This window comes from Streptomyces sp. NPDC014656 (assembly GCF_043084305.1).
Lineage (GTDB): Bacteria > Actinomycetota > Actinomycetes > Streptomycetales > Streptomycetaceae > Streptomyces.
The window spans coordinates 173,015-228,748 of record NZ_JBIBZN010000008.1 but is presented as its reverse complement, the minus strand read 5'-3'; the positions used below and the strand labels follow the sequence as shown (position 1 = coordinate 228,748).

Genomic DNA, 55,734 nt, shown 5'->3' with positions numbered 1-55,734 from the left:
GGGTCGGGCCGAGGTGCGTGGCGAGCAGGCCGGAGAAGTTCTTCGGCTCGGTGAAGGTGCCCTTGTTGCCGCAGTGGGGGCAGTTGATGTCGGCGAGGCCGTTCTCGGGGAGGCGGCCGTGCTTCTCCTCGTAGGCCTCCTCCAGGTGGTCGGCGCGGAAGCGCTTGTGGCAGGAGGTGCACTCGGTGAGCGGGTCGGTGAAGGTGGCGACGTGACCGGACGCCTCCCAGACCTCGGTCGCCAGGATGACCGACGAGTCGATGCCGACGACGTCCTCGCGCGCGGTGACCATGTAACGCCACCACTGGCGCTTGATGTTCTCCTTCAGCTCGACACCCAGCGGCCCGTAGTCCCAGGCGGCACGCTGGCCGCCGTAGATCTCGCTGCACGGGTAGACGAAGCCACGGCGCTTGCTCAGGCTGACGATGGTGTCGATCTTGTCGGCGGCCACGGTGCTCTCTTCATTACGACGACGAAGTGCGAATGCCACAGGTTACCGGCGCCCGCACCCCCCGTATCAAATCGGTTCGGCGGCCGGCGGCCGCGCGGAGCGCGTGGCCCGGACCACAGCTCCGGCAATTGACAACCGTTTCCAATTTTGTTGAAAATGAGTGTCATGAACGTACGCCGTCTGATACCCGCCACCGCCGTCGCCGGAGCCGTCACCCTCGGGCTCGTCACCCTCTCCGCCTGCGGCGGGACCTCCGACGCGGCGGACAAGGGGAGCGACGGCAAGCTGGACGTCATCGCGTCCTTCTACCCCATGCAGTACCTGGCCGAGCAGATAGGCGGCGGCCACGTGGCCGTCACCACGCTCACCCAGCCCGGCGTCGAACCCCACGACCTGGAGCTCAAGCCGAAGCAGATCGGCGAGCTCGGCGAGGCCGACGTCCTCCTCTACCTCAAGGGCATCCAGCCCGCCGTCGACGAGGCCATCGCCCAGGCCGGCGTGAAGAACACCGTCGACGCCTCGACCCTCACCGCCCTCGAAGCCCACGGCACCGGAGCCGGCGAAGGCCACGACCACGCCCACGAGGAGCACGCCGAAGAGGAGTCCCACGAGGGCCACGACCACGGCTCCGAGGCCGGCACCGACCCGCACGTCTGGCTCGACCCCGTGAAGTACGCCGAGGTCGCCCAGGGCGTCGGCGCCGCCTTCGAGAAGGCCGACCCGGACCACGCCGCCGACTACAAGGCGAACACCGCCGCCCTGGTGAAGAAGCTCGGCGCGCTGAACACCGAGTTCGAGACGGGCCTCAAGGAGACCGGGACCCGCACCTTCATCACCACCCACTCCGCCTTCGGCTACCTCGCCGAGCGCTACCACCTGGACCAGGAGGGCATCTCCGGCGTCGACCCCGAGTCGGAGCCGAGCCCCGCCCGCATCAAGGAGCTCCAGGACGTCGCGAAGGCCGACAAGGTCACCACCGTCTTCTTCGAGACGCTCGCGAGCGACAAGACCGCGAAGACCCTGGCGCAGGACACCGGTCTCAGGACCGACGTGCTCGACCCGCTGGAGGGAATCACGGACAAGTCCCGGGGCGATGACTACATCGAGGTCATGCAGGCCAACCTCGCCGCCCTGAAGTCCGCGCTCGGCGCCAAGTAGGAGAAACCCGTGAACGACGACCCCGTCATCTCCGTCCGCGGAGCCACCGCGGCCCTCGGCGCCCGCCCCGTGCTGCGGGGCGTCGACCTCACCGTCGGCCGCGGCGAGGTCGTCGCCCTGCTCGGCGCCAACGGCTCCGGCAAGTCCACCGCCGTCCGCGCGGTCATCGGCCAGGTGCCGCTGACCGGCGGCACCATCGAGCTGTTCGGCACCGAGCGGAAGCGGTTCCGCGACTGGGCCCGCGTCGGGTACGTGCCCCAGCGCACCACCGCCGCGAGCGGCGTCCCCGCCACCGTCCGCGAGGTCGTCGCCTCGGGCCGGCTCGCCCGCCGCAGGTTCGGCTGGGTGACCCGGGCGGACAGGGCCGCCGTCCAGCGGGCCATGGAGCTGGTCGGCCTCGCCGACCGCGCCAGGGACGCCGTCACCGCCCTCTCCGGCGGCCAGCACCAGCGGGTCCTCATCGCCCGCGCGCTGGCCTCCGAGCCCGACCTCCTGATCATGGACGAGCCGATGGCCGGCGTGGACCTCGGCAGCCAGGAGATCCTCGCCGCCACCCTGCGCGAGCAGGTCGCCGGCGGCACCTCCGTCCTCCTCGTCCTGCACGAACTGGGCCCCCTTGAGCCGCTGATCGACCGGGCCGTCGTCCTGCGCGACGGCTGCGTCGTCCACGACGGCCCGCCCCCGAAGGCCGTCGGCCAGCACGCGCTGCCCGGCCACGACCACGTCCACCCCCACGCGGCCGACGAGCCGCTCCGCACGGGACTGCTGACCTGACATGGACTTCCTCGAACCTGCCTTCATGCAGCGGGCGCTCCTCGCGGCCGTCCTCGTCGGCATCACCGCCCCCGCCGTCGGCATCTACCTCGTCCAGCGCCGGCAGGCCCTGATGGGCGACGGCATCGGCCACGTGGCGATGACGGGCGTGGGCCTCGGCTTCCTGCTCAACTCCAGCCCGGTCTGGATGGCGACCGCCGTCGCCGTCGCCGGTTCCGTCGCGATGGAGCTGATCAGGGCGTACGGCAAGACCCGCGGCGACCTGGCGCTCGCGCTGCTCTTCTACGGCGGCATGGCCGGCGGCGTCATGCTGACCAGCCTCTCGACGACCGGCTCCAACGCCAACCTGACCTCGTACCTCTTCGGCTCGCTCTCCACGGTCTCGTCGGAGGACGTCACCGCGATCGCGCTCCTCGCCGCCTTCGTCGTCCTCGTCACCGTCGGCCTGCGCCGGCAGCTCTTCGCCGTCAGCCAGGACGAGGAGTTCGCCCGCGTCACCGGTCTGCCGGTGCGGCTGCTCAACCTGCTGGTCGCGGTCACCGCGGCCGTCACCGTGACCGTCGCGATGCGGGTCGTCGGCCTGCTCCTGGTCAGCGCGCTCATGGTGGTGCCGGTCGCGGCGGCCCAGCAGCTGACCCGCTCCTTCAAGGCCACCTTCGTGCTCGCCGTCCTCATCGGCACCGGCGTCACCCTGTCCGGCACGATCACCTCGTACTACCAGGACGTACCGCCGGGCGCGACGATCGTGCTCCTCGCGATCGGCGTCTTCATCGCCCTGGCCGTACTGGCGACACCGCTCGCCCGCCGGCGGGCACGGCTCGCCGAACGGGCGTCGGCGGAGTGCGACGCCCGTTGCGTCCCGGAGACCCGGCGGCCGACGGACGACGTCAGGGTCTGACCCGGCCCAGGGGGGACTGGCAGAATGGCGGGGGCAACGGAAACAGCAAGGAGGCCCCCGTGGTGACGGCAGGACCCCCCGTACGCGGCCGCTCGACCCGGCAGCGTGCCGCAGTGTCGGCGGCACTGAGCGAGGTGGACGAGTTCCGCAGCGCGCAGGAACTGCACGACATGCTCAAGCACCGCGGTGACTCCGTCGGCCTGACCACCGTCTACCGCACCCTCCAGTCGCTGGCGGACGCGGGCGAGGTGGACGCGCTGCGCACCAGCGACGGCGAGACCGTCTACCGCCGCTGCTCCTCGGACGACCACCACCACCACCTGGTCTGCCGCGCCTGCGGCAAGGCCGTCGAGGTCGAGGGCCCGATGGTCGAGCAGTGGGCCGAGGCGGTCGCGGCCGAGCACGGCTTCGTGAACGTGGCGCACACGGTCGAGATCTTCGGCACCTGCGCGGAGTGCGCGGCGAAGTGAGCTGAGAGCCGACGCGCGCGAGGGCCCGCACCGGGCGTCGTCCGGTGCGGGCCCTCGCGCGTGCCGTCAGACGCGGGCGCTGTGCCGGTCGAGCAGGGCGCGGAGCCGGCCGGCGTCGGCGGGGTCGGCGAGGCCGTGCTTGGGCAGGTAGGCGAAGCCGGAGCCGGTCCTGCGGGGCGTGAGCAGGACGAAGAGCCGGTCCGTCTCCACGTACCGGGGCAGCATCGGCCAGCGGATGAGCTGCTCGGTGTCCCGGGCGGTCCACCGGCCGCCCTCGGCGTCGACGACGGCGCGCGCCTCGCCCTGCGCGCGGACGGAGAGGAAGACCGCCCGCGCGACGGCCGGGCCCATCAGGCGGACCACGGCGACGGCCGCCGCGCCGAGCCCCGCCATCTCGGCCACCGTCGCCGGGTCCGGCTCGTCCGGGAGCAGCAGCTCCAGGGCGGCGACGAGGAGGGCGAGGACGGCGGAGCCGTAGGCGGCCCGGCGCAGCGCCCGCCACCAGCGGGCGGCGTCCAGGCTGACGCCCACCGCCTCGCGCACGTCGGCGAGGACGGGGAGGTAGGTGAGCTCGATCCGGTCGTGGAGCGTGGGGTCGTCCGTGGTCCCGTTCACGCGCCGGATCGTAGCGTCACCTCCCGGCGGCCCCTCCCCGGGCCTCAGGCCTTGTCGAGGACGGCCAGGTCGGCCGGGTCGACGCCGCCGAAGCGGCGGTCGCGCTGGGCGTACTCGACGCAGGCGCGCCACAGGTCGCGGCGGTCGAAGTCGGGCCACAGCACGTCCTGGAAGACCATCTCGGCGTACGCGCTCTGCCAGATCAGGTAGTTGGAGGTGCGCTGCTCGCCGCTGGGGCGCAGGAAGAGGTCCACGTCCGGCATGTCCGGGTAGTAGAGGTACTTCTGGATCGTCTTCTCGGTGATCTTCGACGGGTCGAGCCGGCCGGCCCTGACGTCCTCGGCGAGCGCCTGCGCCGCGTCGGTGAGCTCGGCGCGGCCGCCGTAGTTCATGCAGAAGTAGAGCGTGAGCTTCGTGTTGTCCTTGGTCTGCTCCTGCGCGACCTGGAGCTCCTTGGCGACGGACTTCCAGAGCTTGGGCATCCGGCCCACCCAGCGGACGCGGACGCCGAGCGAGTCGAGCTGGTCGCGGCTCTTGCGGATGAAGTCGCGGTTGAAGTTCATCAGGAAGCGCACCTCCTCGGGGGAGCGCTTCCAGTTCTCGGTGGAGAAGGCGTAGAGGGAGATCGCGCCGACGCCCATCTCGATCGCGCCCTGGAGGACGTCGAGGACCTGCTCGGCGCCGACCTTGTGGCCCTCGGTGCGGGGCAGTCCGCGCTCCTTGGCCCAGCGGCCGTTGCCGTCCATGACGATCGCGACGTGCTCCGGGACCAGCTCGGTCTGGAGCTTCGGCGGGCGGGCGCCGGACGGGTGCGGCTCGGGGGTGGCGTACTCCCGGCGCTGGCGACCGAGCAGTCGTGCGATGGCCATGACGTGGTCTCTCCTACCTAGCTTTTCTCTACGTAACGCAGGGAGCGCAGGCCGCGCTCCAGGTGCCAGTGCAGATAGGCGGACACGAGTCCGCTGCCCTCCCTGACGTGACGCGGCTCGCACGCGTCCGCCGTCGCCCAGTCGCCGGTGAGCAGCGCGCTGAGCAGGCCGATGGCCTCCGCCGAGGGTACGACGCTTCCGGGCACCCGGCAGTCGCCGCATATGACGCCGCCCGCCGCGACCGAGAAGAAGCGGTTCGGTCCGTCGAGTCCGCACTTCGCGCAGTCCCCGAAGCTGGGGGCGTAGCCGTTCACGGCGAGGGAGCGGAGCAGGAAGGCGTCGAGGATGAGGTGGGGGGCGTGCTCGCCCCGGGCGAGGGTCCGCAGACCGCCGACGAGCAGGAGGTACTGCTGGACGGCGGGTTCGCCCTCGTGGTCGGTGAAGCGTTCCGCCGTCTCCAGCATCGCGGTGCCGGCGGTGTAGCGGGCGTAGTCGGTGACGATGCCGCTGCCGTACGCGGCGATCGTCTCGCTCTGCGTGCAGAGCGGCAGTCCGCGTCCGATCAGCTCGCTGCCCCGGGCGAAGAACTGCACGTCCACGTGCGAGAACGGTTCGAGGCGGGCGCCGAACTTCGACTTGGTGCGCCGCACCCCGCGCGCCACGGCCCGCACCCGGCCGTGCCCGCGCGTGAGGATCGTGATGATGCGGTCCGCCTCACCCAGCTTCTGGGTGCGCAGCACGATCCCGTCATCACGAAACAGACTCATGCCCCCCATTCTCCCGCACGTCCCTCCCCGCCCGGCCGCCCGGCCGCGACTCCGGCCCGGACGTCCGGCGCCAAGGGGCGGCGGGGGCCGGGTCAGGGGACTTCGCCCCGGCTGCGGGCGTTGGCGTGGGCGGTGGCGGCGCTGAGGCGCTCCGCGGAGGTGGCCTCGCGGACCTCCTCGGGCGCCACGTCCCACTCGCGTCCGCCGCCGAGCGGGCGGATCTGGACGTAGGGGCCCTCGTGGCCCATCACCCTCGCGACCCGCCCGGTGCGGATCTCCACGACGTACGCCCCGATCTGCAGTGCCATGACCGGCCCTCCTCCCCGGCGGTCCGGGCCGGCGGTGCCGGGCCGGGCCACCGTGCGGTGTCCCTTGCGAACGAGCGGCCGAGGGGACGGCGGAGCGGCGGCGCCGGACGCCGGCCCGGGTCGCGGAGGGCATTCCCTCCGCGTCCGGGCCGCGCAATTCCGGTGCCGCGCGCCGTGCCGCTCCGACTTCCCCCGTGGTCGTTCTCTCCTGTGTCTTCCTTCACCAACGTATGCCTTTCTGAATCCATTTCCCGCTTCCCCACTCCCGGGTGACCGGTGATCCGTAGAATCGTCGGACGCACCAAGGGAGTTCGGTCCGTTCCCGCACACCACCGGGGCCGGGATGTTCGAGCGGATAATTCGATTCGCGGCCGTCGGGTCGGTCGCGGAATCTGCGGAGCACCGTAAATCCGGGGGATTCTCGAACGGCCGTCCCGGGCCTTCGCGGGTCCATTCCCCGAACGGACCGAAACGCCTCCTGATTTCACTCCCGGCGCACGCCGGGGCGCATGAAGGGGGCGCGCGGAGCGGCCGCGTCACGGGGCCGGGCATGGTGCGGGGTCTGCCGGTGCCCCTACGATCGGCGCGGGAGCGTCGCCCTGTCGCCCGGAGGCGCCCCGGGACGCACCGACGGCGGCGGAGGAACGCGGACGATGACGGCCACCCCCTCTCTGGTCCTGCGCGGTGGCGAATCGGTTCTCCGCTTCGCGGGCGGCCCGGTCACCCTGCACCGCACGGACAAGGAGCACCACATACCGCTGGCGGCGATCTCCTTCGTCCACGCCGAAGGACGGTCCGTGGCGATCGTCCTCACCGCCTCGGGCGCGAACGAGCCGACGATCTACCGGGTCACCGACGTCGACGAGGCCGCCGCGCTCGCCTTCGCGGACGCCGTGACCGCCGCGCTGCCCGCCGTCCCGGCCCCCGACGGCGCCGCGCTCGTCACGACCAGCGCCCTCCGGGCCGCCCCGGAGCCCCGCCGCGCCCGCTGGAAGGGGGTCGCCGCGGCCGTCGGCGCACCGCGCCCCACCGGCCCCCTCGCGATCCTCCTCGGCGCCGTCGTGGCGGCCGCCTGCCTCGCCGTCGCCGTCGCCCTGGTCGTCGTCGCGGCCCGGGGCCGGTAGGGCCCCGGCGGGGGGCTCCCTCCGCGGCCGTACGCCCCATACGATCATGCTCATGCCGAACCCCATCCCCTCCCTCCCGGTCCTCCGCGGCCGGGACGGCGCCGCCCTCGCCGCGGAAGACCTCGGACTGGTCCTCGACCTCGCGCACGAGCAGGTCGTCTTCACCGCCGACGGCCTCGGCCGGATACGCGCCGAGGGGCGGTCGGTCCTGATCGAGCTGCGGGCGAGGGCCGGGACGACGCCGCGCGTCCACCGGATCGACGACGTGGACGAGGCTGCGGCGACCGCCTTCGCCGACGGGGTCAACGCGCTCCTGGCGAACCGGACGGACGACGACGACGTCGACGGCGCCCCCTTCGCCGTGGTCCGCTCCCTCCGGCCGACCTGGCGGAAGCGGTTCCTCCGCCGGATGGCGCGGGGCGCGCTGTGGCACCTGCTGGCACTCGTCGCCGCCTGCGCGGCCGCCGGAGCGTACGGCAGGTGGGACGTGGTCCTCCTCACGGTCCTGCTCGGCGGCCTGAGCTGGCTGGGCCTGTGGCTGGGCCTGTACGGGGTGATCCGCTCCCGGCGGGAACGGTGGCTGCAACGGCACGGCGTCACGGCCACCGCCACCCGGGCCACGACCCGCGGCGCGTACGTCTACCCGGACGCGACCGGCACGTACCGCGGCTTCGTCCACGGCGAGGCCGGTCCCGCGATCACCGTGGCCCACCCGCCCGGCGACCCGGCGGACGTGCTGGTGCCGGTGCCCCCCTTCACGCACCTGGTGGACACCTACGCGGGCGCCTTCCTGGTCGTCTGCTCCGGCATCCTGATCCCCCTCCACGTCACGATGGCGGTGATCTTCCTCCTCGACGCCTAGCCCATCCCCCAGCCCATCCTTTGAGAAGTCATAAGCTGGCCTTATGGGGGCATAGACCAGGGTCGGGTACCACTCGGCTCCGGATGTTAATTAGGGTGGCCTAAGTGTCGGCGGCTTCGCCGCACCCCGCTTGCGAAGGGAACCCAGTCATGCCCCGCCCCCTCCGGGTCGCGATCGTCGGCGCCGGCCCCGCCGGCATCTACGCCGCCGACGCGCTGCTGAAGTCCGACACCGCCACCGAGCCGGGCGTGTCCATCGACATCTTCGAGCGGATGCCGGCCCCCTTCGGCCTGATCCGCTACGGCGTCGCCCCCGACCACCCGCGGATCAAGGGCATCATCACCGCCCTCCACCAGGTCCTCGACAAGCCGCAGGTCCGCCTCTTCGGCAACGTGGACTACGGCACCGACGTCCACCTCGACGACCTGCGCTCCTTCTACGACGCGGTGGTCTTCTCGACCGGCGCCATGTTCGACCGCGAGCTGAAGATCCCCGGCGTCGAGCTGAACGGCTCCTTCGGCGCCGCCGACTTCGCCTCCTGGTACGACGGCCACCCGGACGTCCCGCGCACCTGGGACCTGTCCGCCGAGAAGGTCGCCGTCCTCGGCGTCGGCAACGTGGCCCTCGACGTCGCCCGCATCCTCGCCAAGACCGCCGAGGAGCTGCTGCCGACCGAGATCCCGGCCAACGTCCACGAGGGCCTGGCCGCCAACAAGGCCGTCGAGGTCCACGTCTTCGGCCGCCGCGGCCCGGCGCAGGCGAAGTTCAGCCCCATGGAGCTGCGCGAGCTGGACCACTCGCCGAACATCGAGGTCATCGTCAACCCCGAGGACATCGACTACGACGAGGGCTCGATCGCCGAGCGCCGCAAGAACAAGCAGACCGACATGGTCGCCAAGACCCTGGAGAACTGGGCGATCCGCGACATCGGCGACCGCCCGCACAAGCTCTTCCTGCACTTCTTCGAGTCCCCCGTCGAGATCCTCGGCGAGAACGGCGAGGTCGTCGGCCTGCGCACCGAGCGCACCGAGCTCGACGGCACCGGCAACGTGAAGGGCACCGGCGTCACCACCGACTGGGACGTCCAGTCCGTCTACCGCGCCGTCGGCTACCTCTCCGACGAGCTGCCCAAGCTGCCCTGGGACACCGTCTCCGGCACCGTCCCCGACCAGGGCGGCCGGGTGATGGAGGGCGAGGAGCACATGGCCTCCACCTACGTCACCGGCTGGATCCGCCGCGGCCCGGTCGGTCTCATCGGCCACACCAAGGGCGACGCCAACGAGACCGTCGCCAACCTCCTGGAGGACTTCGCCGCCGGCCGGCTCCTCACCCCGGCCAGCCCGGAGCCCGAGGCGATCACCGCCTTCCTGGAGGGCAAGGGCCTCACCTACACCACGTGGGACGGCTGGTACGCGCTGGACGCCGCCGAGAAGGCGCTGGGCGAGGCGCAGGGCCGCGAGCGCGTGAAGATCGTCGAGCGCGAGGACATGCTCCGCGCGAGCGGCGCCATCGACTGACACCGGCGGACCCCCGCCGACGGGCGGCCCTCCCCCACCCGGTCCTACGCTGGAAGGACCGGAAGGGGTGAGGGCCGTGTCCGCACCCGTGATCGACCGCGCCGTCCGGGCCCGGGAAGCGGTGGCCCGCGAGGCCTGGGCCGAGGCGTACGAGCTGCTGCACGCCTGCGACCGGCACCCGGCGCAGGCGCTGACCGCCGAGGACCTCTCCGCGCTCTCCGACGCCGCCTGGTGGTCCGGGCACCTCGACGAGTCCGTCGCCGCCCGGCTGCGGGCGCACGCCGCCCACGTCGCGGCCGGCGACCACCGGGGCGCCGGGCTGGCCGCCTGGTGGCTCCACTACGAGTACGCGGGCCTGGGCCGGCCCGCCGTCGCGGCCGGCTGGCTGCACCGGGCCCGCCACCACCTCGACGGGCTGCCGCCCTGCCCCGAGCAGTCCTTCCTCGCCTGGACCGACGCCGAGGAGGCCACCGCCCGCGGCGACGGCCCCGCCGCGCTGGCCGCCACCGCCCGCATGACCGGCCTCGCCGAGCGCTCCGGCAGCCCCGACCTCCTCGCGCTCAGCCGCCAGGCCGCCTCCGCCGCGCTGCTCGCCCAGGGCCGCCGGGCGGAGGGACTCGCGCTCCTCGACGAGGCGATGTGCGCGGCGGAGGCGGGCGAGCTGAGCGGCGTCTTCACCGGCTGGCTGTACTGCCTGGCCCTCACCCAGTGCATGGAGGCGGCCGACTTCGGCCGGGCCGTGGAGTGGACCCGTACGGCGATGGAGTGGTGCGCCGCCTCCGGCACCGGCGAGAACCCCTTCCGCGGGGTGTGCCGGGCCCACCGGGTCGAGGTCCTGGACCTGCTCGGCGAGTGGACGGCCGCCGAGGAGGAGGCCCGGCGGGCCTGCCGCGAAGTCCCCCTGGACTGCCTGGAGGCGGCCGCGGCCGCGTACTGCGCCGCCGGGGACGTCCAGCGCCGCCAGGGCCGCCTCGACGAGGCCGCCCGCTCCTACGCCCACGCCCACGAGCTGGGCCGGCTCCCCCAGCCGGGGCTCGCCCTGCTGCGGCTCGCGCAGGGCCGCGCCGCCGCGGCGGCGACCGGGCTGCGGCTCGCGCTGGCCTGCCAGGACGCCCGCCACGGCCCGCTGTCCCGGGCCCGGCTGCTCGCCGCCTCCGCCGAGGTCTCCCTCGCCGCCGGAGCCGTACGGGACGCGGCGGACGCGGCGGCGGAGCTCGACGCCCTCGCCGGTGACGTGCCGCTGCTGCGCGCCCTCGCCGACACGACGGCCGGCGCGGTGGCCCTGGCCGGGGACCCCGGGGAGGCGCTGCCCCCGCTGCGGCGGGCGCTCGACCTGTGGCTGCGGCTGCGGGTGCCGTACGAGGCGGCGCAGGCGCGGATGCTGGTCGCGGCGGCCGCCCGGGCCGCCGGGGACGAGGAGGCCGCCCGGCTCGAACTGGCCTTCGCCCGGGAGGGCTTCGAGCGGCTCGGGGCCGGGCCCGACGCCCGCCGGGCCGCCGCGCTGCTCTCGGCGGCCGCCCGGCGCCGGCTGCCGGGCGGACTGACCGCCCGGGAGGCGGAGGTGCTGCGGCTGGTCGCCGGGGGCGCGACGAACAAGGGCGTCGCCGGGGCCCTCGTCATCAGCGAGCACACGGTCGCCCGGCACCTCAACAACATCTTCGCCAAGCTGGGCGTCTCCACCCGCTCCGCCGCGACCGCCTACGCCTACGCGCACGGCCTGGTCTGAACGGCCCACGCGCCGGCCGCCGGCGGGATGGGCGGTACGGGCGATGCGGCGGCCCCGCCCGGCCGCGTAGACCGGGGGCATGACCACGACGACGGAGACCCTGGACACGCTTCGCGGTGCCGTGCGCGGCACCGTCGTCACCCCCGGCGACCCCTCGTACGAGGAGTCCCGGCGGGTCTACAACGCCCTGCACGACCGGCGGCCCGCCGTCGTCGTCCACGCCGTGGACGCCGGCGACGTGAGCGCGGCGGTCCGCCACGCGCGGGAGCGCGGCCTCCCGCTCGCGGTGCGCGGCGGCGCCCACTCGGTGGCCGGCTTCGGCACGGTCGACGACGGTCTGGTGGTCGACCTCTCCCCGATGCGGGAGGTGCGGGTCGACCCGGAGGCCCGGACGGCCCGGGCCGGCGGCGGCGCCACCTGGGGCGACTTCGACCACGCGGCCCACGCCTTCGGGCTCGCGACCACCGGCGGGGTGATCTCCACGACCGGGATCGCCGGGCTGACCCTCGGCGGCGGCATGGGGCACCTCGCCCGCCGGTACGGCCTGAGCTGCGACAACCTGACCGGCGCGGAGGTCGTCACGGCCGACGGGAACCTGGTCTCCTGCGACGCCGAGCGCCGGCCCGAGCTGTTCTGGGCGCTGCGCGGCGGCGGCGGGAACTTCGGGGTGGTGACCGAGTTCTCCTACCGGCTGCACCCGCTGACGGACGTGTTCGGCGGCCTGACCTGCTATCCGCTGGACGAGGCGGTGATCGGGGCCTGGCACGCGGCGGCCACCGCCGCGCCGGAGGAGCTGAACATCATCCTGGTGCTGGCCCTCGGCCCGGAGGAACCGTTCCTGCCGGAGCGCTGGCACGGGCGCCCGATCTGCGCCGCCTTCACCTGCTTCAGCGGCCCGCCGGACCGGGACGACCGGGTCCTGTCCCTGCTGGACGGACTGGGCCCGGTCGTCGGCCGGTTCATGGAGCGGATGCCGTACCCGGTGGTCAACACGCTCTTCGACGAGCAGCTGCCGGCCGGGCTGTACCACTACTGGAAGGGGAACTTCAGCCGCGGCCTGAGCGCCGGGGCGGCCGCGGCGCACGCCGCGTACGGGGCGACCATGCCGACCATGGAGTCGGACACCGCGCTCTTCCCGATCGACGGCGCCTGCCACCGCACCGGCCCGGAGGAGACCGCCTTCGCCTACCGGGACGCGGACGTCTCGCACTCCTTCGGCGCGACCTGGACGGACCCGTCCGGCACGGCGGCGAACGTCGAGTGGACCCGCGCCTACGACCGGGCGCTGCGTCCGCACACCGAGGCGGGCGGCTACGTGAACTTCATGGACACCGACGACCAGGACCGGGTCCGGGTGAACTACCGGCAGAACTACGACCGGCTGCGCGAGGTGAAGCGCCGCTACGACCCCGACAACGTCTTCCGGCTGAACCAGAACGTCGTGCCGTGAGCCCCGGGGCTCAGGAGACGGTCCGGGCGGAGTCCAGCAGCCGCAGCACGTCCTCGGGCGGGAGGCCGAGCGCCGTCCCGACGGTGCCCAGGACCTCCTGCTCGGCCGGGCTGTAGCCGCCGTCGGCCAGCGCGATCCGCGCGGCCTGGAGCAGCAGGGCCTCGCGTCCCGCGGGCTCCAGGTGCGGGGTGAGCGGGGCGACGGCCTCGTGGATCTCGATGGCGAGGAGGGCGCCCTCGGGATTGATCTCCGGCATGAACCGCCCGGTGTCGGCCTCCAGCGCCTCGACCAGGTCGACGAGCTGGACGGCCGTGCACTCGGCGTACCCGGCCGACCGGACGGCGTGCACGGCCCGGTCCAGGACCTCGCGGGAGCCGGTGCCGCCGGCCGCGAGGACGGCGAGGGCGACGGTGTGGACGGCGTCCCGCAGCATCGCGGAGAAGCGGCCGGTGGTGGGGCGCTCCAGCACCTCGGTGCCGAAGCGGGTGCGGCAGGCGGCGCACTCCACGACCGGGCCGGTACAGCCCCGGGGCACGAGCGGAACGCCGAGGACGGCGAACCGGCGTCGGCCGGTGCGCCGCCGGTAGTTGCGGTCGCCGCCGCACTCCTCGCAGAAGAACTCGCCGTCCCCGATGGTGTTCCAGGAGGTGCGGATGCCACAGACGGTCAGCTTCCCACCACGCGTTTTCCGGGCAGAACGCACGCGCACCTCCTCAACGGCCCGGCTGCACTGCCGGTGCGTTGGCGTGATGTTAGCCACATCCTTGATGTGACGTCAGCACCTCGTCACTACTTCGCACCGGAGATGGCCGAGACACGACACCCGGGTTTCAGGCCCGGCGGCGCCGCTTCGCGAAGGCCAGGAAGCCTCCGCCGAGGAGCAGGGCGCCCACGGCGGCCCCGATGACACCGGGGCCGATGGCCGAACCCGTCGTCGCGAGATCACCCTCCGGGGTGGTCGCGGAGGGGGCGGGCGCGGCGGTGGTCTCCTCCGGGCTTCCGGTGGGGGCGGGGGTCTCGGAGGGGGCGCCCGGGGTCGTCGCGGAGGGGGCCGGCGTGGCGGGCGGAGCGGTCTGCGGCGCGCCCGGGGCGGAGGTGGTGAGGCTCGGGGCCGGGGCGGTGGTGGCCGGCGGGGTGGGGACCGGGGTGTCGGTCGGCTTCGGGGTCTCCGGGGTGACGACGGGGCCGGGGGCGGTCTCCCCGGGGAGGCAGCCGGTGAAGGTCATCTGGTGGGTCTCGGCGCCGGGGACGGTGACGAGCTCCTTGGCTATCACGGCGCCGTCGACGTGGCCGGGGCCGACGCCGGGGCCGCCCATGTGGACGGTGGCGTTCGGCGCCAGGATGGTGCCGGGCCAGGAGGTGTAGTTCTTCTTCACCGTGGTGGCCTGCGGGAAGTTCCACAGCAGCTTGGAGCGGATGGTGCGGTAGGCCGGGTCCGGCACCTCGTAGTCGTCGACGACGGCCGCGCCGCCGGCGAGGTTCTTGTAGTAGACGCCGTAGGTGGCGTTCGCGTTCATGTCGTACGCGGCGCCGAGCACGTTCACCAGGGTCGAGGCGCCGACCGGGACGTCCAGGGTGACCGAGCGGGCCTTCTGGAGGTCGGCGGCGTCCACGGCGAAGACGTTGAGCGCGCTGTCGGCGCCGGTGAGGAAGAGGCCGTCGCCGGAGGCGGCGACCGTGCCGTTGGGCTTCTCGGCCGCCCAGCCGGCGGAGCGGGCGCGCAGGCCGGTGAACTCCTCGCCGAAGTCGACCGGGGAGGCGCCTTCGGCGATCGGCCCGTCGACGCCGAAGTTCTTGCCCCCGGAGGCGTCGACGACCTTGCCGGCCACGCCGGTGCCCTTGGTGAGGACGACCTGGTTGGCGGTCAGGGTGCCGCCGACGACGAGGCTGTGGCCGCCGGGGAGCTTCGCGAGGTCGGCGGGGGTGAGCCGGTGGCCGACGGAGAAGCCGGAGGGCTGCGCGGGGTCGCCGAAGGCGGCGTCGCCGCCGACCGCGACCGCGCCCTCGGAGTCCGAGTGCCGGACCGAGTCGCCCTCGACGAACTCCGCGTAGAGCCCGGCGGTGCCGAGCGGGTTCGGGGTGCATCCGGCGGGGGCGGCGGAAGCGGCGGGGGCCCAGGCGAGGGCGGCTCCGGTCACCGCGAGGACGGTGGCCACGGCAGCGGACGTGCGCATGCGGAACTCCAGGTCAGGGAGTGCGGGGAGGAAAGGTGTGGGGGTCCCGTGGGGAATGGTCCGAACCATCCGGCATGCCGTGATGTGCCGTCAACTCGCCCCATATGGCACTGATTCGGGCAAGTCTGAAGGATCTTCCTTAAGGGGACCTGAAACCGTGACGCAGCTCACAAAAGACGGCGCCCCACCCCTCGCGAGGAGGGGCGGGGCGCCGTACGGAGCGCGGGGTCAGCGCGCGGAGCGGTTGACCGCCGAGATGACCGCCTTCAGGGAGGCGCGGGTGGTGTTGGCGTCGATGCCGATGCCCCACAGCACGCGTCCGTCGATGGCGCACTCGATGTACGAGGCGGCCTGCGCGGAGGCGCCCTCGCTCATGGTGTGCTCCTGGTAGTCCAGCAGGCGGGCGTCCACGCCGACCGACTGCAGGGCGTCGAAGAAGGCGGAGATCGGGCCGTTGCCGGAGCCGATCAGGACGGTGTCGACGCCGTCGACGACCGCCTCGACGCGCAGCGTGTCGGTGCCGTCCGTGTCCGAGGTGGACTGGCCGGAGCGCAGCTGGATGCGGCCCCAGGCGTTCTCCGGGTTGGGCAGGTACTCGTCCTGGAAGACGGACCAGATCGCCGCCGGGGTGACCTCGCCGCCCTCGGCGTCGGTCTTGGCCTGGATGATCCGGGAGAACTCGATCTGCATCCGGCGGGGCAGGTCCAGCTTGTGGTCGTTCTTCAGGACGTAGGCGATGCCGCCCTTGCCGGACTGCGAGTTGACCCGGATGACGGCCTCGTAGGAGCGGCCGACGTCCTTGGGGTCGATGGGCAGGTAGGGGACGGCCCACTCGATGTCGTCGACGGTCTTGCCCTGGGCGGCCGCGTCGGCCTCCATGGCGTCGAAGCCCTTCTTGATGGCGTCCTGGTGGGAGCCGGAGAAGGCGGTGTAGACCAGGTCGCCCGCGTAGGGGTGGCGCGGGTGGACCTCCATCTGGTTGCAGTACTCGCTGGTGCGGCGGATCTCGTCGATCTGCGAGAAGTCGATCTGCGGGTCGACGCCCTGGCTGAACAGGTTCATGCCCAGGGTGACCAGGTCGACGTTGCCGGTCCGCTCGCCCTGGCCGAACAGGCAGCCCTCGATGCGGTCGGCGCCGGCCATGATGGCCAGCTCGGCGGCGGCGACGGCGGTGCCGCGGTCGTTGTGCGGGTGGACCGACAGGCAGACGTGCTCGCGGCGGGTCAGGTTGCGGGACATCCACTCGAAGCGGTCCGCGTGCGTGGACGGCGTCGAACGCTCCACGGTGGCGGGCAGGTTGAGGATGATCTCGCGGCCGGGGCCGGGCTGCCAGACGTCACAGACGGCCTCGCAGACCTCCAGGGCGAAGTCCAGCTCGGTGTCGGTGAAGATCTCCGGGCTGTACTGGTAGCCGAAGGCGGTCTCCGGGCCCAGCAGCTTCTCGGCGTACTCCATCACCAGGCGGGTGCCGTCGACGGCGATCTGCTTGATGTCGTCCTTGGAGCCGCGGAAGACGACCCGGCGGAAGGTCGGCGCGGTGGCGTTGTACAGGTGGACGGTGGCGCGCTTGGCGCCGACCAGGGACTCCACGGTCCGCTCGATCAGGTCCTCGCGGGCCTGGGTCAGGACGGAGATGGTGACGTCGTCCGGGATCGCGCCCTCTTCGATGATGGAGCGGACGAAGGCGAAGTCGGTCTCGCCGGAGGACGGGAAGCCGACCTCGATCTCCTTGTAGCCCAGGCGTACCAGCAGGTCGAACATCTCGCGCTTGCGGGCCGGGGACATCGGGTCGATCAGGGCCTGGTTGCCGTCGCGCAGGTCGGTCGACAGCCAGCGGGGGGCCCGGGTGATCCGCTGCTCGGGCCAGGTGCGGTCGGGGATCTCGACGGCCTCGTAGCGGCCGTACTTGTGGATCGGCATCCCGGACGGCTTCTGCGTGTGCGTCGTGTTGGTGATCGGCGTGGGCCGGCTGACGAACGGAGACTGGGACATTGCGTAGGGCTCCTCGGGTCCTTCACGGGGGACGGCCGACTGTCGAACGCAACACCGAAACCCGCGGGGAGGGGGTCGGCCTACGACTACAGGCCCTCGCCGCGGCAGCTAAGGAGAAGCAGCCCGAAACGCATGATGTGCGTCACCATAGCCCAGGACCGGGGAAGGCGGACGTCCTGTTCCAGTATGCGGGACGGCGGTGTCGTCAAGACCGAAAGGTGACTCATCACTCCATTTCGCCAATCCCCGTCACTTCTCGTGACAGGGCCGTCGCGCGGTGCCACATTGCCGGGTATGACCTCCCCCTTCTGCACGATCGTGCCGCCCCACCTCCTGGAGCACCTGGCGGCCTCCGGGAACCCCTCCGTCGCGGCCGCCGCCCGCCGCACCCTGATCACCGACGCCTCGGCCCGCACCGCCCGGGTCCTCCCCCGCGCGGCGGCGGCCCCCGCGGACGCGCCGGCCGGGCCCGCGGCCCCGCGCCGCACGATCTACGACGCGGAACGCCGTACCGCCCTGCCCGGGGTGAAGGTCCGCGACGAGGGCGAGGAGGCGACGGCCGACGCCACGGTCAACCGCGCCTACGCGGGCCTCGGCGCCACCTTCGCGCTCTTCCGGGACGCCTTCGGCCGCGACTCGATGGACGGGGCCGGGCTGCCGCTGCTCGCGACCGTCCACTACGACGAGAAGTACGGCAACGCCTTCTGGAACGGCGAGCAGATGGTCTTCGGCGACGGCGACGACGAGATCTTCCTCGACTTCACCCTCCCGGTGGACGTCATCGGGCACGAGCTGGCGCACGGCTTCACGCAGTACACGGCGAACCTGGAGTACTTCAGCCAGTCCGGCGCGCTCAACGAGTCCGTCTCCGACGTCTTCGGCTCGCTGGTGAAGCAGCACGCGCTCGGCCAGAGCGCCGAGCAGGCCGACTGGCTGATCGGCGAGGGCCTCTTCCACCCGGACGTGGAGGGGACGGCGCTGCGCTCGATGAAGGCGCCGGGCACCGCGTACGACGACGACGTGCTCGGCAAGGACCCGCAGCCCGCCCACATGGACGACTACGTGCGCACGAGCCGGGACAACGGCGGGGTGCACATCAACTCCGGCATCCCCAACCACGCCTTCTACCTGGTGGCCACCGAGCTCGGCGGCAACGCCTGGGACCGGGCCGGGCGGATCTGGTACGACGTGATGACCGGCGGCACCCTCGCCCCGGAGACCCGCTTCACCGAGTTCGCGGCGGCCACGGTGGCGGCGGCGAAGGCGCGGTACGGCGACGCGGCGGAGATCCAGGCCGTCACGAAGGCGTGGGCGGCCGTGGGAGTGCCGACCGACTGATCCGGCTGGTAGACAGGGGCCCATGCGGATTCGAGTGCGGCGCACGGGCGGTTTCGCGGGCATCGAGCGGTCGGCGGAGGTGGAGGTCACGGGCCCCGAGTGGGAGTCCCTGGCCTCCGCCGTCCTCGCGGCGCCGGAAGCCGTCCGGGTCGTCCCGGACGGCTTCTCCTACGAGATCACGGTCGACGGCCGGACGGTGCGGTGCGCCGACCCCCACCTCACGGACGCCCAGCGGACCCTCGTGACGAGGGTCCTCAAGGAGGGCGCGTGAGCTAGCGCCCGAGGAGACGGCTCCAGAAGCCGGACTTCCTCTCCTCCCGGGCCTCCGGGGGGCGGACGGGGCCGACGTCGAGCGACCAGTCGCCGTCGGCCTCCACGACCTCCACGAGCAGCGGCCCCTCGGGCAGCTCCTGGACGTCCTCCAGGCGGCGGCCGTGAGCGCTCGCCAGCGTGCCCGGGAACGGGGCGGGGGCGCCGGGGCGGCGCGGCCTGTGGCCCCTGACGCGCAGGGACGCCCCGTCCCTCGCCGGGCGCAGCCGGGTGCGCAGCTCACCGGCCGGTCCGGTGTGGAGCAGCACCTCGGTGCCCCGCCCGGTGGCGCCCTCGCCGAGCTCGCGCACGCCGGTCAGGGGCCGGATGACGATCATCCACTCGTCGTGGTCGCCGGCCCGGACGTGGAAGCGCAGCGGGTACAGGTCGTCGCACCACATCACCCGCCGCGCGAACCGGCCGGCCGGGAGCGAGCCGCCGAATCCGACGGCGTCCCTGCCGTTCCAGTCGAAGCGGGCGGTCCCGGGGTCGAGCACCGCTAGAAGCCCAGGCGGCGGAGCTGCTTGGGGTCGCGCTGCCAGTCCTTGGCGACCTTGACGTGCAGGTCGAGGAAGACCGGGGTGCCGAGGAGGGCCTCGATGTGCTTGCGGGACTTCATCCCGACCTCCTTCAGGCGGCTGCCCTTGGGGCCGATGATGATGCCCTTCTGGCTGGGGCGCTCGATGTACACGTTGGCGTGGATGTCGAGCAGCGGCCGGTCGGCGGGGCGGCCCTCGCGGGGGATCATCTCCTCGACGACGACCGCGATGGAGTGCGGCAGCTCGTCCCGTACGCCTTCGAGCGCGGCCTCGCGGATCAGCTCGGCGACCATGACCTGCTCCGGCTCGTCCGTGAGGTCGCCCTCCGGGTAGAGCGGCGGGGACTTCGGGAGGAGCGGGATCAGCAGGTCGGCGACGAGCTGGACCTGCTTGTCGCCGACGGCGGAGACCGGGACGATCTCCGCCCACTCGATGCCGAGCTCGCGGCCGAGCTGGTCGATGGCGATCAGCTGCTCGGCGAGGGTCTTGGAGTCCACCAGGTCGGTCTTGGTGACGATGGCGACCTTGGGGGTCTTCTTGATCTCGGCGAGCTCCTTGGCGATGAAGCGGTCGCCGGGGCCGAGCTTCTGGTCGGCGGGCAGGCAGAAGCCGATGACGTCGACCTCGGCCCAGGTGGTGCGGACGACGTCGTTGAGCCGCTCGCCGAGGAGGGTGCGCGGCTTGTGGAGGCCGGGGGTGTCGACCAGGATCAGCTGGGCGTCCGGGCGGTGCACGATGCCCCGCACGGTGTGCCGGGTGGTCTGGGGGCGGTTGGAGGTGATCGCCACCTTCTGACCGACCAGAGCGTTCGTGAGGGTGGACTTGCCCGCGTTGGGGCGCCCGACGAAGCAGGCGAAGCCCGCCCGGTGGGGGGCGGTGTTCTCATCGGTCTCATCACTGCGCACGCTCATGGGGGCCATTGTCCCCGATGAGCGGGCGCGCCACGCACTCAGTGTCCCGGCCGGGCCCGGCGGCGCCGGATCCGCCACCCGGCGAGGCCCCCGGCGGCGGCGAGCGCGAGCGCTCCGGCGAGCGGCCAGGGCAGGGCGAGGAAGGAGACGGCGGCGCTCTCGCGGACGTCCTTGGCGGTGGCGGTGAGGGTGATCTCGGCCCAGTCGAGCTGCGGCGAGCCGGTCCACCGCTCGGTCAGCCGGATCCGCTGCCGGGGCAGCAGCTCGGACGGCACCCGGTCGAGGTCGCGGTCGAGCAGGGTCCGGCCGAAGAGGCCCTCGGCGGTGAGGACGACCTTGGGGTCGAGGGTGACGTTGCCCCGGTTGTGCAGGGTGTACGTGACGAGGGCGGTGCTCTCCCGGGTGCCGGGGACGGCCGGCCGGTCCTGCTCCACGGTGACGTCCTCGACGGCGAGCGCGGGCACGGCGGGGCCGCTGACCTTGAGGTAGACGCGGGCGGCGACGGCCCGCTGGACGCCCATGGCGACGGAGCCGCCGCCGGCCGGGCTGATCCGCTCGTCGAGGGCGACGAGGGCGCCGGGGTGGTCACCCGGGTCGGCGTCGGCGGGGACGGTGAGGGTGAAGGGGACGGTGACGGAGGAACGCGGCGGGACGGTGACCGTGGTGCGCTCGGGCCTGATCCAGGCTCCGGCGCCGGTCTGCTCCTCCTTGAGGGTGCGGACGGCGAAGCCGCCGTCGCGCTCGGTGTTGTAGGCGTCGGCGCCGTAGAGCCGGAAGGTGAGCGGGGCGGCGGTCTTGTTGGCGACGGTGACCTCGTCGCGGAGGGTGGTGCCGGGGTCGGCGGTGAGGAAGTAGTAGGGGCGTTCGCCGAGCCGGGCGGCCGCCGGGTAGACGGCCCACTCGCCGTTCTCGGCGGCCTGGGCGGCCGGGGCCCCGAGGAGCAGCAGGGCGGCGCTCAGGAGGAGGGCGTACAGCTTGCGTCGCACGGTGCGGAACCCCCGGGGGTGCGGTGGGGAGGAGTGGGCGCGGGGCCGCCGGCGGGCCGGCCGGGGGTGCGCCCGGCCGGCCCGCCGGCCGCCGTCAGGACAGGGTCAGCGTGAGCACGCCCGCGTAGGCGCCGGGGGCGGTGAACGCCGGGACGTCCAGCGCGAGCTGGGCGTCGACGGTGAACTCGCCGCCGGTGACCGTGCCGTTCGCCGTGGAGGCGAGGGTGGCGCCGGAGCCGACGGGTCCGGCGGAGCCGGCCGCGCAGGCGCTGGGGCTGCCCTCCTTGGCGACGCAGGCCGGGGTCCAGCTGAGCTCGTCGGCGCCGATGGCGCCGCCCGGGCCGGTGAAGTCGGTGACCTTGCCGGTCACGGACCAGCCCGCGGGGCCGCCGCGGAAGTCCTTGACCGTCACCGTCTGGAGGGCTCCGGTGGCCGGGCCGCCCTGGCCGAAGTCGACCGCGGAGAGCGAGACGGCGTCACCGGCCTGGGTCATGGACAGTTCGCCCGCCTGGACCGTGGCGGTGATCTTCTGGCTGTTCGGCGGGGTCGGGGTGTCGTCGACGACCTGGTACGGGAGCGGGCCGGCGCCCTTCTCGGCGTTCCAGGAGCCGCCCTCGTAGGCGACGATCCCGGTGGTGGCGAGGTCGTTCACCTTGAGCCGGGCGACGAAGCCGCCCTCGCTGTCGGTGGTGACCGTCATCCGGTCGGCGGTCTCCGCGGCCCCGGCGCGGGCGGCCACGGTCACCTCGGTGAGCGGGGTGAACCGGGCGCCGGTGACGGTGACCCGGACGCCGGGGGCGCCGGAGGCGGCGCCGAGTTCGAGGGTCCGCTCGTTGGGCACGGGCTGGTCGCCCGCCCGGACCGTCTCGGAGACGGGCGCGGGCGGGTTGAGCACCGTGCAGGGGGTGTCCAGCTCCATGAGGTAGCTGGTGTGGATGTTGTAGTCGCCCGGCGAGAGGGTGATCGCGCCGGCCGTGGTGACCGTGAAGGAGCCCGTCATGGAGAAGCCGGGGAAGGCGCCCTTGCCCGGGACCGGCGGGTTCTTCTTGGGCCCGGTGACGCTGACCGCGCCGCTCTGGGCGCCGCCGAGGACGACCTTGCCGCTCGGGGTGAGGATGTCGGCCGGGAGCGCGAGGTCGACCGGGTTCGACGCGGCGGGCTTGGTGACCGAGTAGGTCACCTTGACCGTGTCGCCGACCTCGGGGGTGGCGTTGTCGACCGAGATCACGGCGGTGGTGGTGCCCTCGATGGGCGGGATGCCGGCGATGGGCGGCGGGACGCAGCGGGTGGAGAAGTCCACCGACTGCGCGCTGCCGAGCGCGGTCGCCGGGGCGGCGAGCGCGCCGCCGGCCGCGAACGCGAGGGCGGTGGCGCCGAGAACGGCGGTCCACCGCCGTCTTCGGGCCGCCGCCCGGGTCCGGGTGAGTGCCATGTGTGTGCCCCCTCCTGAGGGTCGAGAGGGCGCCATTGACGGCCGGGGGGCGAGAGAAGTCAATAACGACGGACGCCATCGACTGATGACCCATCAGATAATGGCAGGATCGGTCGATGTGCCGACTTCTCCGGAATGTCCCCGGTCACGCCGAAGACCGGCGCCGCCCACGGCGGCACCGGTCACGGGTGGTGCGGTGGATCAGCTGATGACGAACGGCCCCGGGGACTGCGAGGTCACCGCGTCGCAGTTCACCGTGACGCCGAAGATCACCAGCTTGAGGGCGACCCCGGCGAAGTAGGAGTTGAGACTGTCGCCGGCCACCACGTTGGTGGCGGTCAGCGGACCCAGCTTCGCGGTGCCGCCGGCCGGGATCGCCGGGTTCTTCTTGCCGGTGAAGGTCCGGTCGGGCCCCGTGGTGTTGTCCAGGACCAGCGTGGAGCTGATCGTGTCCGCGCCGACCGCGATCGGCGTGGTCACGGGAGCGGTGATCGACACCTGACCGGTGGTGCCGGAGTGGGTCATGGTGAGGGTGGCGGTGCCGCCGCCCCAGCTCCCGCAGTCGTACGTCGCCGTGGCCGTGCCCGGCGAGACGGCGGCGGAGGCCGTGGGGGCGAAGACGAGGGACGCGGCGGCGAGTCCGGCCGCGAGTGCCCCAACAGCCCCTGAGGTGCTTCTTCTCATGGCGGGTTCGTACCCCTTCCGATGGTGACGCAGGGGGTGCGGGCACTGCGTGGAATGGCGGAGATCTGACGGTCCGTCGGGCCGTCCGCCGCCTATTGAGACGCAGACCGCACGGGAAGGCAAGAGAAGTCGCGGAGATCCTTCACAAACGCGCAAGGGTCCGGCCGCGGCCGGACCCCTTCCGTTCCCCGTGCGGCGCTCAGCCCGCGGTGACCGCCGCGCGCAGCTTCCCGTCCGGGCCCGCGAGCAGCACCGGCGTCTTCGGGCCGCCCAGGTCCCGCACGGCCGCCCGGTCCTCCTCCGACGCGGCCTCGGCACCGGACACCACGGCCGCCGCCTCCAGCGACCGCGCCCCGCTGGCCACGGCCATCGCCACGGCGGTCCGCAGCGCGCTCAGCTTCAGCGACTCCAGCTCCACCGTGCCCGCGACGTAGGTGCGGCCGGTCTCGTCCCGTACGGCCGCGCCCTCGGGCACGCCGTTGCGGGCGCGGGCGCTGCGCGCCAGCGTGATGATCTTCAGGTCCTCGGGGCCGAGGTCATCGTGCTCACTGCTGAGTGTCATGGACCGAGCATAGGTCGGGGCCGCCGGTCAGCCCGCCAGCGGGTGCATCGCCCCCCGCCGGCCCTCCGGCGAGACCAGCCACTCCAGCTTCTCCGCCGTCCCGGCCTCCGGCAGCGGGGTGTGCAGCACGATCACCAGGTCCGGGCGGGCCGGCACCCGCAGCTGGGTCGCCTCCATGACCAGCCGCCCGGCCACCGGATGGTCCATCTCCTTGCGGTTCTGGCCGCCCGGCCGGACGTCCCGGCGCTCCCACAGCTCCGCGAACTCGGCGCTCACCGCCTTCGCCTCCTCCACCACCGCGCGGAAGCCGTCGTCGTCCGGGCATTCCGAGCAGGCCGACCGGAACTGCGCCACGATGCTCGGCGCCAGCTCCTCCCAGCCGCGCATCCGCGACCGGTACAGCTCGTCGGTGAAGAAGTCGATCAGGCAGTTCCGGGTGACGTCCGCGCGCATCCCGAGCACGGCCGCCGCCGCCTCGTTGTACATCACCGTGTTCCAGTACACGTCCATGATGTGCGCCGGGAAGGGCATCCACGCCTCGATCAGCCGCCGCAGCCCGTCGCACATGTCCCGGTCCTCCGGGGCCGCTTCGAGCGCCGGCGGGTTCAGCGCCGCCAGGACGTACAGGTGCCGGCGCTCCGCCGGACTCAGCCGCAGCACCCGCGCCACCGAGTCCAGGACCTGCGGGGAGACGGTGATGTCCCGGCCCTGCTCCAGCCACTGGTACCAGCTGACGCCGACCCCGGCGAGGACCGCGACCTCCTCCCGGCGCAGCCCGGGCGTACGCCGCCTGCCGCCGCCCTCCGGAAGCCCCGCCTCGGCCGGGGTGACCCGGGCCCTGCGGCTCATCAGGAACTCGCGCAGCTCGGCCAGCCGGTGCGCCTTGCCCCCGGCGCTCTCCACCGCTGAGACCACGTGTGCTTCCTCCCCCGGACGCCTGGTGGTACGGCCAACAGGATAAGTTCCCGCTCCCCGGCGTTGTTCCCGGACCACGAGAGTCGTGGCCATGGCAACCGTGTCCTCTCCCCCGTCCCCGCCCGTCACCCCCGCACCCGACGCCCCCGCGCCCCCGGCCCCCGCCCTCACCGGCCGCGCCCGGCTCGTCCTCGTCGTCCTGTGCGCCGCCCAGTTCATGGTGTCGCTGGACTTCTCCGTCCTCAACGTCGCCCTGCCCGCGCTCGGCGCCGACCTCGGCATCGGCCCCTCGGCCCTCCAGTGGGCCGTCACCGCCTTCGCCCTGCCGTCCGGCGGCTTCCTGCTGCTCTTCGGACGGACCGGCGACCTCTACGGGCGCAAGAGGCTCTTCCTGGCGGGCCTCGCGGTCTTCGGCGCGGCCTCCGTGCTCGCCACCCTCGCCTGGAGCCCGGCGGTCTTCCTCGCCGCCCGCGCCCTCCAGGGCCTCGGCGCCGCCGCGATCGTGCCGACCGGCATGTCGCTGCTGACCACCACCTTCCCCGAGGGCCCGCTGCGCGACCGGGCGCTCGGCATCTCCGGCACCCTGCTGTCGCTCGGCTTCACCGTCGGCATGGTCCTCGGCGGCGTCATGACCGACACCCTGGGCTGGCGCTCCACCATGGGCCTGCTCGCCCTCTTCAGCGCCCTGGTGCTGCCCTTCGCCCCCCGGCTGCTCACCGAGTCCCGCACCCCGGAGCGGCCCCGCCTCGACGTGCCCGGCGCGGTCACCGTCACCGGCGGTCTGCTCTCCCTGATCTACGCCCTGTCGACGGCGGCCCAGCGCGGCTTCGGCGGCACGGACGTCCTGGTCACCCTGGTCGCCGGCGTGGCACTGCTCGCCGCCTTCGTGGTCGTGGAGTCCCGCAGCGCCGCCCCGCTGGTGTCGCTGCCGATGCTGCGCCGGCGCACGGTCGCCTTCGGCAACCTCGGCGGGCTCGTCACCTTCTCGATGATGTCGACGATCGTCTTCGTGCTGACGCTGTACCTCCAGGAGACCCTGGGCCTGTCCAGCTTCGCCACCGGTCTGGTCTTCGGCGTCCAGGGCGTCGTCTCGGTCCTCGCCGGCACCCTCGCGCCCCGGCTGATCGGCCGTTTCGGCGCCCGCCGCACCCTGGCCGCCGGGCTCGCCGGGCAGGGCGTCCTCGTCGCCGCCCTGCTGGGCGTCGGCACCTCCTCGGGCGCGGTGCTCGCGACGGTCGCGGTCTCGGTGGCCTCGATGTTCCACCTGCTCGCGATCATCTCGTACGGCGTCACCGTCACCTCGGGCGTCCCCGACGAGCAGCAGGGCCTGGCGACCGGCCTGGTCACCACCACCCAGCAGGTCGGCCTCACCGTCGGCATCCCGCTGCTGGGCGTCCTCGCCACCACGGGCGACAGCCTCTACGACGGTGTGCGCACCGTCATCGCCCTGGACGCGGCGATCGTCCTGGGAGCGGCGGTCCTGGTCGCCGCGGGCCTGCGCCGCTCCCGGTGAGCTACGGCCGGTCGAGGCGGAGGCGTACCGCCTTCGGCAGGCCGGCGACGACCAGGTCGTACGAGTCCTCGATGAGCTCCCGGACCATCCGGTCCGGGAGCCCGGCCACCTCGACCGTGTTCCAGTGGCGCTTGTTCATGTGGTAGCCGGGGGTGATCGCCGGGTACTCCTCGCGGAGCCGCACCGCGTCCTCCGGATCGCACTTGAGGTTGACCCGCAGCGGCTCGCCGTCCAGCCAGGAGAGGGCGAAGAGCTTCCCCGCCACCTTGAAGACCGAGGTGTCCGGCCCGAAGGGGAACTCCTCGGTCGCGTCGCCGAACTCCAGGCAGAAGGCGCGCAGCCGGTCCGGGGTCACCCCTGGCCCTCCGCCCCGGCCGGGACGACCGGCTCGACCAGCACGGTGACGATCTTGTTCCGGCGGCCGGCCGGGGCCTCGGCGGTCAGCCGCAGCTCCCGCCCGTCCGGCAGGGCGACGACGGCCGAGGCGCCGGCGATCGGGACGCGGCCGAGGGCCTTGGCGAGCAGCCCGCCCACCGTCTCCACGTCCTCGTCGTCGAACTCGTCGGGACCGAAGCCGTACAGCTCGCCCAGGTCGCCGATGTCGAGGCGGGCGGTGACCCGGTGGCGGTCGTCGCCGAGCTCCTGGACCGGCGGCAGCTCCCGGTCGTACTCGTCGGTGATCTCGCCGACGATCTCCTCCAGGATGTCCTCGATGGTGACGATGCCGGCGGTGCCGCCGTACTCGTCGATGACGACGGCGACGTGGTTGCGCTCCTGCTGCATCTCGCGCAGCAGGTCGCCGGCGTTCTTGGTGTCGGGGACGAAGGCAGCCGCGCGCATCGCGGTGGAGACCAGGTCGGCCTCGGCGTCGCGGTTGACGTGCGTCTTGCGGACCAGGTCCTTGAGGTACACGATCCCGACGATGTCGTCCTCGTTCTCGCCGGTCACCGGGATGCGGGAGAAGCCGGAGCGCAGGGCGAGGGTGAGGGCCTGCCGGACGGTCTTGTACCGCTCGATGCAGATGAGGTCGGTGCGCGGCACCATGACCTCCCGCACGAGCGTGTCGCCCAGCTCGAAGACCGAGTGCACCATCCGGCGCTCGTCGTCCTCGATGAGGGACTCCTGCTCGGCGAGGTCGACCATCGCCCGCAGCTCGGCCTCGGAGGCGAAGGGGCCCTTGCGGAAGCCCTTGCCCGGCGTCAGCGCGTTGCCGATGAGGATCAGCAGCTGCGGGATCGGGCCCATGATCCGGGCCAGCGGGAGGAGGACGTACGCGGCGGCCGTGGCGGTGTTCAGCGGGTGCTGGCGGCCGATGGTGCGCGGCGAGACGCCGACGGCCACGTAGCTCACCAGGACCATCACGGCGATCGCGACGAGCAGCGCCTCCCAGGTCTCCGGGAAGTACTCCAGGCAGGCGTAGGTGACGAGGACGCCGGCCGCCATCTCGCAGGCGACGCGGACGAGCAGCGCCACGTTGAGGTAGCGGGTGGGGTCGGAGGCGACCTGGGCGAGCTTCTCGGCGCCGCGCCGCCCGGAGCGGACGGCCTCGGCGGCGCGGAAGCTGGAGACGCGGGCGAGCCCGGCCTCGGCGCAGGCGGCGAGCCAGGCGATGACGACCAGGGCGACGGCGCCGAGGATCAGCTGGATGCTCATCGGGCGCGCGGGCTCAGTTGACGGTGGGGGCCGGGGACGGGCCGGTGAGGCCCCGCTCGGCGCGCCAGCCGTCGACGATCGCCGCCTGGAGGCCGAACATCTCGGCCTTCTCCTCCGGCTCCTCGTGGTCGTAGCCGAGCAGGTGGAGGACGCCGTGGACGGTGAGGAGCTGGAGCTCCTCGTCCATGGAGTGGTTCGTCGGGGCGTCCTCGCCCTGCTTCTTGGCGACCTCGGGGCAGAGCACGATGTCGCCGAGGAGCCCCTGCGGGGGCTCCTCGTCGTCCTTGGCCGGCGGGCGCAGCTCGTCCATCGGGAAGGACATGACGTCCGTCGGGCCGGGGAGGTCCATCCACTGGATGTGGAGCTGCTCCATCGCCTCCGCGTCCACCACGATCACCGAGAGCTCGGAGAGCGGGTGGATGCGCATGCGCCCGAGGGCGTAGCGGGCGACGTCGAGGATCGCCTGCTCGTCGACCTCGGTGCCGGACTCGTTGTTGACGTCGATCGACATGTGCGGTGCTTCTACTTCCCGTTGCGGCCGGTGCGCTGCTCGTTGGCGCTGTCGTACTTCTCGTACGCGTCGACGATACGGCCGACGAGCTTGTGCCGGACGACATCCTGGGACGTGAGGGTCGAGAAGTGCACGTCCGGAACCCCGTCGAGGATGTCCCTGACCTGCCGCAGACCGCTCTTCGTGCCGTTCGGCAGGTCGACCTGGGTCACGTCACCGGTGATGACGATCTTCGAGTCGAAGCCGAGCCGGGTGAGGAACATCTTCATCTGCTCGGGGTTCGTGTTCTGCGCCTCGTCGAGGATGATGAACGCGTCGTTGAGGGTGCGTCCACGCATGTACGCCAGCGGCGCGACCTCGATCGTCCCGCTCGCCATCAGCTTGGGGATGGAGTCCGGGTCGAGCATGTCGTGCAGGGCGTCGTAGAGCGGGCGCAGGTACGGGTCGATCTTCTCGTACAGGGTGCCGGGCAGGAAGCCGAGGCGCTCGCCGGCCTCGACCGCCGGGCGGGTCAGGATGATCCGGGTGACCTGCTTGGACTGGAGGGCCTGCACGGCCTTGGCCATGGCCAGGTAGGTCTTGCCGGTGCCCGCGGGACCGATGCCGAAGACGATGGTGTGCTTGTCGATGGCGTCGACGTAGCGCTTCTGGTTGAGGGTCTTGGGGCGGATGGTGCGGCCCCGGCTGGAGAGGATGTTCTGGGTGAGCACCTCGGCCGGGGTCTCGTCCGTGCCTTCGCCGCCCTCGCTCGCCTTGAGCATGGCGATGGAGCGTTCCACTGCGTCCTCCGTCATCGGCTGTCCGGTGCGGAGCACCAGCATCATCTCGTCGAACAGGCGCTGGATGAGGGCGACTTCCCTGGCGTCGCCGACCGCGCTGACCTCGTTTCCCCGGACGTGGATGTCGACGTCCGGGAAGGCGTGCTCGATCACGCGGAGCAGGGAGTCGCCGGAACCGAGGACGGTGACCATGGGGTGCTTGGCGGGCACCGCGAAGTGGGCGCGGGCCTCGCCCGCCGCGCCGTTGGGGGCTGTGGGTGTCTGCGTCATGGGCCGGCCCTGTGGCCTGCGCATACCTCCTGCTGCGGGGGTTCTCGCTGCTCGACAACCTCTCGCCCCCAGCCTACGACCTGGGGCCCGTGTGCCCGAAGCGGTTTACGGGACCGCGGCCCGGAAGCCGATGGTGGGCACCGCGCGGCGGGGCGGCCAGGGGCGGGCGGGGGCCGGCAGGAGGCCCTCCAGGAAGGCGTAGCGGGCGCGCAGCGCCTCGGGGTCCTGGCGGTCGTGGTGCTGGACGTGCTGCCACCAGGCGGCGATCTCGGTCCAGGTGGGGGCGGAGAGCGAGCCGCCGAACTCCTGGACGGAGAGGGCGGCGGTGAGGCCGGCGAAGGCGAGCCGGTCGGCGAGCGGCCAGTCGGCGAGGGTGCCGGTGACGAATCCGGCGACGAAGACGTCGCCGGCGCCGGTGGGGTCGAGGGCCTCGACGCGGATGGCGGGGACCTCGGCGGTCTCGCCGGTGGCGCCGTCGACGGCGTAGGCGCCCTCGGCACCGAGGGTGACCACGGCGTAGCGGACCCTGTCGGCCAGGGCGCGGGCGGCGGCGCGGGGGCAGTCGGTGCGGGTGTAGCGCATCGCCTCGGCGGCGTTGGGCAGGAAGGCCTCGCAGTGCTCCAGGTCGGTGAGGCCGGCCAGGTCCCAGCGGCCGGTGTCGTCCCAGCCGACGTCGGCGAAGACCCGGGCGCCGTCACGGGCGGCGCGGGCGACCCACTCCTCGGTGCGGCCGGGGGCGAGGGAGGCGACGGCGGCGCGGGCGCGCGGCGGGCGGACGGGGGAGCCGTCGGGGCGGGGCGCCTCGTGGCCGTGGGAGACCATCGTGCGCTCGCCCTCGTAGGCCATGGAGACGGTGACCGGGGAGTGCCAGCCGGCGACGGTGCGGGAGAGCGAGAGGTCGATGCCCTCGCCCTGTTCGAGGGCGTCCCAGCAGTACTCGCCGTAGTGGTCGTCGCCGAAGGCGGCGGCCAGCGAGGTGCGCAGGCCGAGGCGGGCGAGGGCGGTGGCCATGTTGGCGACGCCGCCGGGGCTGGAGCCCATGCCGCGGGCCCAGGACTCGGTGCCGCGGACGGGGGCGCTGTCGAGGCCGGTGAAGATGATGTCGAGGAAGACGGTGCCGGTGAGGAAGACGTCGCAGGCCGGGTCGGCGGGTTCGCGGACGGTCTCCAGCGGGTCGATGCCGGTCTCCGGCCCGTACGGCTCCGCGCGGCGGTCTCCGCGCGGGCCTTCGCGGTCGTCCCCGTGCTCGTCCCCGCGCACGTCTGCGCGCTCGTCCTCGCGCTCGTCTCCGCTGGCTGTGCTCACGGCGAACTCCCCGGTCGTGGTGCGGCGGGATCGGCACCGGGTGCCGATCCGGACAGTGTGCCCGATGGGGTCGGGGAGACCGGGATGACGCGACGGATCGCCGCTCTTTACCCCGCACCGCCCCACCCAAACCGATTGTGTCCCGTATCACAGGACGAATCGGGGGAGAGTGCCTTCTCCGCCCATTCGGTTGCTTGATACACATGGTGCCGCGACCCCGTGGATCACCGGGCGCCGTCTCATTCCCCCGTTCAGTTCCTGGAACGCCCATGCCGTCGCGCCCGCGCGCCCGAGGGACCCTCGTCGCCCTCGTCGCCCTCTTCTCGGCCGGTTATCTCGCCCCGTACCTGCTGCCGACCGTCGTCGGCCGGCTCGCCGCCGGACTCGGCCTCGGCCCGCCCCGGGCCGGCCTGGTCGGTTCGCTGCTGCTGCTCGGCTCCGCCGCCGCCGGCTTCACGCTCGCCGCGCGGGTGGAACGGATCGGCCCGCGCCGGGCGGCCCGCCTCGGGCTGCTCGCGATGGTCCTCGGGTACGGCTCCGCCGCCGCGACCGGCACCCTGCCGCTGGTGGTCGCCGGAGTGGTCCTCGGCGGCTTCGGCTCGGGCACGGCGACGGCGGTGGCCGCCTCCGGGATCGCCGGGCGGCCGGACCCGCAGCGGGCCTCCACGCTGGGCCTGCTGTCGGTCTCGGCCACGGCCGGCGCGCTGTACCTGACGCTCCCCCGGCTCGGCGGCGGCCACTCCCCGCCGCTGCTGGCGCTCGCCTGCGCGGCGGTGCTGGTCTGGCCGGTCACCGGCCTGCTGCCGGGGTCCGCGCGCGCGGACCGGGGCGCTTCCGGGGCCCGGGCCCCGGCGGCCGCGGGACCGCTGCCGTACCGCCGGGCGGGCGCCGTGCTGGCCGGCTGCCTCCTCTGCTGGTCCCTCGCCCAGAACGCCCTCTGGGGCGTGAGCGGCCGGATCGGCACCGGCCAGGCGGGGCTCTCCGAGGTGACCGTCGGCGCGGTCTTCGCGCTGGCGCTCGGCGCGGGCCTCGCCGGGGTCACGGCGGCCGGGGCGCTCGGCTCGCGGCTCGGCCGGGCGGTGCCGATCGGCGCCGGCACGGTCCTGATCGCGGCCTGCGTGCTGCTCAGCTCGGCCGCCGGCGGCCTGGCCTCCTTCGCGACCGGCGAGATCCTGTGGAACACCGTCTACCCGGTGGTCCTCTCCTACCTCCTGGGCCTCGCCGCCTCCCTCGACCCGCGCGGCCGCTGGGCCGTCCTGGTCGGCTCGGCGTCCTCGCTCGGCACGGCCTGCGGCCCGCTGGCCGGCAGCGTCCTGTCGGAGACGGCCGGCTACCCGGGCATGGGCGCGGTCCTGGCCGGTCTCCTGCTGCTGGTGGCCGCCCCCATGACGGCGGTGGCCCGGCACGCCTCCGGCCGCCCCCTGGTGCCCGGCTCGATCCGCCGCCGCGGCGGCGCCCCCGCCGCGGTCGTGGCGGGCGCGGCCCCCACGACGGCGGCCCTGCTCCCGCAGGTCGGCGCCCCGGAACAGCAGATCGCCCCGATCCCGGCCCCGGCGGCCGCGCGCCGCCGCCCCGTCAGGTCCGCCTTCCGCCTGGCCCGCCCGTCGGACCGGGGCTGAGGCCCCGGCGGGTCCTAGAACTCGTACGCCTCCACCTCGGCGAGGCAGCGGGCGCGGCGGGGTTCGTCGTCGTCCAGGAAGGAGGCTTCGAAGGAGTGGCGGGCCAGGGTGCGCAGCTGCTCCGGTTCCAGCGCCAGGGCGTCGCGGACGGCGTCGTAGTTGTCGCCGGCGTAGCCGCCGAAGTAGGCCGGGTCGTCGGAGTTCACCGTCACCAGCAGCCCCGCGTCCAGCATCGTCCGCAGCGGGTGGTCCGCGAGGGTGTCGATCACCCGCAGCCGGACGTTCGACAGCGGGCAGAGGGTGAGCGGGATCCGCTCGCGGGCGAGGCGCTCGACCAGCTCCGGGTCCTCCACGCAGCGCAGCCCGTGGTCGATCCGCTCCACGCCGAGGACGTCGAGGGCCTCGCGGACGTACGCCGCCGGGCCCTCCTCGCCCGCGTGGGCGACCCGGCGCAGGCCGAGCCGGGCGGCCTCCTCGTAGACCTCGCGGAACTTCGCCGGCGGGTGGCCGACCTCGGCCGAGTCGAGGCCGACGCCGGTGATCCGGTCCAGGTACGGCTTCGCGGCCTCCAGGGTGGCGAGGGCCGACTCGGCGGACTCGTCGCGCAGGAAGCACAGGATGAGCCGGGTGGAGACGCCGTACCGCTCCTCGGCCCGGTCGAGGGAGGCGGTCAGGCCCTCGATCACGGTGCCGATCGGGACGCCGCGGGAGGTGTGCGCCTGCGGGTCGAAGAAGATCTCGGCGTGCCGGACGCCCTGGGCGGCGGCCCGCTCCAGGTAGGCGTCGGCGAGGTCGGTGAAGTCCTCGGCGGTCCGCAGGACCGTCATCAGGGCGTAGTACAGGTCCAGGAAGGACTGGAGGTCGCCGAAGCGGTAGGCGGCGCGCAGCTCCCCGGTGTCCGCGTAGGGCAGGGTGACGCCGTTGCGGGCGGCGAGGGCGAAGGCCAGCTCGGGTTCGAGGGTGCCCTCGATGTGGAGGTGGAGTTCGGCCTTGGGGAGGGGGGCGGGGACAGACATGTTCACGTTCGTTTCGGTACGGGGACCCTCATGAGGTCCCGGGCGATGCTCAACTCGCCGTCGAATCCGGCGGCCCTGGCCTGCCGTTCGAACTCCTCCGGGTCGGAGTAGCGCTGCGAGAAGTGGGTGAGGACGAGGTGCCGCACGCCCGCGTCGCGGGCGACGGCGGCGGCCTGGCCCGCGGTGAGGTGGCCGTGGTCCTCGGCGAGGCGGACGTCCGCGTCGAGGAAGGTCGACTCGATGACCAGCATGTCGGCGCCCTCCGCGAGGGCGTGCACGCCGTCGCAGAGGCGGGTGTCCATGACGAAGGCGAAGCGCTGTCCGCGCCGGACCTCGCTCACCTCGTCGAGCGTGACGCCGTTCAGGACGCCCTCGCGCTGGACGCGGCCCACGTCGGGGCCCTTGATGCCGTGCGCGGCGAGCCGGGCGGGCAGCAGCCGGCGCCCGTCGGGCTCGACCAGGCGGTAGCCGAAGGACTCGACGGGGTGGGAGAGGCGGCGGGCCTCCAGGGTGAAGGCCTCGGTGACGGCGAGGACGCCGTCCGCCGCGACCGGCGCCTCGGTCAGCTCCACGGACTCGCGGTAGGCGGTGGCGTACCGCAGCCGCTCGAAGAAGTGCCGGCCGCTCTCCGGGTAGTGCGCGGTGACCTGGTGCGGGACCTGGTCGAGGTTGATCCGCTGGATCACCCCGGCCAGGCCGAGCGAGTGGTCGCCGTGGAAGTGCGTGACGCAGATCCGGTTCAGGTCGTGCGCGGCGACCCCGGCGCGCAGCATCTGGCGCTGGGTGCCCTCTCCGGGGTCGAAGAGGAGGCCGTGGCCGTCCCAGCGCAGCAGGTAGCCGTTGTGGTTGCGGTGCCGGGTCGGGACCTGGCTGGCGGTGCCGAGGACGACGAGTTCGCGGACGGACACGGGCCCGGTCCTATCCGGGGGGCCAGTTGAGGCCGCGGCCGCCCAGCACGTGCGCGTGCGCGTGGAAGACGGTCTGGCCGGCGCCGGCGCCCGTGTTGAAGGTGATGCGGTAGCCGCTGCCGTCGACCTTCTCCTGCTCGGCGACCTCGCCGGCCTCGCGCAGGACGTCGGCGGCGACGGTCGGCGCGGCGGCGGCGAGCGAGGCGGCGTCCGGGTAGTGGAGGCGCGGGATGACGAGCACGTGGGTGGGCGCCTGCGGGTTGATGTCGCGGAAGGCCAGCGTGGTCTCGGTCTCGCGGACGAGCGTCGCCGGCACCTCCCCGGCCACGATCTTGCAGAACAGGCAGTCGCTCTGCGGCTCTCCGGCCATGCTCCGGGCCTCCTCGCCCTCGGGTGGTCAGTACCTGCGCATGCTATCCGGCGGTCTCCGTCAGTCCTTGGGCATCCGCCGGTTGAGGGCGGAGCGGCTCACCCAGTACGTGATGACCACGGCCCAGAAGAGCGGGGTGCCGAGCGCCCCGACGACCCCCGCGTCGAAGGACCAGAGCGCCAGGGTGACCGCCGAGTACAGGCCGAGCAGTCCGACGGCGGCGGCCATCGCGAGCACCGGCCGGCAGTTGCGGGCGACCAGCAGCAGCGGGCGGCGCAGCCGGGGCGGCACCCGGCGGGCCATCCACACGGCCCAGCCGGCCCAGGAGCCGACGAGCACCGCGGCGCCGACGGCGAAGGGCACGACGGCCTCGGCGCCGGTCGCGCCGGTCCGGACGGGTGCGGAGCCGAGCGCGGAGGCGAGGAAGCCGAGCAGGGCGACCCAGCGGGCGCCCGCGGCGGTGCCCCAGGCCATCGCCTCCAGGTTGAAGCGGGCCTTGCGGTCGGTGAGGTCGAGGGCGGCGGAGGCGACGAAGCCCTCGGCGGCCTGGGTCCAGGCCCCGCGCCGCAGCCAGCGGCGGCGGAGCCGCAGCAGGGAGAGGTTGTTGTGGGCCTCGCTGCTCTGCGGGTTGAGCCGCAGGGTCGTCTCGTAGGCCCGCCGGGCGGTGGCGTGGTCGCCGCGCCGCTGGGCGGTGAGGCCGACGAGGAAGTGGGCGGCGTCCTCCTCCGGGCCGAGGGCGACGGCGGTCCGCGCGGCCTCGTAGGCGGCGGCGGTCCGGGCCAGGTCGCGGCCGCGGCCCGCCTCGGCGGTCTCGGCGAGCGCGGTGCCCAGCGCGTAGTGGCTGCCCCAGAACTGCGGGGCCAGCTCGACCGTCCGGTACGCGGCGGCCTCGGCCTCCCCGTACCGCTTGAGGCCGAGCAGGACCTGGGTGCGCATCAGGTGCGCCATGACCAGGTCGGGCTCGGCGCGCAGGGCCTGCTCGACGGTGACGAGGGCGGCGGCGTGGTTCCCGGCCCGGTGCCGGCAGCGGGCGAGCAGGGTGAGCGCGTCGGCGTCCTCGGGGTCCTCGGCGAGGTGCCGGGCCGCGAGCTCCCCGGCCTGCTCGTACCGGCCCGCGTCGTAGAGCGCTTCGGCCCGGTCGAGCGCGGAGGGCGTGGCGGGGCCGGCGGGGGTGCCGGGGGTGCCGGGGTGGGTCACAGCTTGCGCTTCCGCTTCAGGTAGGCGAGGAGGTCGTCGTAGAGACCGCCCTCGTTGGCGAACATGGCGACGTTCCGGGCGGCCGCGAACCACGGCTCGGTGGAGGGCCGGAGCTGCTTGGCGGCGCCGAGCAGGTCCTTGGTGGTGATGAGGCGGACGGAGCCGGTGCGGGCGGAGTCGAGGAGGGCGGCCTCGGCGGCGGTCTCGCACAGGTGGGCGAGGTCGGCGCCGGAGAAGTCCTCGGTGACCTTGACGAGCTTGCCGAGGTCGACGGCCTCGATGGGGCGCTCCCGCAGGTGGTAGCGGAGGATCGCCTCGCGGGCGGGCGCGTCGGGCGGCAGCACGAGCAGGGTGCGGTCGAGCCGGCCGGGGCGGCGCAGGGCGAGGTCGACGTCCCAGGGGACGTTGGTGGCGGCGAGGACGAAGACGCCTTCGTTGCCGGCGCCGGAGGCGATGCCGTCGAGCTCGGTGAGGAGCTGGTTGACGACGTTGCGGAGCCCGTTGTTGTGGGTGCGGGAGCGCTTGCCGCCGAGGGCGTCGAGCTCGTCGAGGAAGACGACGCAGGGGGCCTGGCGGCGGGCGGTCTCGAAGATGTCGTGGATGTTCTTCTCGGAGGCCCCGATCCACATGTCGAGGACGTCGGAGAGCGAGACGGTGAGGAAGTTCGCGCCGAGCTCGCCGGCGACGGCCCGCGCGATGAAGGTCTTGCCGCAGCCGGGAGGGCCGTAGAGGAGGAGCCCGCCGCGGAGCGACTTGCCGTAGAGCCGGCGGAGTTCGGGGTTGCGCATGGGGGCGAGGAAGGCGGCTTCGAGCCGGTCCTTGACGTCGGTCATGCCGCCGACGTCGGCGAGGCGTACGGCCCCGGGCGCGTCCACGTCCCAGGCGGCGGCGTCCCCGGCGAGCCCGTCCCCGCCGTCGGCCTGCGGCTCCTCCAGGAACCGGGGCCCGACGAGATCGGACACCTGCTCCTCGGCGGCGTCCCAGTCGAAGGAGGACTTCGCGTCGGCCGGCCCGGGGCCGGGCGGCCGCACGGGGGCGGGCGGCTGCACGGGGGCGGGGGCGGGCGGCTCCGCGGCGTCGGGCCGTACGGCCGGGGGCTCGGGCGCCGCCGGCGGCATCCCCATGGCACGGACCATGAGCGCGCGGGCGTCCGCGTCCCCCGGCGCGTGCTGGAGGGCGACGGCGGCCTCGGTGACGGCCTCGTCGCCGCGCCCCTCCGCGAGGAGGAGTTCGGCGAAGTGGAGGCGCAGGGGCACGTCGCCGGGCGCGGCGGCGACCGCGGCGCGCAGACTGCGGATCAGGGGGGACTCGTCGGCCATACGGGTCAGCCTAGAAAAGACCCGCGGCGCTTGGACAGCGGGTCCCCCCGCGGCGCCGGGTTCAGCTCCAGCGGCCGGTGCGGGCGAGGACGAGGGCGGTGGCCGCCGTGCCCGCCGTGGAGGTGCGGAGCACGCTCCGGCCGAGGCGGTACGGCTTCGCCCCCGCCGCCTCGAAGGCGGCCAGCTCCTCCGGGGAGACCCCGCCCTCGGGGCCGACGACCAGCACGATCGAGCCCTTCGCGGGGAGTTCCGCGGTGGCGAGGGCGCCGCTCGGGTGGTCGCGGTCCTCGTGGAGCACGGCCGCGAAGTCGGCGCCGGCGAGCAGCTGGGCGACCTGCTTGGTGCTCATGAGGTCGGCGACCTCGGGGAAGCGGGTGCGGCGGGACTGCTTGCCGGCCTCGCGGGCGGTGGAGCGCCACTTGGCGAGCGCCTTGAGGCCGCGGTCGCCGCGCCACTGGGTGATGCAGCGGGAGGCCGCCCACGGCACGACCGCGTCGACGCCGGTCTCGGTCATGGTCTCGACGGCCAGTTCGCCCCGGTCGCCCTTGGGCAGGGCCTGGACGACGGTGATCCGGGGCTCCTCCCCCGGCTCCTCGTGGACCTCGGTCACCTCGACGGTCAGCCGGTCCTTGCCCTCGGTGTCCCGCACCACGCACGGGGCCCAGCGGCCCCGGCCGTCGGTGAGGACGAGCTCCTCGCCGGCCTGGAGCCGCTTCACGGAGACGGCGTGCCGCCCCTCGGGCCCCTCCAGGACGAAGGTGCCGGCGCCGGGCACGGCGTCGACGACGAAGACGGGGGCGGTCATGAGGCACTCCTGGGGGCCGGGTCGGCGAGGTCGGTGAGGGCGGTGTCGAGTTCGGCGGCGAGGACGCCGACGAGTTCCGCGGCGGGCAGTTCGCGGGCCAGCCGGTGGCCCTGGCCGGCCCACAGGGCCATGCCCTGGGCGTCTCCGGCCGCGGCGGCGGCCTTCCGCAGCGGGGCGGTGAGGTGGTGGATCTCCGGGTAGGCGGCGGGGGCGTACCGCCCGTGCTCGCGCATGAAGCGGTTGACGAGTCCGCGGGCGGTACGGCCGGAGAAGGCCCGGGTGAGGGCGGTGCGGTGGAAGAGGGGGTCGGTCAGGGCCCGCTTGTGCAGCGGGTGGGCGCCGGACTCGGGGCAGACGAGGAAGGCGGTGCCGAGCTGGGCGGCGCCCGCCCCGGCGGCGAGGACGGCGGCGATCTGCGCGCCGCGCATGAGGCCGCCGGCGGCGACGAGCGGCAGCCCGGTGGCCTCCCTGACCTGGGTGAGCAGGGCGAGGAGGCCGGTGCCGGACCTTTCCTCGGTGGGGTCGTCGCGGTACGAGCCCTGGTGGCCGCCCGCCTCGATCCCCTGGACGCACAGCGCGTCGGCGCCGGCCGCCCGGGCGGTCCGGGCCTCCTCGGCGGAGGTGACGGTGACGATCGTGTACGTACCGGCGCGGGCGAAGGCCTCGAAGGTCTCGGGCCCCGGGCAGCCGAAGGTGAAGGAGACGACGGGGACCGGGTCCTCCAGGAGGATCGCCAGCTTGGAGTCGTAGCCGTCGTCCCGGCCGCCGTCGGTGTCGCCGAGCGGGGTCTCGTACCACCCGGCCTCGCCGGCCAGCTGGTGGCGGTAGACCTCGATGGCCGCGGGGTCGGCGGTGGGGCCGCCCTGGGGCAGGAAGACGTTGACGCCGAAGGGCTTTCCGGTCAGCCCGCGGACCTGCTTGATCTCCTGGTAGAGGCTGCCGGCGGTCTTGTAGCCGGCGGCGAGGAAGCCCAGCGCACCGGCCTCGCAGACGGCGCCGACGAGCTCGGGACAGGAAGCGCCACCCGCCATGGGGGCCTGCACGATCGGGTACCGGAAGAGATCGTTCAGCGCGGTGGTGGACATATGGGCATCGTGTCATGCCCGTTCCCGGCCACGGGAAAGGGGCGGCACTCAGAGTGCCGCCCCTCTCACGCAGAGATCACGTACGCCCGCCCGCGCACCCGGTCAGGTACGCCCGTCGAAGGCGTCCTTCAGCCGCGAGAACAGCCCCTGCCGGCCCGGCTGACCGTGCTCGCCCGGGGGCCGACCCCCGGACCCCCGGCAGCACGGTCCGCCCCTCGCGCACCCGGTCAGGTACGCCCGTTGAACGCGTCCTTCAGCCGCGAGAACAGCCCCTGCTGGCCCGGCTGGAACTGGCCCGTGGGCCGTTCCTCGCCGCGCAGCTTGGCCAGTTCGCGCAGGAGGCGCTCCTGCTCGGGGTCGAGCTTCGACGGGGTCTGGACCTCGACGTGGACGATCAGGTCGCCGCGGCCGTTGCCCCGCAGGTGGGTGATGCCCCGGCCGTGCAGCGGGACCGACTGGCCCGACTGCGTGCCCGGGCGGATGTCGATCTCCTCCAGCCCGTCCAGCGTCTGGAGCTGCACCTTGGTGCCGAGCGCCGCCGCCGTCATCGGGAGGGTGACCGTGCAGTGCAGGTCGTCGCCGCGCCGCTGGAAGACCTCGTGCGGGGTCTCCTGGATCTCGACGTACAGGTCGCCGGCGGGGCCGCCGCCGGGGCCGACCTCGCCCTCGCCCGCGAGCTGGATCCGGGTGCCGTTGTCGACGCCGGCCGGGATCTTGACCGTCAGCGTGCGCCGCGACCGGACCCGGCCGTCGCCCGCGCACTCGGGGCACGGGGTCGGGACGACGGTGCCGAAGCCCTGGCACTGGGGGCAGGGCCGGGAGGTCATGACCTGTCCGAGGAAGGACCGGGTGACCTGCGAGACCTCACCGCGGCCGCGGCACATGTCACAGGTCTGCGCGGAGGTGCCGGGGGCGGCGCCCTCACCCGAACAGGTGGTGCAGACGACGGCCGTGTCGACCTGGATGTCCTTGGTGGTGCCGAAGGCCGCCTCGTTGAGGTCGATCTCCAGGCGGATCATGGCGTCCTGGCCGCGGCGGGTCCGCGAGCGCGGTCCGCGCTGCGAGGCCTGCCCGAAGAAGGCGTCCATGATGTCGGAGAAGTTGCCGAAGCCACCGGCCCCGAAGCCGCCCGCACCCGCGCCGCCGGAGGCGGAGAGGGGGTCGCCGCCGAGGTCGTAGACCTGCTTCTTCTGCGGGTCCGACAGGACCTCGTAGGCGGCGTTGATCTCCTTGAACCGCTCCTGCGTCTTCGGGTCCGGATTGACGTCCGGGTGAAGCTCGCGGGCGAGGCGGCGGAAGGCCTTCTTGATCTCGTCCTGGGACGCGTCTCGGCGTACGCCGAGTGTGGCGTAGTAGTCCGTGGCCACTTACGACTCCGCCAGGATCTGTCCGACGTAACGTGCCACTGCGCGTACCGCTCCCATCGTTCCGGGGTAGTCCATGCGGGTCGGTCCGACCACGCCGAGTTTGGCGACTGCCTCGCCGCCCGAACCGTAGCCGACCGAGACGACGGACGTGGAGTTCAGCCCTTCATAGGCGTTCTCGTGCCCGATGCGTACGGTCATGCCCGATTCCTTGACCTCGCCGAGGAGCTTGAGGAGCACGACCTGCTCCTCGAGGGCCTCCAGGACGGGCCTGATGGTCAGGGGGAAGTCGTGTCCGAAGCGGGTGAGATTGGCGGTGCCGCCGATCATCAGCCGCTCCTCGTGCTCCTCCACGAGCGTTTCGAGGAGCGTCGCGAGCACGGTCGAGACCGTGGCGCGGTCCTCGGGCTCCTCGAAGGACTCGGGGAGGTCCTGCACCAGCTGCGGCACGTCGGCGAAGCGACGGCCGCCGACCCGGCTGTTGAGCCGGGCCCGCAGATCGGCGAGGGAGGTCTCGCCGAAGGGCGCGGGACAGTCGATCACCCGCTGCTCGACCCGTCCGGTGTCCGTGATGAGCACGAGCATCAGCCGGGCCGGGGTCAGCGCCAGCAGCTCGACGTGCCGGATGGAGGAGCGGGTCAGCGACGGGTACTGGACGACGGCGACCTGCCGGGTCAGCTGCGCCAGCAGCCGCACCGTACGGCCCACGACGTCGTCGAGGTCCACGGCCCCGTCGAGGAAGTTGTGGATGGCGCGCCGCTCGGGGGTCGACAGCGGCTTGACGCCGGCCAGCCGGTCCACGAAGAGGCGGTAGCCCTTGTCGGTGGGGATCCGTCCGGCGCTGGTGTGGGGCTGGGCGATGTAGCCCTCCTCCTCCAGCACCGCCATGTCGTTGCGCACGGTGGCCGGGGAGACGCCGAGCCGGTGGCGCTCGGTGAGCGCCTTGGAGCCGACCGGCTCCTCCGTCCCGACGTAGTCCTGGACGATGGCGCGCAGCACCTCGAGTCTGCGTTCGCTCAGCACGCGCACACCTCCCGCTCCAGCCGTTCCGGTTGCTCCGCATTTGGCACTCGCCCTGCCCGAGTGCCAGGAAACCCCCGGCCAGTGTACGGCCGGGCCGGTCGCTCCTGGCAAGGAGGCGGACCCGCTAGCGTCGGTCGCATGGACATCGAACAGGCGGTCTGGGCGGCTCAGGGGTGGGAACGGCTGGCGGACGGGGTGGGCCGGCGACGGCTCCCCGGCTGGGACGCCACCACGGGACTGGTCGTGGGGGACAAGGCCGTGCTGCTGTACGACACCGGTGCCACGCTCGCCGAGGGAGCCGGGATCCGGGCCCAGGCGGAGGCGATCACCGGCGGCCGGCGCGTGACGCACATCGCACTCGGCCACCCCCATTTCGACCACGTCCTCGGCACCGCCGCCTTCTCCGGCGCGGAGGTCTTCGGCGCCGTCGGCACGGACGAGCTCCTCGGCTCCGCCCGGACCCGGGAGGAGCTGTACGAGGACGCGGTGCGCCAGGGGGTCGAGGAGCGGGCGGCGGCCGAGGCGGCGGAGGCGCTGGTGGCCCCGCGCCACACCGTCACCGGCGAGTGGACCCTCGACCTGGGCGGCCGGCAGGTCCTCCTGGCCAACGTGGGTCCCGCCCACACCGGCCACGACCTGGTCCTCCTGGTCCCCGGCGAGCGCGAGACCGTCTTCTGCGGCGACCTGGTCGAGGAGTCCGGCGAGCCCCAGGCGGGTCCCGACGCGATCGGCGCCCGCTGGCCCGACGCCCTCGACCGGCTCCTCGCCCTCGGCGGCGAGGACGCGCTGTACGTCCCCGGCCACGGCGCGGTCGTCGACGCGGCTTTCGTCCGACGCCAGCGCGATGAGCTGGCACGCCGCTTCCGGGTGTCGTAGCGTCCCGGAACGCGCGGCCACCCTCCGGATCCCGGCACCGCCCGGGCCCCGGCACCACCCAGGCCGCGTCCCCGGGGCGACCCCGAGCCCCCGGCAGAGACCACCGCCAGCGCACCCGGAGGACCGGAACCCTTGCGTAGTTACGACCCCGACCTCACCCCGTCGTGGAAGAAGCAGGCCCCCGCCCCCGAGGTCCCGGCCGAGCCGGACCTGGTGGTCGAGGAGGTGTCGACGGGCTTCTGCGGGGCGGTGATCCGCTGCGAGGCGGGCACGGTGACGCTGGAGGACCGCTTCGGCAAGCACCGGGTCTTCCCGCTGGACCCGCGCGGCTTCCTCCTGGAGGGCAGGGTCGTCACGCTGGTCCGCCCCGCGTCGGGCGGCCCGGTCCGCCCCGCCCGTACGGCCTCCGGCTCGATCGCCGTCCCGGGCGCGCGGGCGCGGGTGGCCCGGGCGGGCCGCATCTACGTCGAGGGCCGTCACGACGCGGAGCTGGTGGAACGCGTCTGGGGCGACGACCTGCGCGTCGAGGGCGTGGTCGTGGAGTACCTGGAGGGCGTCGACCACCTGCCGGAGATCGTCGCCGCGTTCGCCCCGGGCCCGGACGCCCGCCTCGGCGTGCTGGTCGACCACCTGGTCCCGGGCTCCAAGGAGTCCCGCATCGCCGCCCGGGTGACCTCCCCCGACGTGCTGGTGGTCGGCCACCCCTACGTCGACATCTGGCAGGCGGTGAAGCCCTCCGTCCTCGGCATCCGGGCCTGGCCCGAGGTCCCCCGGGGCCAGGACTGGAAGACCGGCACCTGCCGGGCCCTCGGCTGGCCCGCCGACAACACCGGTGCGGTCTGGCAGGCCGTCCTCAAGCGGGTCACGTCCTACAAGGACCTGGAGCCGGAGCTGCTGGGCCGCGTGGAGGAGCTCATCGACTTCGTGACGGCGCCGTAGCCGCGCCCCCGCCCGCCCCCGCGGGGCGGCGCCCTTCCCGGGCGCCTCCGCTCCCGGGCCCGGACCACGCCGCACGAGCGGGCCGGACCCGGCGGGAACGGCCGGACAGGCCCTAGTCCACCAGGTCCCGCACCACCGCGTCCGCGAGCAGCCGCCCCCGCAGCGTCAGCACGGCCCGCCCCGCGGCGTACGGCTCCGCGTCGAGCAGGCCGTCCTCCAGCGCCTTCCGCGCCGCCGCCAGCCCCGCGGGCTTGAGGACCGACAGCTCGATCCCCTCCCGGAGCCGCAGCTCCAGCAGGATCCGCTCGACCCTCCGGTCCTCCCCGGACAGCAGCTCCCGCCCGGCGCCGGGCGACTTCCCCGCCCCCAGCGCCGCGGCGTAGGCCCCCGGGTGCTTGACGTTCCACCACCGCACCCCGCCCACGTGCGAGTGGGCGCCCGGGCCAGCGCCCCACCAGTCGGCGCCGCGCCAGTACAGCTCGTTGTGCAGGCAGCGCCCGGCCTCGGAGGCGGCCCAGTTGGACACCTCGTACCAGGAGAACCCCGCCTTCTCGAAGGCCTCGTCGGCGATCAGGTACCGGTCCGCGTGCACGTCGTCGTCGGTCATCGGCACCTCGCCGCGCCGGATCCGCCGCGCCAGCTGCGTCCCCTCCTCGACGATCAGGGCGTACGCGCTCACGTGGTCCGGCCCGGCCCCGAGGGCGGCGTCCAGCGAGGCCCGCCAGTCGTCGTCGCTCTCGCCGGGGGTCCCGTAGATCAGGTCGAGGTTGACGTGCTCGAAGCCGGCCGCGCGGGCCTCCGCGACGCACTGCTCGGGGCGCCCCGGCGTGTGGGTGCGGTCGAGGACCTTCAGGACGTGCGGCCGGGCGCTCTGCATCCCGAAGGAGATCCGGTTGAACCCGCCGGCGCGCAGCTCGGCGAGGTACTCCGGGCCCACGGACTCCGGGTTGGCCTCGGTCGTCACCTCGGCGTCGTCCGCGAGCCCGAACTCGTCCCGGATCGCCCCCAGCATCCGCACGAGGTCGCCGGCGGCCAGCAGCGTCGGCGTGCCGCCGCCGACGAAGACGGTCCGCACCGGCCGCGGGTCGTCGCCGAGGACCTTCCGGGCGAGCCGGACCTCCTCGACGACCTGGCCCGCGTAGTTGTCCCGCGAGGCGAGCGCGCCGCCGGCGCCGCGCAGCTCGCTCGCGGTGTAGGTGTTGAAGTCGCAGTAGCCGCACCGCGTGGCGCAGTACGGCACGTGCAGATAGAACCCGAGGGGCCGCTCCCCCGCCCCTTCCAGGGCGTGCGGGGGCAGCGCCCCGTCCTCGGGCACGGGCTCACCATCGGGCAGTACGGAAGGCATGGGGTCCATTGTCCCGTACCGCCCGGGGTGGGGGCGGGCCGCGCGGGGTCAGGCCTCGCGGGAGCCCGCGTACATCTCCTCGATGAGTGCCTTGTACTCGCGCTCCACGACGGGGCGCTTCAGCTTCAGCGAGGGGGTGAGCTCGCCGTGCTCGATGTCGAGGTCGCGGGGCAGGAGGCGGAACTTCTTGATCGTCTGCCAGCGCTGGAGGCCCTCGTTGAGCCGGTCCACGTAGCCCTGGACGAGCGTGACGGTCTGCGGGGCGGCGACGACCTCGGCGTACGTCTTCCCGCCCAGGCCGTGCTCGGCGGCCCAGCCGAGGATGCTGGGCTCGTCGAGGGAGATGAGGGCGGTGCAGTAGTTCCGGTCGGCGCCGTGGACCAGGATGTTGGAGACGAACGGGCAGACGGCCTTGAACTGGCCCTCGACCTCGGCCGGGGCGATGTACTTGCCGCCGGAGGTCTTGATCAGGTCCTTCTTGCGGTCGGTGATCTTGAGGTAGCCGTCGGCCGAGAGCTCGCCGATGTCGCCGGTGTGGAACCAGCCGTCGGCCTCCAGGACCTCGGCGGTCTTCTCGGGGAGGCCGTGGTAGCCCTCCATGATGCCGGGGCCGCGGAGCAGGATCTCGCCGTCGTCGGCGATGCGGACCTCGGTGCCGGGGAGCGGCTTGCCGACGGTGCCGGTGCGGTAGGCCTCGCCGGGGTTGACGAAGGAGGCGGCGGAGGACTCGGTGAGGCCGTACCCCTCCAGGATGTGGATGCCGGCGCCGGCGAAGAAGTAGCCGATCTCGGGGGCGAGGGCGGCGGAGCCGGAGATGCAGGCGCGCAGGTTGCCGCCGAACGCCTCGCGGATCTTGGCGTAGACGAGGGCGTCGGCGACCTTGTGCTTGGCGGTGAGGCCGAAGGGCGCGGAGGCGGTGCCGGTGCGGCGGAAGTTGTCCTGGGTGGCCTTGGCGTACTCGCGGGAGACCCCGGCGGCCCACTGGAAGATCTTGTACTTGGCGCCGCCGGCGGCGCGGGCCTTGGCGGCGACCCCGTTGTAGACCTTCTCGAAGATGCGGGGGACGGCCGCCATGTAGGTCGGCCGGACCACCGGCAGGTTCTCGATGATCTTGTCGACCCGGCCGTCGACGGCGGTGACGTGGCCGACCTCGATCTGACCGGAGGTGAGGACCTTGCCGAAGACGTGGGCGAGCGGCAGCCACAGGTACTGGACGTCGGACCGGGTGACGAGGCCGGTGGCGGCGATGGCCTTGGCCATGTACGACCAGTTGTCGTGCGGCAGGCGCACGCCCTTGGGGCGGCCGGTGGTGCCGGAGGTGTAGATGAGGGTGGCGAGCTGCTCCGCGGTGATCGCGGAGACCCGCTCCTTGACCGCCTCGGGGTGCTTCTCCAGGTACGCGGCTCCGCGCGCCTCCAGGTCGGCGAGGGTGAGGACCCACTCGTCGGAGGTGTCGGCGCCCTCGGGGTCGACGACCACCACGTGGTGGAGGTGCGGCAGCTCGGCGCGGCGCTCGACGGCCTTGGCGAGCTGGGCGGCGTCCTCGGCGATGAGCACCTTCGACTCGGAGTCCGAGAGGATGAAGGCGGACTCCTCGGCGTTGGTCTGCGGGTAGACCGTGGTGGTGGCGGCGCCGGCGCACATCACGCCGAGGTCGGCGAGGATCCACTCGACCCGGGTGGAGGAGGCGAGGGCGACGCGCTCCTCGGGCTGGACCCCGAGGTCGATCAGGCCGGCGGCGATGCCGTAGACCCGCCGCGCGGCCTGGCCCCAGCTGAGCGACTTCCAGTCGTCGGCTCCCGCGCCGGAGGCGGCGGGCACCGGGTAGCGGTAGGCCTCCGCGTCGGGAGTGCGCTCGACCCGTTCCAGGAAGAGCGCCGCGACGGAGGGCGGCCGGTTGTCGATCTGGGTCTGGTTGTCGCTCACGTCGTCCTCCGGGCGGCGGCGGTGCCTGTTGGGGTGCAACTACGGGTGCGGAACTCACTCAGGTGCGAATGCGTAACTAACTCACGAGTAACCTTCGGGGGGCTTCACATTAGAGCGCCGACGTCCGGTACGTAAGGGCCTGTGGATAACGAACGGGTCCGCGCGCCGGAGGCACGCGGACCCGTTCGCACACGGCGGACCGACTACTTCTTGGACTTGCCGCCGGACTCGTCGCTCGACAGGACGGCGATGAAGGCCTCCTGCGGGACCTCCACCGAGCCGACCATCTTCATGCGCTTCTTGCCTTCCTTCTGCTTCTCCAGCAGCTTCCGCTTGCGGGAGATGTCACCGCCGTAGCACTTGGCGAGGACGTCCTTGCGGATGGCGCGGATGGTCTCGCGGGCGATGACCCGGGAGCCGATGGCGGCCTGGATGGGCACCTCGAAGGCCTGCCGCGGGATGAGCTCGCGCAGCTTGGCGACGAGCCGCACGCCGTACGCGTAGGCGGCGTCCTTGTGGGTGACGGCCGAGAAGGCGTCGACCTTGTCGCCGTGCAGCAGGATGTCGACCTTGACCAGGCTGGACGCCTGCTCGCCGGTGGGCTCGTAGTCGAGGGAGGCGTACCCGCGCGTCTTGGACTTCAGCTGGTCGAAGAAGTCGAAGACGATCTCGGCGAGGGGCAGGGTGTAGCGGATCTCGACCCGGTCCTCGGAGAGGTAGTCCATGCCGATCAGGGTGCCGCGCCGGGTCTGGCACAGCTCCATGATCGCGCCGATGAACTCGCTGGGGGCCAGGATCGTGGCGCGTACGACGGGCTCGTACACGTCGTCGATCTTGCCCTCGGGGAACTCGCTCGGGTTGGTGACGGTGTGCTCGCTGCCGTCCTCCATCACGACGCGGTAGACCACGTTCGGGGCGGTGGCGATCAGGTCGAGCCCGAACTCGCGCTCCAGCCGCTCGCGGATCACGTCGAGGTGGAGGAGGCCGAGGAAGCCGACGCGGAAGCCGAAGCCCAGCGCGGCGGAGGTCTCCGGCTCGTAGACCAGCGCGGCGTCGTTGAGCTGGAGCTTGTCGAGCGCCTCGCGCAGGTCCGGGTACTCGGAGCCGTCCAGCGGGTAGAGACCCGAGAAGACCATCGGCTTCGGGTCCTTGTAGCCGCCGAGGGCCTCGGTGGCGCCGTGGTGCAGGGAGGTGATCGTGTCACCGACCTTGGACTGGCGGACGTCCTTCACGCCGGTGATGAGGTAGCCCACCTCGCCGACGCCGAGACCGTCCGACGGCGTCATCTCCGGGGAGGAGACGCCGATCTCCAGGAGCTCGTGGGTCGCGCCGGTCGACATCATCTTGATGCGCTCGCGCTTGTTGAGCTGCCCGTCGACGACACGCACGTACGTCACGACGCCCCGGTACGAGTCGTACACGGAGTCGAAGATCATCGCGCGGGCGGGGGCGTCGGCGACGCCGACCGGCGCCGGCACGTCCGCGATGACGCGGTCCAGCAGGGCCTCGACGCCCATGCCGGTCTTCGCGGAGACCTTGAGCACGTCCTCCGGCTGGCAACCGATGAGGTTGGCCAGCTCCTCGGAGAACTTCTCCGGCTGGGCGGCCGGCAGGTCGATCTTGTTGAGGACCGGAACGATGGTGAGGTCGTTCTCCATCGCCAGGTAGAGGTTGGCGAGGGTCTGCGCCTCGATGCCCTGGGCCGCGTCGACCAGCAGGATCGTGCCCTCACAGGCGGCCAGCGACCGCGAGACCTCGTACGTGAAGTCGACGTGCCCGGGGGTGTCGATCATGTTGAGGATGTGCGTCCGCCCCTGCTCCGGCCCCTCCGTGGGGGCCCAGGGCAGCCGGACCGCCTGGGACTTGATCGTGATGCCGCGCTCACGCTCGATGTCCATCCGGTCGAGGTACTGGGCGCGCATCTGCCGCTGGTCGACCACACCGGTCAGCTGGAGCATCCGGTCGGCGAGCGTGGACTTGCCGTGGTCGATGTGCGCGATGATGCAGAAGTTACGGATCAGAGCCGGGTCGGTACGGCTCGGCTCGGGCACGTTGGTAGGAGTCGCGGGCACGCAGGGTTCTCGTCTCGGGGCGGTGTTCGGCACGGATACGTAGCCCCCATCGTCCCATGCCCACGGCGCCACGTCCGGTTCGGGCGTTCACCGGCCCTTCCCGCCCTCCGTTTGGGCGGCCGGGAGAGCGCCTGATACCGTGGACAGCTGTGTCTCGTGCGCCCTCTCAGCCGCGCGGCACATCCTGAAGAAACATCGAACCTGTAAAGGCTCTTTCAGTGGCGAACATCAAGTCCCAGATCAAGCGGAACAAGACCAACGAGAAGGCGCGCCTGCGCAACAAGGCCGTCAAGTCGTCGCTCAAGACCGCGATCCGCAAGGCCCGTGAGGCTGTCGCCGCCGGCGACCTCGAGAAGGCCACCGTGGCCGCCCGTGCCGCCTCGCGTCAGCTCGACAAGGCTGTCTCGAAGGGTGTCATCCACAAGAACGCCGCCGCCAACAAGAAGTCGGCGCTGGCGGTCAAGGTCGCCTCCCTCCAGGGCTGAGACCGGATCTCCTGATCTCAGGCACCACCCGGCCGCAAGGGACCCAGCGGACCCTCTCTACCGCTCCCGCCCCGGCCACCCGGCCCGTACGCGACACGCGTTCGCCACGCGTGTACGGGACCACCCAGCAGTAGCCGAAGGCCCCACCCCCTCCTTCCCCAGGAGCGGGGCGGGGCCTTTTGGCGTGTGGGGGCGGGGGCGGGGTGGGGGGCCGCGAAGCGGCGCCCCACAGCGGGCCGCACCCGCGCAGGGCCCGGCGCCCCGCGATCATCGCCCCGCCGCGGCGGCCCCGCGCTCACGGGGACGCGCCCCGCGGCCGCGCAGGACGCACCCCGAGCAAAACGCACCCCGAGCAAGACGCAACCCCGCACCGCCCACACCGCACCACAGGGACCGGCAGGGATCCGCAGGGACCCGCGCCCCGCGGCGGCGTGTCAGGACGGGCGCCTGGACCTCGCGGCCCGCGCCACCGCGACGACCGCCTTCTCCAGGGCGTACTCGGGATCGTCGCCCCCGCCCTTCACCCCCGCGTCCGCCTCGGCGACGGCCCGCAGGGCCAGGGCGACGCCGTCGGGGGTCCAGCCCCGCATCTGCTGCCGCACCCGGTCGATCTTCCACGGCGGCATGCCCAGCTCGCGCGCGAGGTCGGCGGGCCGTCCGCCGCGCGCGGAGGAGAGCTTGCCGATGGCCCGTACGCCCTGCGCGAGCGCGCTCGTGATGAGCACGGGCGCGACCCCGGTCGACAGCGACCAGCGCAACGCCTCCAGTGCCTCCGCCGCCCGCCCCTCCACGGCCCGGTCGGCCACGTTGAAGGACGACGCCTCGGCCCGCCCGGTGTAGTAGCGCCCGACGACCGCCTCGTCGATCGTCCCGTCGACGTCCGCCGTCAGCTGCGTCACCGCGGAGGCCAGCTCCCGCAGGTCGCTGCCGATGGAGTCGACGAGCGCCTGGCACGCCTCGGGCGTGGCGGACCGCCCGAGGGCCCGGAACTCCTGCCGCACGAAGGTCAGCCGCTCCGCGGGCTTCGTGGTCTTGGGGCAGGCCACCTCCCGCGCCCCCGCCTTGCGCGCCGCGTCGAGGAGCCCCTTGCCCTTGGCGCCGCCGGCGTGGAGCAGGACGAGCGTGATGTCCTCGACGGGCGCGTCGAGGTACCCCTTCACGTCCTTGACGGTGTCCGCCGAGAGGTCCTGCGCGTTCCGCACGACCAGCACCTTGCGCTCGGCGAAGAGCGAGGGGCTGGTGAGCTCGGCGAGGGATCCCGGCTGGAGCTGGTCGGGGGCGAGGTCCCGCACGTCCGTGTCGGCGTCGGCGGCCCGCGCGGCCGCCACCACCTCCCGGACGGCACGGTCGAGGAGCAGGTCCTCCTGGCCCACGGCGAGCGTGACGGGGCCGAGGAGGTCGTCGCTGGAAGTCTTTCTGGTGGCCATCGCGGTCCAGCATCCCACGCCCCGCCGACAACGGGCCGCGCGCGAGAATGGCCGGGTGAGTGAACGACACGTACTGGTGCTCCCCGACCGCGACGCCGCCGAGGAGCTGTCCGAGGAGCTGTCCGCCCGCTTCGGGGTGGCCGAGGAACCGCAGCTGGTCCGGGACGCGCTGGCCGGCGAGGACGACGCCGAGGACGCGCAGTGGCTGGTGGTGGTCGAGGACCCGGACGGCCGCCTCGACCCGGCGGCTCTGGACGACTTCGCCGCCGAGTACGAGGGCTGGCTGGAGGCGCCCTAGGAGGCGCCCCGGCCCGCGTCCTTGCGCACGATCTGGATGTCCAGGTCGATCGCGATGCTGGAGCCGACGACCGCGATGCCCCGCGCGAGCAGCGTCTGCCAGGTGAGGGTGAAGTCCTCGCGGTGCAGTTCGGTGGTGGCCCGGCAGGCGGCGCGGGCCTCGCCCTCCAGGCCGCTGCCGAGGCCGAGGTACTGGGTGTCCAGGGCGACGGTGCGATTCACGCCGTGGAGGCTGAGCGCGCCGGTGACGCTCCAGCGGCTCCCGCCGCGGTGCGTGAAGCGCTCGCTGAAGAACTCGATGGTCGGGTGGACGCCGACGTCGAGGAAGTCACCGGAGCGCAGGTGGTCGTCGCGCATCTGGACCCCGGTGTCGATGGAGGCCGCGTCGATGACGACGTGCATCGCGGAGTGCTCCATGCGGTCGGCGATCCGGACCGCCCCGGCGAAGCTGTTGAACCGGCCGTGGATCCGCGCCAGCCCGATGTGCCGGGCGGTGAAGCCGATCTGCGAGTGGGTGGGGTCGATCTCCCAGTCGCCGGGTTCGGGCAGCGGCGGCTGCGGGGCGACCTGGAGCAGGACGTCCCCGAGGTCCGCGTGGAGGCCCCGGTCGACGACGGCGGTGGCGTGGTGCGGCGTGTACCCGTCGGAGGTGACCGCGATCCGGTACTCGCCGGCCGGGACGGTAGCGAGCAGGGTGCCGTACGGGTCGGTCTCCCCGCCCAGCACCTTGCGCCCGGCCGCGTCGGTGAGCGCGAACTCGGCCTGCCGCAGGGGTTCGTGGACGGGGTCGAGGACCCGGCAGCTGAGCACCCCCGCCGAGGCGGGCACGGTGAAACCGGCGAGGGCACCGCCCCGGCCGCCGCCACCGCTCCCCCGCTTGCCGAAGAGACCACCGAACATCTTCCACGCACCCCCGTGCGACTCGTTCACTATGCAACGACTTCGCATTCGATCACCCCTGGGGCGTTCGAGGCAAACGCGGCCTTATTGCCGACGAGTCCGAATTACGGATTCCGCTTCGCTTCCTCCCCTTCGGGCGCGGCCGGCGGGGCCGGCAGTTCGTCGAGCACGATGCCGAACAGCTCCCGGTACGCCTCGCGCAGCTCCTCGTCCGTGCCGAGCTCCCGCTCGGTGCGCTCCCCCGCCACGGTCCGGTACAGCTTCCGGCCTCCGATGCTGACCCGGCCGTCCTCGGTGAGCAGCGAGCAGATCACCCCCCGGGTGAAGTGGGAGTCGGGCGAGGTCCGGTGGTACCAGGCGCCGGCCGTGAAGTCCGCGAGGACCCTCGGCCGCGGCTCCAGGCGGTACCGCGTCCTGCCGTCCCGCACCACGTCGAGGTCTCCGCCGGTCCCCGGGACCTCCCGGATCACGAAGGTCCCCGACGGATCCGCCTGTTCACCGCGCTCGTCGAGGGCGAGCGGGTGGTGGCTGTGGTCGCCGAAGCCCACGTCGGCCAGCCACCGTCCGCCGTCCGCGTCCACCACGAGCAGGGCCATGTGGTCGTACGGGATCCCCACCCGCCCGTCCGGGCCGAGGACCCGTGCCTGGAGCAGCTCGACCCGGTAGCCGAGCGCCCGGAGCAGTGCGGCGAACGCTGCGTTCAGCTCGTAACAGAACCCGCCTCGCCGGGCCACGGTCACCTTGTCGACCAGCGCCTCCTCGTCGAGGACGATGTCCTGGCCGAGGTGGATGGACAGGTTCTCGAAGGGCACCGTCAGCAGATGCCTCAGGTGCAGTTCCCGCAGCGCCCCGGCGTCCGCCCGCTCCGGCCGCGCGGCGGCGAGGCGCTCCAGGTACCGCTCCACGGAAGCGGTCGTCAGGCCCTCGGACGTCTCATGATCGTTCATGGCGGCAGTCTGCCGGTTCGGCCCGCGTCACGGGGCGGCCCCGGCCGGTTCCCGGTCCCGGGTGGGCAGTTCGCGCATCCGCGGGAGGGGCGAGGGCAGCAGCCACAGGACGGCGAAGACGGCGCCCACGGTGGCGATCCACAGGGTGGGGCGGAGCCCGATCGCGGTGCCGAGCACGCCGCCGGCGAGGGCCCCGAGGGGGCGGAAGCCGTGGTTGAGGGTACGGAAGGCGCCCATGACGCGGGCGCGCACGGCGTCGGGGATGAGCGCCATCTGGAAGGATCCGGCGGCCACGTCGACGATCATCACGCCGGCGCAGGACAGGAACTCGGCGGCGAAGAGCACGCCCACGACGAGCGGCAGCGGCCCGTCCGCCGCGGGTATGAGGACCAGCGGCAGGGTGAAGCCGAGGAAGCCGGCGACGAGGGAGCCGCCGATGCCGATCCGGCGGACGACCGCCCCGCTGCACACCGCCCCGAGCAGTCCGCCGACGGCTCCGGTGCCGAGCACCAGACCGAGCAGGCCCGCGCCGAGCCCCAGCTCCCTGGTCACGTAGAGCACGAACAGCGTGTGGAACATGTAGTTGAAGAACTGGACGGTGCCGGAGGCGGCGAAGAGCGCCCGCATCGACGGCTCCCGCAGCACCCACCGCATCCCCTCCGTGAAGTGGCCCTTGGCCACGGGTGCCGGGGCGGGCTCGGCCGGCCGTACCTTCGCCAGGTATCCGGCCGACACCAGGTAGGTGAGGGCGTCCGCGAGCAGCGCCACGGGGGCGGTGAGCACCTGCACGAGGACGCCGCCGATGCCGGGCCCGGCCAGCCAGGCCATCGAACGGCTGCCGTTCACCAGCGAGTTGGCCTGTACGTAGCGCTCGGTCGGGACGAGGGCCACGAAGAGCGTGACGTTGCAGGCCTCGAAGAGCACCGACAGGGCTCCCACCCCGAAGGCGACCGCGTAGAGCTGTCCGAGCGTCAGCAGGTCGAGGGCGTGGGCGACGGGCAGGGTGAGCAGCAGCGCGGCCCGCCCGAGATCCGTGGCGATCATGATTCGGCGGCGGTTCGCCCGCCGGTCGGCCCAGGCCCCGAAGGGCAGGTTGAGCAGCAGGGCCGGGAGGAGTTCGAGGGTCTTGAGCCAGCCCATCTGGGCCGCGTCGGCGCCGAGCACCAGCACGGCGGCGAGGGGCAGGGCCATGAGGGAGATCTGGTCGCCGACGAGCGAGACCGTCTGCCCCGTCCAGTAGCGGCGGAAGGTCCGCTCGCGCAGCAGTTCCGGAAGCCGTGCGGTGAGGGCCATCCCTGCTCACTCCTCGTCTTCGTCGGTGTCCGGGTCCAGATAGGCGATCTTCAGGAAGCTGACGGGCCGGGCGCCCGGGGGCCGGGCCGCCGGGTCCTCCTCGCGGTCGAGGTAGGCCCCGAGCAGGTCGTCGATCCGCTCCCCGAGGGAGGTGAGCTCCTCGGGGGTGAGGTACACCAGGGAGTCGCCGAACAGCTCGGCCTCCCGCCACTCCTTCGGGACGCCCCTCCGGTTCTCCAGGACCTGGGCGAACCGCCCGAAGTAGCGTTCCGCGACGGCCACGTTGAGCTCGTCGGTCGCCTGGGCGACCGACGGGTCGTCGCTGTGTCCGGGCCACTCGGTGTAGCGGGCGGTGGCCTGCCAGGGCTTCTCCCGGCCGCGCCCGCCCGGCGCCTCCTCCACCAGTCCGTACTTGGCGAGTATCCGCAGGTGGTACGAGCAGCTGGCCACCGATTCGCCGGTCAGCTCGGCGGCCCGGGTGGCCGTGAAGGGCCCGTGCCGGCGCAGCAGGCCGACCAGGGTCATCCGCAGCGGGTGGGCGTAGGCCCGCAGGGCCCGGGGGTCGGTCAGCCTGACGCTGTGGGGTGTGGCGCCCTCGGGCCGCGGCGCACTGTTCTCCGGCATGTTCTAAAGCTATCTATAGAAAGATTCCTTTACAAGGACTTCTTTACAAGGGTTCCTTTAGAAGCGTTCCAGGAACCGCTTCCCAAGGAGCCGCCCCCGGCGGGAACCCCCTCCGCCCCGGTCACCACCCCCGCGCCACAGTCACCAGCCCCGCGCCACGGCCACCAGTCCGCTCCCCGCACCGGCCACGGCGACGGCCCCGTCCCGGTCGGTCCGCAGCACCCGCGCCCCACCCGCCCGCAACGCCTCCAGCGTCCGGGGCGACGGATGGCCGTATTCGTTGTCCCTGCCCGCGGAGACCAGCGCCAGCCGCGGCCGCACGGCCGCGGTCAGCCCGGGGTCCTGGTGCGCGGACCCGTGGTGGGCCACCTTCAGGACGTCCACCGCGCCCAGCTCCGGATGCGCCCGCCGCAGGGCCCGCTGCGCCGGCGGCTCCAGATCGCCGAGCAGCAGCACGCTCACCCCGCCCGGCCCACGGACCAACAGCGTGACGCTGGCGTCGTTCGGACCGCCACCCGGCGGCCCCGGCCCCGCCGGCGGCCACAGCACACGCCACTCCAGCGCTCCGATCCGCCTCCGCTCCCCCGGCTCCGCCCGCACCACCGGCACCCCCGCCGCACCCGCCACGCGCCGGACGAACTCCGCCTGCCCGGGCGGCTCGTCGAGCCCCGTGACCTGGATCGCCCCCACGGACCGCCCCCTCAACACCCCCGGCAGACCGGCCACATGATCGGCGTGGAAGTGCGTCAGAACCAGCAACGGCACCTGTCTCACCTCCAGTTCACGCAGACACCGGTCCACCGCCGCCGGATCCGGCCCCGCGTCCACCACCACCCCCGCACCCCTGCCCGCCGCCAGCACCGTGGCGTCCCCCTGGCCGACCTGGCACATCGCGAACACCCAGCCCGGCGGCGGCCAGCCGGAGATCCAGCGCACCAGCGGCACCGGCCGCGCCACCACGAGCACCAGCAGCACCACCACCCCGAGCACCGGCCAGGTCCGGTTGCGCAGCCGCCGCACCCCGGCCACCACCGC

55 protein-coding genes (2 of these 55 only partly in view) are annotated in these 55,734 nt (G+C 73.4%); 17 read left to right on the top strand and 38 right to left on the bottom strand.

All coding sequences use genetic code 11. The features are described 5' to 3' along the window. On the bottom strand, positions 1-451 hold the 5' portion of the coding sequence (locus ACF1ED_RS20145) for a glycine--tRNA ligase (protein ID WP_391762214.1). The gene continues 932 nt to the left of window position 1, outside the view; only the first 451 of its 1,383 coding nucleotides appear in the window; the start codon lies at positions 449-451; its stop codon lies off the left edge, out of view. 165 nt (positions 452-616) lie between these two features. On the opposite strand from ACF1ED_RS20145, the gene ACF1ED_RS20140 reads away from it, so the two are divergent. The 4 genes from ACF1ED_RS20140 to ACF1ED_RS20125 are packed head-to-tail and all read left to right on the top strand — an operon-like array spanning position 617 to position 3,751. Then, positions 617-1,609 carry a metal ABC transporter substrate-binding protein gene (locus tag ACF1ED_RS20140; protein WP_391762212.1) on the top strand — a complete coding sequence of 331 codons (993 nt, stop codon included), beginning with the start codon at positions 617-619 and terminating at the stop codon, positions 1,607-1,609. 9 nt (positions 1,610-1,618) lie between these two features. Beyond that, complete coding sequence (locus ACF1ED_RS20135; RefSeq protein WP_391762210.1) at positions 1,619-2,383, top strand: metal ABC transporter ATP-binding protein; 765 nt, start codon at positions 1,619-1,621, stop codon at positions 2,381-2,383. Position 2,384: 1 nt separating this feature from the next. Then, positions 2,385-3,281, top strand: a complete 897-nt coding sequence (locus tag ACF1ED_RS20130; protein ID WP_391762208.1) for a metal ABC transporter permease — start codon at positions 2,385-2,387, stop codon at positions 3,279-3,281. Positions 3,282-3,340: 59 nt separating this feature from the next. Continuing rightward, positions 3,341-3,751, top strand: a complete 411-nt coding sequence (locus ACF1ED_RS20125; protein ID WP_351847920.1) for a Fur family transcriptional regulator — start codon at positions 3,341-3,343, stop codon at positions 3,749-3,751. A 66-nt stretch (positions 3,752-3,817) separates the two neighbouring features. Here ACF1ED_RS20125 and ACF1ED_RS20120 read toward each other — a convergent pair whose 3' ends face one another. The 4 genes from ACF1ED_RS20120 to ACF1ED_RS20105 form a co-directional block, all read right to left on the bottom strand. Next, positions 3,818-4,366: a YcxB family protein gene (locus ACF1ED_RS20120; RefSeq protein ID WP_391762206.1), complete on the bottom strand. Its 549-nt coding sequence runs from the start codon at positions 4,364-4,366 to the stop codon at positions 3,818-3,820. A 44-nt stretch (positions 4,367-4,410) separates the two neighbouring features. Next, complete coding sequence (locus ACF1ED_RS20115) at positions 4,411-5,235, bottom strand: isoprenyl transferase (RefSeq protein ID WP_391762204.1); 825 nt, start codon at positions 5,233-5,235, stop codon at positions 4,411-4,413. Between the two features lie 17 nt (positions 5,236-5,252). Then, on the bottom strand, positions 5,253-6,002 hold the full coding sequence (recO, locus tag ACF1ED_RS20110; RefSeq protein ID WP_391762202.1) for a DNA repair protein RecO: 750 nt from the start codon (positions 6,000-6,002) through the stop codon (positions 5,253-5,255). Between the two features lie 92 nt (positions 6,003-6,094). Further along, positions 6,095-6,310, bottom strand: coding sequence for a hypothetical protein (locus tag ACF1ED_RS20105; RefSeq protein WP_169084979.1), 216 nt, complete (start codon positions 6,308-6,310; stop codon positions 6,095-6,097). Between the two features lie 653 nt (positions 6,311-6,963). Between ACF1ED_RS20105 and ACF1ED_RS20100 the strand changes: the two genes are divergently transcribed. From ACF1ED_RS20100 to ACF1ED_RS20080, 5 genes are all read left to right on the top strand, one after another. Further along, positions 6,964-7,434 carry a hypothetical protein gene (locus ACF1ED_RS20100; RefSeq protein WP_391762200.1) on the top strand — a complete coding sequence of 157 codons (471 nt, stop codon included), beginning with the start codon at positions 6,964-6,966 and terminating at the stop codon, positions 7,432-7,434. A 52-nt stretch (positions 7,435-7,486) separates the two neighbouring features. Next, positions 7,487-8,296: a hypothetical protein gene (locus ACF1ED_RS20095; RefSeq protein ID WP_391762198.1), complete on the top strand. Its 810-nt coding sequence runs from the start codon at positions 7,487-7,489 to the stop codon at positions 8,294-8,296. Positions 8,297-8,445: 149 nt separating this feature from the next. Continuing rightward, positions 8,446-9,813 carry an FAD-dependent oxidoreductase gene (locus ACF1ED_RS20090; protein WP_391762196.1) on the top strand — a complete coding sequence of 456 codons (1,368 nt, stop codon included), beginning with the start codon at positions 8,446-8,448 and terminating at the stop codon, positions 9,811-9,813. A gap of 76 nt (positions 9,814-9,889) precedes the next feature. Continuing rightward, positions 9,890-11,539: a LuxR C-terminal-related transcriptional regulator gene (locus ACF1ED_RS20085; protein WP_391762194.1), complete on the top strand. Its 1,650-nt coding sequence runs from the start codon at positions 9,890-9,892 to the stop codon at positions 11,537-11,539. A 79-nt stretch (positions 11,540-11,618) separates the two neighbouring features. Continuing rightward, complete coding sequence (locus ACF1ED_RS20080) at positions 11,619-12,989, top strand: FAD-binding oxidoreductase (protein ID WP_391762192.1); 1,371 nt, start codon at positions 11,619-11,621, stop codon at positions 12,987-12,989. Positions 12,990-12,999: 10 nt separating this feature from the next. On the opposite strand, the gene ACF1ED_RS20075 is transcribed toward ACF1ED_RS20080, so the two are convergent. The 3 genes from ACF1ED_RS20075 to leuA all read right to left on the bottom strand — a co-directional run bounded on the left by ACF1ED_RS20075 (position 13,000) and on the right by leuA (position 17,155). Next, a complete protein-coding gene (locus ACF1ED_RS20075) occupies positions 13,000-13,692 on the bottom strand; it encodes a TerB family tellurite resistance protein (protein WP_391762190.1) in 693 nt (230 codons plus the stop codon). Between the two features lie 127 nt (positions 13,693-13,819). Then, positions 13,820-15,163: a choice-of-anchor A family protein gene (locus ACF1ED_RS20070; protein WP_391762188.1), complete on the bottom strand. Its 1,344-nt coding sequence runs from the start codon at positions 15,161-15,163 to the stop codon at positions 13,820-13,822. Positions 15,164-15,391: 228 nt separating this feature from the next. Next, positions 15,392-17,155: a 2-isopropylmalate synthase gene (leuA, locus tag ACF1ED_RS20065; protein ID WP_391762186.1), complete on the bottom strand. Its 1,764-nt coding sequence runs from the start codon at positions 17,153-17,155 to the stop codon at positions 15,392-15,394. Positions 17,156-17,449: 294 nt separating this feature from the next. Here leuA and ACF1ED_RS20060 point away from each other — a divergent pair, with 294 nt between their 5' ends. Then, a complete protein-coding gene (locus tag ACF1ED_RS20060; RefSeq protein ID WP_391762184.1) occupies positions 17,450-18,493 on the top strand; it encodes a M4 family metallopeptidase in 1,044 nt (347 codons plus the stop codon). A gap of 22 nt (positions 18,494-18,515) precedes the next feature. After that, positions 18,516-18,764, top strand: a complete 249-nt coding sequence (locus ACF1ED_RS20055; protein ID WP_391762182.1) for a protealysin inhibitor emfourin — start codon at positions 18,516-18,518, stop codon at positions 18,762-18,764. A gap of 1 nt (position 18,765) precedes the next feature. Here ACF1ED_RS20055 and ACF1ED_RS20050 read toward each other — a convergent pair whose 3' ends face one another. The 7 genes from ACF1ED_RS20050 to ACF1ED_RS20020 all read right to left on the bottom strand — a co-directional run bounded on the left by ACF1ED_RS20050 (position 18,766) and on the right by ACF1ED_RS20020 (position 24,831). After that, complete coding sequence (locus ACF1ED_RS20050; protein WP_391762180.1) at positions 18,766-19,299, bottom strand: hypothetical protein; 534 nt, start codon at positions 19,297-19,299, stop codon at positions 18,766-18,768. A 2-nt stretch (positions 19,300-19,301) separates the two neighbouring features. Then, a complete protein-coding gene (gene era / locus ACF1ED_RS20045; RefSeq protein WP_043221464.1) occupies positions 19,302-20,261 on the bottom strand; it encodes a GTPase Era in 960 nt (319 codons plus the stop codon). Positions 20,262-20,290: 29 nt separating this feature from the next. Beyond that, entirely contained in the window at positions 20,291-21,238 is a 948-nt protein-coding gene (locus ACF1ED_RS20040; protein ID WP_391762178.1) for a WxL protein peptidoglycan domain-containing protein, read from the bottom strand. 94 nt (positions 21,239-21,332) lie between these two features. Further along, positions 21,333-22,670 carry a beta-xylosidase gene (locus ACF1ED_RS20035; RefSeq protein ID WP_391762176.1) on the bottom strand — a complete coding sequence of 446 codons (1,338 nt, stop codon included), beginning with the start codon at positions 22,668-22,670 and terminating at the stop codon, positions 21,333-21,335. Positions 22,671-22,871: 201 nt separating this feature from the next. Continuing rightward, a complete protein-coding gene (locus ACF1ED_RS20030) occupies positions 22,872-23,354 on the bottom strand; it encodes a hypothetical protein (protein WP_391762174.1) in 483 nt (160 codons plus the stop codon). 199 nt (positions 23,355-23,553) lie between these two features. Beyond that, the gene (locus ACF1ED_RS20025; RefSeq protein WP_391762172.1) at positions 23,554-23,916 is read right to left on the bottom strand and encodes a cytidine deaminase; all 363 of its coding nucleotides are present in this window, start codon (positions 23,914-23,916) and stop codon (positions 23,554-23,556) included. A 27-nt stretch (positions 23,917-23,943) separates the two neighbouring features. Further along, positions 23,944-24,831, bottom strand: a complete 888-nt coding sequence (locus ACF1ED_RS20020; RefSeq protein WP_391762170.1) for a helix-turn-helix transcriptional regulator — start codon at positions 24,829-24,831, stop codon at positions 23,944-23,946. Positions 24,832-24,922: 91 nt separating this feature from the next. Between ACF1ED_RS20020 and ACF1ED_RS20015 the strand changes: the two genes are divergently transcribed. Then, entirely contained in the window at positions 24,923-26,344 is a 1,422-nt protein-coding gene (locus ACF1ED_RS20015; RefSeq protein WP_391762168.1) for an MFS transporter, read from the top strand. Position 26,345: 1 nt separating this feature from the next. Here the strand turns inward: ACF1ED_RS20015 and ACF1ED_RS20010 are convergent, their stop codons facing one another. The 5 genes from ACF1ED_RS20010 to ACF1ED_RS19990 form a co-directional block, all read right to left on the bottom strand. Beyond that, complete coding sequence (locus tag ACF1ED_RS20010; RefSeq protein WP_391762166.1) at positions 26,346-26,699, bottom strand: MmcQ/YjbR family DNA-binding protein; 354 nt, start codon at positions 26,697-26,699, stop codon at positions 26,346-26,348. Continuing rightward, positions 26,696-27,997 (bottom strand): hemolysin family protein, encoded by a 1,302-nt coding sequence (locus ACF1ED_RS20005; RefSeq protein ID WP_391762164.1) that lies wholly within the window; start codon positions 27,995-27,997, stop codon positions 26,696-26,698. Before ACF1ED_RS20005 ends, ACF1ED_RS20010 begins: the two co-directional genes overlap by 4 nt. Positions 27,998-28,010: 13 nt before the next feature. Beyond that, positions 28,011-28,508, bottom strand: coding sequence for an rRNA maturation RNase YbeY (ybeY, locus tag ACF1ED_RS20000; RefSeq protein ID WP_189946760.1), 498 nt, complete (start codon positions 28,506-28,508; stop codon positions 28,011-28,013). A gap of 11 nt (positions 28,509-28,519) precedes the next feature. After that, the gene (locus ACF1ED_RS19995) at positions 28,520-29,557 is read right to left on the bottom strand and encodes a PhoH family protein (protein ID WP_391762162.1); all 1,038 of its coding nucleotides are present in this window, start codon (positions 29,555-29,557) and stop codon (positions 28,520-28,522) included. A gap of 105 nt (positions 29,558-29,662) precedes the next feature. Beyond that, positions 29,663-30,736, bottom strand: a complete 1,074-nt coding sequence (locus ACF1ED_RS19990) for a PfkB family carbohydrate kinase (RefSeq protein ID WP_391762408.1) — start codon at positions 30,734-30,736, stop codon at positions 29,663-29,665. A gap of 395 nt (positions 30,737-31,131) precedes the next feature. Between ACF1ED_RS19990 and ACF1ED_RS19985 the strand changes: the two genes are divergently transcribed. Next, positions 31,132-32,481, top strand: coding sequence for an MFS transporter (locus ACF1ED_RS19985; protein WP_391762160.1), 1,350 nt, complete (start codon positions 31,132-31,134; stop codon positions 32,479-32,481). Positions 32,482-32,495: 14 nt separating this feature from the next. On the opposite strand, the gene ACF1ED_RS19980 is transcribed toward ACF1ED_RS19985, so the two are convergent. The 9 genes from ACF1ED_RS19980 to hrcA form a co-directional block, all read right to left on the bottom strand. Beyond that, entirely contained in the window at positions 32,496-33,497 is a 1,002-nt protein-coding gene (locus ACF1ED_RS19980; RefSeq protein WP_391762158.1) for an adenosine deaminase, read from the bottom strand. A 2-nt stretch (positions 33,498-33,499) separates the two neighbouring features. Next, on the bottom strand, positions 33,500-34,405 hold the full coding sequence (locus ACF1ED_RS19975) for a ribonuclease Z (RefSeq protein ID WP_391762156.1): 906 nt from the start codon (positions 34,403-34,405) through the stop codon (positions 33,500-33,502). Between the two features lie 10 nt (positions 34,406-34,415). Continuing rightward, positions 34,416-34,775 (bottom strand): histidine triad nucleotide-binding protein, encoded by a 360-nt coding sequence (locus ACF1ED_RS19970; protein ID WP_391762154.1) that lies wholly within the window; start codon positions 34,773-34,775, stop codon positions 34,416-34,418. Positions 34,776-34,835: 60 nt separating this feature from the next. After that, entirely contained in the window at positions 34,836-35,972 is a 1,137-nt protein-coding gene (locus ACF1ED_RS19965) for a tetratricopeptide repeat protein (RefSeq protein WP_391762152.1), read from the bottom strand. Next, positions 35,969-37,291, bottom strand: a complete 1,323-nt coding sequence (locus tag ACF1ED_RS19960) for an AAA family ATPase (protein WP_391762150.1) — start codon at positions 37,289-37,291, stop codon at positions 35,969-35,971. Before ACF1ED_RS19960 ends, ACF1ED_RS19965 begins: the two co-directional genes overlap by 4 nt. Positions 37,292-37,352: 61 nt before the next feature. Further along, positions 37,353-38,096, bottom strand: coding sequence for a 16S rRNA (uracil(1498)-N(3))-methyltransferase (locus ACF1ED_RS19955; protein WP_391762148.1), 744 nt, complete (start codon positions 38,094-38,096; stop codon positions 37,353-37,355). Next, the gene (locus ACF1ED_RS19950) at positions 38,093-39,181 is read right to left on the bottom strand and encodes a nitronate monooxygenase (RefSeq protein WP_391762146.1); all 1,089 of its coding nucleotides are present in this window, start codon (positions 39,179-39,181) and stop codon (positions 38,093-38,095) included. The genes ACF1ED_RS19955 and ACF1ED_RS19950 overlap by 4 nt, the downstream gene beginning before the upstream one ends. 227 nt (positions 39,182-39,408) lie before the next feature. Beyond that, positions 39,409-40,548, bottom strand: coding sequence for a molecular chaperone DnaJ (gene dnaJ / locus ACF1ED_RS19945; protein ID WP_391762144.1), 1,140 nt, complete (start codon positions 40,546-40,548; stop codon positions 39,409-39,411). Beyond that, a complete protein-coding gene (hrcA, locus tag ACF1ED_RS19940) occupies positions 40,549-41,568 on the bottom strand; it encodes a heat-inducible transcriptional repressor HrcA (RefSeq protein ID WP_043221611.1) in 1,020 nt (339 codons plus the stop codon). Positions 41,569-41,706: 138 nt separating this feature from the next. On the opposite strand from hrcA, the gene ACF1ED_RS19935 reads away from it, so the two are divergent. After that, positions 41,707-42,444 carry an MBL fold metallo-hydrolase gene (locus tag ACF1ED_RS19935; protein ID WP_391762141.1) on the top strand — a complete coding sequence of 246 codons (738 nt, stop codon included), beginning with the start codon at positions 41,707-41,709 and terminating at the stop codon, positions 42,442-42,444. Between the two features lie 132 nt (positions 42,445-42,576). Then, positions 42,577-43,383 (top strand): DUF3097 domain-containing protein, encoded by an 807-nt coding sequence (locus tag ACF1ED_RS19930; RefSeq protein ID WP_391762139.1) that lies wholly within the window; start codon positions 42,577-42,579, stop codon positions 43,381-43,383. A 112-nt stretch (positions 43,384-43,495) separates the two neighbouring features. Here the strand turns inward: ACF1ED_RS19930 and hemW are convergent, their stop codons facing one another. From hemW to lepA, 3 genes are all read right to left on the bottom strand, one after another. After that, positions 43,496-44,737: a radical SAM family heme chaperone HemW gene (gene hemW, locus ACF1ED_RS19925; protein WP_391762137.1), complete on the bottom strand. Its 1,242-nt coding sequence runs from the start codon at positions 44,735-44,737 to the stop codon at positions 43,496-43,498. Positions 44,738-44,776: 39 nt separating this feature from the next. Next, the gene (locus ACF1ED_RS19920) at positions 44,777-46,654 is read right to left on the bottom strand and encodes an AMP-dependent synthetase/ligase (RefSeq protein ID WP_391762135.1); all 1,878 of its coding nucleotides are present in this window, start codon (positions 46,652-46,654) and stop codon (positions 44,777-44,779) included. Between the two features lie 203 nt (positions 46,655-46,857). Next, on the bottom strand, positions 46,858-48,726 hold the full coding sequence (lepA, locus tag ACF1ED_RS19915; protein WP_365085357.1) for a translation elongation factor 4: 1,869 nt from the start codon (positions 48,724-48,726) through the stop codon (positions 46,858-46,860). A gap of 218 nt (positions 48,727-48,944) precedes the next feature. Here lepA and rpsT point away from each other — a divergent pair, with 218 nt between their 5' ends. Then, positions 48,945-49,211 (top strand): 30S ribosomal protein S20, encoded by a 267-nt coding sequence (gene rpsT, locus ACF1ED_RS19910; protein ID WP_043221497.1) that lies wholly within the window; start codon positions 48,945-48,947, stop codon positions 49,209-49,211. Positions 49,212-49,645: 434 nt separating this feature from the next. Here rpsT and holA read toward each other — a convergent pair whose 3' ends face one another. Further along, a complete protein-coding gene (holA, locus tag ACF1ED_RS19905; RefSeq protein WP_391762132.1) occupies positions 49,646-50,638 on the bottom strand; it encodes a DNA polymerase III subunit delta in 993 nt (330 codons plus the stop codon). Positions 50,639-50,693: 55 nt separating this feature from the next. On the opposite strand from holA, the gene ACF1ED_RS19900 reads away from it, so the two are divergent. Continuing rightward, positions 50,694-50,936, top strand: a complete 243-nt coding sequence (locus ACF1ED_RS19900; protein WP_043221500.1) for a hypothetical protein — start codon at positions 50,694-50,696, stop codon at positions 50,934-50,936. Here ACF1ED_RS19900 and ACF1ED_RS19895 read toward each other — a convergent pair. The 5 genes from ACF1ED_RS19895 to ACF1ED_RS19875 form a co-directional block, all read right to left on the bottom strand. Then, a complete protein-coding gene (locus ACF1ED_RS19895) occupies positions 50,933-51,835 on the bottom strand; it encodes a YceI family protein (protein WP_391762130.1) in 903 nt (300 codons plus the stop codon). The genes ACF1ED_RS19900 and ACF1ED_RS19895 overlap by 4 nt on opposite strands. A 104-nt stretch (positions 51,836-51,939) precedes the next feature. Beyond that, positions 51,940-52,782 (bottom strand): arylamine N-acetyltransferase, encoded by an 843-nt coding sequence (locus ACF1ED_RS19890; RefSeq protein ID WP_391762128.1) that lies wholly within the window; start codon positions 52,780-52,782, stop codon positions 51,940-51,942. Between the two features lie 27 nt (positions 52,783-52,809). Further along, the gene (locus ACF1ED_RS19885) at positions 52,810-54,075 is read right to left on the bottom strand and encodes an MFS transporter (protein ID WP_391762126.1); all 1,266 of its coding nucleotides are present in this window, start codon (positions 54,073-54,075) and stop codon (positions 52,810-52,812) included. Between the two features lie 6 nt (positions 54,076-54,081). Beyond that, positions 54,082-54,699: a winged helix-turn-helix domain-containing protein gene (locus tag ACF1ED_RS19880; RefSeq protein ID WP_391762124.1), complete on the bottom strand. Its 618-nt coding sequence runs from the start codon at positions 54,697-54,699 to the stop codon at positions 54,082-54,084. A 141-nt stretch (positions 54,700-54,840) separates the two neighbouring features. Then, on the bottom strand, positions 54,841-55,734 hold the 3' end of the coding sequence (locus ACF1ED_RS19875; RefSeq protein WP_391762122.1) for a ComEC/Rec2 family competence protein. It continues 1,623 nt past the right edge of the window; the window shows 894 of its 2,517 coding nt (coding positions 1,624-2,517); its start codon lies off the right edge, out of view; the stop codon is at positions 54,841-54,843.

Coding starts and splice junctions, on each gene's coding strand:
- ACF1ED_RS20105 (WP_169084979.1), bottom strand. CDS start 6,310: ATGGCACTGCAGATCGGGGCGTACGTCGTGGAGATCCGCACCGGGCGG.
- ACF1ED_RS19955 (WP_391762148.1), bottom strand. CDS start 38,096: ATGACCGCCCCCGTCTTCGTCGTCGACGCCGTGCCCGGCGCCGGCACC.
- ACF1ED_RS19985 (WP_391762160.1), top strand. CDS start 31,132: ATGCCGTCGCGCCCGCGCGCCCGAGGGACCCTCGTCGCCCTCGTCGCC.
- ACF1ED_RS19880 (WP_391762124.1), bottom strand. CDS start 54,699: ATGCCGGAGAACAGTGCGCCGCGGCCCGAGGGCGCCACACCCCACAGC.
- ACF1ED_RS19885 (WP_391762126.1), bottom strand. CDS start 54,075: ATGGCCCTCACCGCACGGCTTCCGGAACTGCTGCGCGAGCGGACCTTC.
- era (WP_043221464.1), bottom strand. CDS start 20,261: ATGGCCCCCATGAGCGTGCGCAGTGATGAGACCGATGAGAACACCGCC.
- recO (WP_391762202.1), bottom strand. CDS start 6,002: ATGAGTCTGTTTCGTGATGACGGGATCGTGCTGCGCACCCAGAAGCTG.
- leuA (WP_391762186.1), bottom strand. CDS start 17,155: ATGTCCCAGTCTCCGTTCGTCAGCCGGCCCACGCCGATCACCAACACG.
- hemW (WP_391762137.1), bottom strand. CDS start 44,737: ATGGACCCCATGCCTTCCGTACTGCCCGATGGTGAGCCCGTGCCCGAG.
- ACF1ED_RS19895 (WP_391762130.1), bottom strand. CDS start 51,835: ATGTTCGGTGGTCTCTTCGGCAAGCGGGGGAGCGGTGGCGGCGGCCGG.
- ACF1ED_RS19970 (WP_391762154.1), bottom strand. CDS start 34,775: ATGGCCGGAGAGCCGCAGAGCGACTGCCTGTTCTGCAAGATCGTGGCC.
- ACF1ED_RS20060 (WP_391762184.1), top strand. CDS start 17,450: ATGACCTCCCCCTTCTGCACGATCGTGCCGCCCCACCTCCTGGAGCAC.
- ACF1ED_RS20030 (WP_391762174.1), bottom strand. CDS start 23,354: ATGAGAAGAAGCACCTCAGGGGCTGTTGGGGCACTCGCGGCCGGACTC.
- ACF1ED_RS20130 (WP_391762208.1), top strand. CDS start 2,385: ATGGACTTCCTCGAACCTGCCTTCATGCAGCGGGCGCTCCTCGCGGCC.
- ACF1ED_RS20080 (WP_391762192.1), top strand. CDS start 11,619: ATGACCACGACGACGGAGACCCTGGACACGCTTCGCGGTGCCGTGCGC.
- ACF1ED_RS20095 (WP_391762198.1), top strand. CDS start 7,487: ATGCCGAACCCCATCCCCTCCCTCCCGGTCCTCCGCGGCCGGGACGGC.
- ACF1ED_RS19980 (WP_391762158.1), bottom strand. CDS start 33,497: ATGTCTGTCCCCGCCCCCCTCCCCAAGGCCGAACTCCACCTCCACATC.
- ybeY (WP_189946760.1), bottom strand. CDS start 28,508: ATGTCGATCGACGTCAACAACGAGTCCGGCACCGAGGTCGACGAGCAG.
- ACF1ED_RS20015 (WP_391762168.1), top strand. CDS start 24,923: ATGGCAACCGTGTCCTCTCCCCCGTCCCCGCCCGTCACCCCCGCACCC.
- ACF1ED_RS20140 (WP_391762212.1), top strand. CDS start 617: ATGAACGTACGCCGTCTGATACCCGCCACCGCCGTCGCCGGAGCCGTC.
- ACF1ED_RS20090 (WP_391762196.1), top strand. CDS start 8,446: ATGCCCCGCCCCCTCCGGGTCGCGATCGTCGGCGCCGGCCCCGCCGGC.
- ACF1ED_RS20025 (WP_391762172.1), bottom strand. CDS start 23,916: ATGACACTCAGCAGTGAGCACGATGACCTCGGCCCCGAGGACCTGAAG.
- ACF1ED_RS19890 (WP_391762128.1), bottom strand. CDS start 52,782: ATGAACGATCATGAGACGTCCGAGGGCCTGACGACCGCTTCCGTGGAG.
- ACF1ED_RS20115 (WP_391762204.1), bottom strand. CDS start 5,235: ATGGCCATCGCACGACTGCTCGGTCGCCAGCGCCGGGAGTACGCCACC.
- ACF1ED_RS19950 (WP_391762146.1), bottom strand. CDS start 39,181: ATGTCCACCACCGCGCTGAACGATCTCTTCCGGTACCCGATCGTGCAG.
- ACF1ED_RS19935 (WP_391762141.1), top strand. CDS start 41,707: ATGGACATCGAACAGGCGGTCTGGGCGGCTCAGGGGTGGGAACGGCTG.
- ACF1ED_RS20055 (WP_391762182.1), top strand. CDS start 18,516: ATGCGGATTCGAGTGCGGCGCACGGGCGGTTTCGCGGGCATCGAGCGG.
- ACF1ED_RS20100 (WP_391762200.1), top strand. CDS start 6,964: ATGACGGCCACCCCCTCTCTGGTCCTGCGCGGTGGCGAATCGGTTCTC.
- ACF1ED_RS20035 (WP_391762176.1), bottom strand. CDS start 22,670: ATGGCACTCACCCGGACCCGGGCGGCGGCCCGAAGACGGCGGTGGACC.
- ACF1ED_RS20005 (WP_391762164.1), bottom strand. CDS start 27,997: ATGAGCATCCAGCTGATCCTCGGCGCCGTCGCCCTGGTCGTCATCGCC.
- ACF1ED_RS19995 (WP_391762162.1), bottom strand. CDS start 29,557: ATGACGCAGACACCCACAGCCCCCAACGGCGCGGCGGGCGAGGCCCGC.
- ACF1ED_RS19960 (WP_391762150.1), bottom strand. CDS start 37,291: ATGGCCGACGAGTCCCCCCTGATCCGCAGTCTGCGCGCCGCGGTCGCC.
- holA (WP_391762132.1), bottom strand. CDS start 50,638: ATGGCCACCAGAAAGACTTCCAGCGACGACCTCCTCGGCCCCGTCACG.
- ACF1ED_RS20070 (WP_391762188.1), bottom strand. CDS start 15,163: ATGCGCACGTCCGCTGCCGTGGCCACCGTCCTCGCGGTGACCGGAGCC.